The following is a 57,671-nucleotide window of genomic DNA, read 5'->3' as shown; positions in this document are numbered from 1 at the left end:
GACGGAGTGGAAAGACGATCATTACGTGATCTCGGTTAGCCAGCACAAGAGTGAGCGGCAGGCGGTTGAGCAGGGGGCTATTGATTTCTCCGTTTCGTCGATGTATTTCTACGAGCCAATCGGCCGGAATAAAGTGTACGGCGAGTATGTCGGTGATTATTTCACCCTGCGCAAAACGGCCGCTGGAGCCTATCGTGCCCGGCTCGCCGATCACGAAGATGAGTATATCTACGAGAAAGGGCGATTGGTGAAAGTAATTAAGTACAACAAAATGAAGAATTACGTTGTGCGGCTTCTCGATTAGCAGATTGGACGGATTAGTAACGAACGAAGTAATTGTCGCAGCCGTCGATGTAGCTATTGTTAAACTCCACCGTTTGGTCGCAAAACAGAATGCGACCGTGCAACTGACTCACCGCTGGCTGAACGGCCAACCCCCAGATGTTATCGGTTGGCACGACTTCCCAGCGGGCGGTTTGTTTAATTACGCCGTTCTCCCGGACCGTCAACGTTTTGTCTGGCTCAAAAACAACCGTTAATCCGGCGTTTTGAGTGGCACTCCTCAACAATTCGCAGCTTACGTATCGCCACTGCCAGCGGCCAACCAACTGAGCCGCTACCGCCTTGGCAGACCATGTGTTTCGGTGATGACAATCCCAGATCGACCGCTGATTATCGAATAGGGTTTCGGGCGATACCGACGGTTGGCACGATAAAGCCGCCAGTAAGCTGAGTTGAGCCAGGAGCTTGTTGATGAGTTTTGCCCGCATATTCCCACGACTCCCAAACGTAGAAAAAGGTTGGAATGGAAGGTGACTCGCTAAAGCCACCGGCGAACCTGTCCTTTATAACGCAGATACTCGTCGCCGAATTTTTGGGTCAGGTAGTGCTCTTCGCGCTCGATAATGCCCTTCTGAACCAGAATCAACAGCGGAACGAGCAGCAGTAATCCCCAATAGGCATTGACCATTATGCTCACGCCAATGTACAGCAACGTCAGGGCGAGGTACATGGGGTTGCGGGTGTACGCGTAAAGGCCATTGCTGACAATGGTTGTCGTTGTACCAGCGGGGTGAATGGTGGTTTTATTGCGGATCATCTGCCGAAATGCCAGCAGCAGAATGGGCAGACCAATCAGTACCACTGCCGCGCCGATCAGCAGGGCGGTTTGATTGGGTAAAAGTGGCGTTGGGAACAGAAACCGCAGCAGTACGCCCACGACTAACGTACCGCCAAAAAGCAAAGGCGGAAACGCAATTACGTTCGCCCGGTCGGGTGTCGGATTAATGGCCATAACGACTAATTTTTGGCCTAATTTAGTACAGGCTAACTAATTACGTGCGGTCCCTGACGGTTGATCTGCGATACATACGCGTCGCTGGTAATACCGACGGCCAGAAACGCCTGCCGCATGGCTTCGCCAATTTGTTCGGCCGATTGGCTGTTTCGGCTTAGGGCAAACATCGACGGCCCCGACCCCGATAGGCTACACCCCAGTGCGCCGTTAGCCAGCGCTGCCTGCTTCACTTCGTGGAACTCTGGAATCAGAATGGCCCGCACCGGCTCAATAATTACGTCGACGAGGGAGCGGCTGATGAGATCGTAGTCGGGCGTCATCAAACCCGCAATCAGACCCGCTACGTTGCCCATCTGGGTGATGGTGTTTTTGAGCGAGACTTCGTTTTTGAGAATAAACCGGGCGTCTTTAGTATTGACCTCAATGTCGGGGTGAACCAGGGTACAGAACAGCTCGGCGGGCGTCTCGATGCGAATAACGTCCAGCGGGTGATAACTGCGAATAACAACGAACCCACCCAGTAGCGCCGGAGCTACGTTGTCGGCATGGGCCGATCCGCAGGCCAGTCGCTCCCCTTCCATCGCAAAAGGCAACAACTTCAAAATGGGCAACGGGCGACCCAGCAGTTCGTTGATGGCATAAACACCCGCCACGGCACTGGCCGCGCTGGACCCTAAACCACTACCCAGCGGCATCTGCTTGTACAGCACCGCGTCAATACCTACGTCGGTCCGGTCAATGTGCTGTAGATAGGTCTGGATGGCAATACCGGCGGTGTTGCGGGCGGCTTCGCGGGGTAATCGCCCCCCGTCGCCAATGATGTCCGTGATTCGGACGCCCGGCTCGTCGCGCCGGGTCAGCGTAATCTGGTCGCCCGGATTATCAACGGCGAAGCCGAATATATCGAATCCGCAGGCCACGTTGGCGACGGTAGCGGGCGCAAAGACACTGATTGAGTTCACAATAAAAGAGGTGGGAAAGACCCGGCTGCAAGATTAGCGGTTTCGGGTCGAAAAATCAATTTGATGCGCTGTACAGAGCCTCCATTACGAGGACTTACCGGATCGCCAGCCCCAGTGCCAACCGCTCCACGCCAGCGGCCACCAACTGCTCCTGTTCGTGCTCCGTGGCCCCGTCGACCACAATTTTGACGCCGACCGATTGGGGCACGTCCCAGCGAAATTGCAGTGCAGCTTCCACCGAAAAACCGTTCTTGATTATCCCGGTTGCGTTTTTCAGAAAATCGCAGCCCGCGTCGGCCGCGATTTTAATTATCGTTAAGCGCTGTTCCTGATCGAGCAATGCCGATTCCAGCACGAGGGTCAGCAGTTTTTCCTGGGCATGAACCTGCGTCACTAATTTGGCAAACTCGATCTTGAGCCAGACCGATGACGGCGAAAACAGGGCCGAGGTATTCAGCACAACTTCTATTTCGGTAGCGCCGTCCTTTAGAGCCAGTTCGGCTTCGAGCTGCTTAACCTCGGTGCGCTGATAACCGTACGGATAGCCCACCACCGCCGACAGCACCGCCGGATGGTCGTCACCGAGTTCGCGCCTGATTTTCTTAACCCAGAAGGGCGCTACCGTCAGTCCCGCTAAACCGAGCTGGGTTACGTCGTCAAGGGCATTGTACTGTTCGCTGATCGTTACGCCGGGGTGCAGCAGCGTTCGTTCAATGTAAGGGAATAGGTGGTTCATGTGTAAGCAAAGAGTGAAAGGAGTAAAGAGTGAAAGAGCGGTGCATCATCAGGCACTCTTTCACTCTTTACTCCTTTCACTCTTTAATCAACTAAGGTATTTGAGTTTTACCACTTCTTTTGGGTCCAGAAAACGCCACTTACCGCGTGGCAGTTCTTTCTTGGTCAGTCCGGCGTAGGCAGTGCGGTCGAGCTTGGTAACCTCGTAGCCGAGACTCTCAAACATCCGGCGGACAATGCGGTTGCGGCCCGAGTGAATTTCGATACCCACCACATACGCGTCGGGTGTGACAATGCTCAAGGCATCGGGTTTGATGGGGCCGTCCTCCAGTTCGATTCCTTTTTTGAGCGTGTCGAAATGTTCTTCCGTAATGGGCTTGTCCAACTCAACCTGGTATATTTTGCGAGCCTCGTTGGAGGGGTGCGTCAGTTTATCGGCCAGCTCACCATCATTCGTCAGGAGCAGCAGTCCCGTGGTTTTACGGTCGAGCCGCCCCACCGGATACATGCGGAAGTTGCCCGCGTCGGCCACTAACTCCATCACGGTTTTGCGCTCTTCGGGGTCTTCGGTGGTCGTGATATAATCCTTTGGTTTGTTGAGTAGCACGTAAACGAACCGCTCTGGCGTAAGCGCCTTCGTGCCGTATTTTACCATGTCGCCTTCCTTCACGCGGAAGCCCATCTCGGTCACCACCTTGCCGTTAACGGTTATGTCGCCCCGTGCAATGAGTTCGTCGGCTTCCCGGCGCGAACACACGCCTGAGTTCGCGATGTACCGGTTCAGCCGCGTGGTGCCCGGCTCACCGGCAGGCGTTGGCTTCTCCTCCTGACCACCCCTATTGGACCGGCTTTTGGGAGGCATATTCTCGTATTTGTCGGTGCGTGGTCTGGGAGTCCGGGGCGCATCAATCTGCCCGGCCCGCCGTTGCTGCTCCAGTTCGTAGTTGGGCGCTTTCACAAAAAAGCCCGTGCGCCGGTCGCCGGAGTCTTTGCGTTGCTCCGGCGTGAAGCGGGTGTTGCGCGAATTGGATTCGCCACCCTGCGGTTCCCTGCCTCTACCCCGGTCAGAGCGGCCCTCCGAGCGGTCGTTGCGCGGGCGGGCATCCCGCGACCCAGCGTCCCGTGGTCGGTCTGCCGCATCACCAGCATCCCGGTTATCGCGCTTGTCCGGGCCGGAGGTGCGGCTTTCCGGGGTGCGGCCTTCCGACCAGTTTTCGCGGTTTCGCTCGTCGGCCTCCCGGCTGAAACCACCGACCCGTTTGAAGCGGTCCGGCGAACCGGCCGGTTTACCCGTCCGGCCCCGCCCGCTGCCACCCGGTCGGCTCCGGTCGTTGCTGTCCCGCGAAAACCGGGGACGCGCATCATCGCTCCGGCCGGTATCGCTCCGACGCACCGGGTCGCTTTTATCATCCCGGCGCTCGAAGCGCGGGCGGGGTGATTCTGAACCAGCGTTACGCGGACGTTCGTCGTTCCGCTCGAAACGGGGGCGGTCGGTGGGCCGGTCTGGTGTGCGGTCGGCGTTGAAACGGGACCGGTGCTGGTCTGAATCAGTCGAACGCGGCCGGTCCGTATCCCGGTTGACGCGTGGTTTGTCGTCCCGTGGACCTGCTCCGGTACGGCCCCCTTCATTTCGCGGAAAACGTGGTTTATCATCCCGGTCAAACCGGGGGCGTGAATCGTTGGTGCGGTTTCGGTCGGAGTCGGGGCGGTCCCGATTAAACGAGGGGCGGGGTGGGCCGCTGGGCCGCTCGGGGCGACTGCGGTCGGAATCCTGCCGATCACGCGAGGTAAACGGCGACTGGCCGGTTCGGGTCGGCCGTTCGTCGCGGCTCCGGGGACGGTCATTGGCACCCCGCTCACGGCGTGGTCCGGCACCAGTTGGGCGCTCGTCGCGGCCGAAGCGTGGGCGATCAGTGTCGCCGTTGCGGGGTTGGAACGTGGAGCCTCCGGCGGGCTTGCTGGGGCGGCCGTCATCCCGACGACCGAAGGAACGACTTTTGTCACCATCACGGCGATTCTCGTTCTTGTCTGAATCCTGATTCATGGAATAATACAGTAAATCGTACTGCTGTGTCTAAGTTGACGCGTTGATTGTCAGCGTAATTGCTGATCCGTAGGTTGAAAGGAATGCAAAGGTAGGCCTTTCGGCGTGAGTGGTGTCACCACCATCCTGACCAAAACGCATTTTCCGTAAAAAACAATCCATGATCGTTGTCTATCGTTACCAGATGGTAGTCAGTGGCCGACATGATGGGTAGTCGTGCGTCGGTCATTGACCACTATTGCTTCAACAATCGACAACCAGTTCTATGACCCGCCCGCTCTTAACCCCACTTTATACACCTTCCCGGTTCACCATCGACCAGTCGCTGATGAAACAGTACATGAACTGGCTGTTCGTTAAAAAAGGCTTGTATTTTCGGGATTATGACGACCTCTGGGAATGGTCGGTGACCGATTTGGAAGACTTTTGGGAGAGTATCTGGCAGTTTTTCGATGTGCAGAGCCACGCCCCCTATCATCAGGTCATTTTTAGGCCCAGCGAAGCTGATATGATCGGGACGGAGTGGTTTTCGGGCGCGAAGCTGAACTACGCCGAACATATTTTTCGTCACAAAAACCCGCAGCGCCCGGCCCTGTTGTTTGCTTCCGAGCGGGCTGACGACCGGTGGTCTGACGCCCGGCGGCACCCGCTAACGGCTGTGTCGTGGCAAGTGCTGGAGCAACAGGTGGCGGCAGTGGCCACCTGGCTGCGGGAGCAGGGCGTAACGGTGGGCGACCGGGTTGTGGCGGTGTTGCCAAACTGCCCCGAAGCGGTGGTGACCTTTCTGGCAACCAACGCTATTGGTGCTGTTTGGTCGGGCTGTTCGCCCGATCTTGGTACGGTCAGCGTAACGGATCGTTTTCGGCAAATTGAGCCAAAAGTGCTCATTGCGGCCGATGGCTACACCTACAACGGAAAACCAATCGACAAGACCGAAGCCATCCGCGAACTGCGTAGCAACCTGCCGACGCTTCAGCACCTGGTGTGGGTGCCTTACCTTCAGCCCGATAGCAAAGCCCCCGCCGAGCGTCGGCCCGACCGCACTACAGGCTGGCAGCATGTGCTGGACACGCCCGCGCCGGATGGCCTTGTGTTCGAGCCAGTGCCGTTTAGTCACCCCATCTGGGTGTTGTATTCATCAGGCACGACGGGCAAGCCCAAAGCCATTACCCATAGCGTGGGCGGGTGTTTGCTCGAACACCTCAAAGTGCTGGGCCTGCATCAGGACGTACGCGTGGGCGAACGGTATTTTTGGTATTCGACTACGGGCTGGATGATGTGGAACTTCGCCATTGGGTCCATGCTGGCCGGGGCAACGCTTGTGCTATACGAAGGGGCCGCCGGGTATCCTGACCTGAATGCGCTCTGGAACTTGGCCGACGATGCCCGAATCGCTCATTTCGGCGCTGGAGCCGCCTTTTACACCGCCTGTTTTCGCCAGGGGTTGAAGCCGATGGATACGGCCCGGCTACCCTATCTGCGAAGCATCGGCTCAACGGGATCGCCGTTGCCACCCGAATCATTTCGGTGGATCTACGACTGCGTGAAGGCGGATGCCTGGTTGATTTCGTTCAGCGGTGGCACCGACGTGTGCAGTGGTTTTGTGGGCGGCAACCCACTGCTGCCGGTTTATGAAGGCGAAATTCAGTGCCGACTGCTGGGCTGCAAGGTCGAAGCTTACGACGAAAATGCCCGGCCCGTGCGGGGCGATTTAGGCGAGATGGTTATCCTGGAGCCGATTCCTTCGATGCCTATCTACTTCTGGAATGACCGGGGTAACGAGACCTACCGTAAAACGTACTTTAGCGAATACCCCGGCGTCTGGCGGCATGGCGATTACATCCGCATTACGGAGCGCAACGGTATCATTATCCACGGCCGTTCGGACGCAACCCTGAACCGCGACGGCGTCCGGATTGGGACGAGCGAAATATACAGCGCCGTTGAGAGCCTGCCCGAAATTGCCGACAGTTTAATCGTTGGCCTGGAGCAGCCCGGCGGGCAGTACCACATGCCGCTGTTTGTGGTGCTGCGCGACGGATTTGTGCTTACCGACGACCTGACGACACGCATCAAACAGACGCTGCGGACTCAGTTCAGTCCCCGTCACGTGCCCGATGCGGTGTACCAAATCAATGAAGTGCCGTACACCATCAGCGGCAAGAAACTCGAAACGCCGATCAAAAAAATTCTGTCGGGTGTCGATCCATCCTTAGTGACCAGCCAGGACACGCTGCGCAATCCGGCCGCGCTGGATCAGTTCGCGGGCTTCGTGATTAAGCGGTAAGTAGCCTGACAATCACAGCGGGTGCCGGACAATTGCCCGGCACCCGCTGTGCTTATTAAGGACTATTGCTCATTACTACTGCTTCACTATCTTCAGGGTTTGTTTCTGTCCCGGAATAATCGCCTGCAGAAAGTACAGGCCCGGCTGTCGTCCCAGTTGCAGCGTAGCCCGCTGACCCGGAGTGGGTTTTTCGATGAGCGTTTCACTCATACGCCGACCACGGGTATCGAGCAGTTGCAGGCGTAGTGGCCCGCCAGCCGCACCGCGCACCTCCACGTCAATCGTTTCGCCCGCAACCGGATTGCCCAGCACCGTTACGTTCAGCCCGGCGGTTGGCTCCGCACCCAATCTGGCACCATTGCTGCTGCCACAGGACGCTATCCAATTGTAGGCGAAAATGCCTGATTCGGACGATCCGGTTTGCTGCGCCCGTAGGATAAGCGTCGGGTTGTCGACATAGACGCGCAGGGTGTAGGGGCCGGGGCTGGTAGTCGGTGACAGTTCATTAACTACCGAGAATGAGATGGGCTGTCCCGTTAAGCCTGTGTACTGGGGCATAAAGGTAAGTCTCCGCTCACCGCCCGATACAATCTCACAACTCACGGTTGTGGCACCCACAATGGCGAACGAACCGGGGGTTGGTGGCGGTGGTGGCGGTATATTGCTACAGAATGCTGCCCATGTGTACGGGAAACTGACCACTTCCGACGATCCAGTTTGCTGCGCCTGGAGTGTGATGATCGGGTTGTCGAGGTATACTCGCAGGGTGTACGGTCCGGGGCTGGTGGTCGGTGGCAGTTCATTGACTACCGAGAACGACACCGGCTGGCCGTTTAGTCCATCATATTGGGGCGTGAAGGTAAGTAGCCGTGAATTGGGCGACTCGGTGATACAACTCACCGTGGTTACGGACGTAATGGAAAAAGGACCGGATGGTGGCGGTGGTGGGGGCGGTAGTGTACCGATGGTGATCAGTAGGCTACCCGTTGCCGAGAGCAGGCTGGGATCAGTGGCGGTAATAACCACGGTATAAGCACCCACCATCGTGGGCACACCCGCAAACGTACCGCCACCAAAGGTTATACCCGGCGGCAACCCGCTAACCGAGTAGGACAGTGCGTCGTTATTAGGGTCGGTGAAAGCGTTGATGGGCAGGGCATAGCCGAAGGGAATACCCACCGTTCCCGTTTGGTCAGGCAGAGGACCATTGAAGATCGGCGGTGCATTACCTTCCGGTGGTGGGTTAACCACTACAGCAATGGTAAAACTTTGGGTAGCGGCTGGTGTACCATTGTCGGTAGCTAAAAACGTAATGATATTTCTGCCTGCATTGCAGTCAGCACCTACCACCACAACCGTGGCGTTGGGGTTTGGTGTATCATTGCTCGTAACAGTAGCCGTAGCATTACAAATTCCAGTTGTATTAGCGGTGACGTTGACGTTTTGGGTCGTTTCCGATGCTGAGAATTGTAGCGAAAAGGTGAAGGTATCGCCCCGGTTTAACGTAATGGTATTGTTGTTTGGTAAACCCGCCACTGACGGTGGTACGTTACCACTTCCACCACCTACCCGGTAACCTAAGCATAGCCCATCAAGGAAACTCACGCCCCCCGGGCTGCCTACGCTGGGAATGTTGGGAGCCTGGTTGCTGTTGATGTTAAACCGGCCCGTTTGAATGAAATCAACGTTATTACCCCGGTTAGCTCCTACCGTAGCGGCTGCTCCGCCAAAACCATTAACGCCACTCGACGCGCCACCGGTAGTCCATTGCATGTCCTCATAGGCGAAAATGACATCGTTGCCTGAGAAACCGGGAGCTGTATTCGCTTTAATAATTAGTTGAAACGTGTTTGTCAAGTCAACGCGGTTGGGAAAATACCCAACGTGGTCGTACGTCACCACTAACCGGTCGGGAAACACTTTATACCATACCCGACCACTGGTTTCGGGCCGTGTATCGACGTCGCCCCAGAAAGCAGCCACCATCGGCGTACTAATGGGAAACCCACCGGGTGTGAAAGCGCTCAGTGGACTGGCAAAGGTAAGGTTGCCGTTGTTGTTGATATAAACGCTGTTGTAGACGGTGCCAAACAGCGAAAAATTCCAGCCCAGCGCAATTGGGCCAATGGAACCGTCGTCATTACGCGGCAACGCTGTCCACCCATCGGCACCGGTATTGCTGAACGGCTCGAAACACGACGGCCGATCCACTCGGGTGCCAGTGGTGGGTCCTGCGTTGGTCTGAGCCGGTCCGGGCTGAACCTGAGCCAGTTTGCGACTGTTGTACTCGGGGTCATTGTCTGACGGGTTCCACACGCGCGGACCCTGCTGGCCAATAGCAGCAGTGAACGGTAAGCCTGCTCCTAACAAAAGGGCAAATAGCATGACCCACAGCCACTGGGATGAGCGCGTGGGCGGGTTTTTTGAAAATACAGGAAAGAACATAGGGGGTGATGGATAGAAATGAGAAAATACGCTGACAAACGTGCAAGACCGGGCGATTACGCTTACGGTCTACTCATAGCCCGCACCCGGCCCACAACAGGAGTTGTCTCCGGGGCAAAATAAACGGCTGAATACCAGCTGGCTGACGCTGAAATTCATAATCCCAAACGTAGTCTGTATTCGTATAAACTACTAAACAATGCGTTTATATATGATCTAATTATTAGGCATAATCTTAGAAATAATAGACATTTTTGTAGGCAAAATGCCTTGTAATGGTTATATTTTCGTTCTGAAATTAGAACTTATCCTTTATTCGCTACCGTTGAATAATGTGGCTCCGATTGACAGTTTCTGACTATATAAAGTGTGTTCGAAGAAGTCCCTGAAAGGCACGGAAACGTACATTGGTGAAGTAGTAAAAATAAATCAGGTGCTACGTCGACCGAATGATGAGATTTAGTCCATCCTGGCAAACATTTCGCTATCTTCCAAGCGTTATTGGCTATATACAGGACACGGTAGGGCAGGCAGACAACAGGATGGAGAAGGAACACGATTTCAAGGGTGATTCAGCCGGGCAAAAAAACACGTCGCCGGGCGTTTCGGAGGGTAAAATTCAGAATAGTAAAGCAATGGTTCGACTGCCTATGCTGCTGGGTATCACACTGGCGGGGGGGATGCTCATTGGGGCTACGTTCTTCGGCGGTGCCAAAAGCCTGAACAATATTGGGCGGGGCTACACCAAGTACCGCGAGATTCTGCAACTGATTGAAAACAACTATGTCGATACCGTAAATACGGACGATCTGGTCGATTTCTCCATCGAGAAAATGCTTCAGAAACTCGATCCGCACACGGCCTACATGAACCCCCAGGATGCCATTGCGGCCCGGTCGCAGCTCGACGGTGGTTTCGACGGCATTGGCGTGGAGTTCAATATTTACAAAGACACGGTTTATGTGGTGACGCCCATGTCGGGCGGACCATCAGAAACGGCTGGTATCCTGAGTGGCGACAAGATCATTAAGGTCGATGATACGCCCTTAGCCGGTGGTAAAATCGACAACAGCATGGTCTATAAGGCCCTGCGTGGCAAACGTGGTACGCCCGTGCGGATGACCATTCTGCGCAAAGGTGAAAAAGAGCCGAAGGTGTTTACCGTCACCCGCGACCGAATCGCGACGTACTCGGTCGATGCGGCTTACATGGTCGACGCGAAGACTGGCTTTATCAAAGTTAACCGTTTTTCGGAAACGACCTACGACGAGTTCAAAACGGCGCTGGCGTCGCTCAAAGCGCAGGGAATGACTCAGTTGATGGTGGACCTGCGCAACAACCCCGGCGGCTACATGGACCGGGCGACGAGCATTGCCGACGAGTTTATTTCGGGTAACAAGCTGCTGGTTTATACCGATGGGAAGGACAATCGCTATGACCGTCAAACCCACGCCCGCATTGCCGGACAGTTTGAGGAAGGGCCGCTGGTGTTGCTGGTTGATGAGGGCAGCGCGTCGGCGTCGGAGATTGTGGCCGGGGCCTTGCAGGACCACGACCGCGCCCTGATTGCCGGTCGGCGGTCGTTTGGCAAAGGATTAGTGCAGATGCCGGTGCAGCTCTCCGACGGTTCCGAACTGCGGCTGACCATCTCGCGCTATTATACGCCCAGTGGGCGTAGCATTCAGAAACCCTACGTGATGGGGCAGGAGGGGGACTACGAAAAAGACCTCGAAAAACGCTCGAAACGGGGTGAATACTACATTGCCGACTCGATAAAAAACGACCCTAAGCTGAAGTTCAAAACCGATGGGGGAAGGGTAGTTTACGGCGGGGGCGGCATTACCCCGGACTATTTCATTCCGCGCGACTCAACCTGGCAAACGCCGTACCTGATTCAGTTGTACGGCAAGAACATCATCCGCGAGTTTGCGATGGAATACGCCAACGACAACCGGGTGAAACTCGAAAAAATGCCGTTTGCCGACTTCAACCGGACCGTGACGATCAACGATGAACAGATGAGCCGGTTCGTGAAAAACGCTACGGATGAAGGCGTGAAGTTTAACGAGAAAGAATACAACCGCTCCAAGAACTACATCAGGACGCAGATAAAAGCGCTGGTAGCGCGGAACATTTATCAGAAAAAGAACAAGGCCGGTCAGAACAACGAGTTTTTTCGGGTCATCGGCGAATCGGATGATACTTACCAGAAAGCCCTTCAACTCTTCGACCGGGCAGGTAAACTCGAAAGCGGCACGTTTACGTATAACGCCCCGGAGCGGAAGTAGAAAGTAGCAAGTGTGTAAGTAGTGAGTGGCTGACGCGCGATTGTTGCATTCGCGCGTCAGCCACTCACTACTTACACACTTACTGACTTACGACTTTCTTTTTGAACTGATACACCAGCCCCAGGTACGACTGCATAATTCCAATTTTGAAGTCCTTGCGGGCATACGGCGCAAGCTCGAATGCTGCCCGCAGGTTAGGCACGAACGGGATCTTTACCCGAACGCCAACGTGCAGCGAGTAACCTTCCAGCACATCGCGGTCGTCTAAGCCGTTCAGCGCGTTGAACCGAATACCCAGACCTGTGTAATAGTTGACGTTCTCCCGCCGAACTACATTGATGAGGGGGCAAATTGTTGTGCTGAGCGATCCAAACACGGTATTGGTCTGAATGCGGGCATCGAGCCACAGGGCGCGGTCGGCGTTGGTGCTAACCGACACGACTGAGTTGAATGGGTAATAGGCAACGGATGCCTGACCAAAGACACTCGTGCCGATGCAAAGAAGCAGGGCGGTAAGACTATTTTTCATGGCCGCAAAACAACGAGTTTTTGGGCACAAACAAAGCCGGACGGTTCGTAAAACGACCGTCCGGCTTGATAATACAGCTTTAAACAAGCAGCACATTATGGCTCTTTTGTGGAACCTACTCTGATTTTTAACCATTTGGTTTTTTCCTCACCCACGGTTGTACTGTCTAAAATAGTAACGGGAGTCTTTTCGGCAATGACCCTCCCTTTGTCGCCCAAATCGAATGTAGGTGTTGAGTTTTCTTTAGCAAGTTTTACTGGCTTAGGAAAGTCAGCTCGCAGGTACACTCGTTTTTCAGTATTTACTCGTTTTGCCGTGTCCGCTACACTGAGTTGATTCCCAAAAGTAAGCGTTTTGTCAACCCAACCTTCTTTTCCTGAAATCGATGTGTCGGCGTTCGCCGGTTCTTGGGCAACCACATCGTGCGACGTCTGCTGCCACCCGTTCCGTTCTTTAATACGCTTGTGAATCTCAGCGAATGCATTAGGTAGCTCTAATTCTTTTTGGAGGTTAAGGTATGTGTAACTGTACTGATTCTGTTGAATCAAATCTTCACTTAGTTCATATTTGGTGTAGCGCAAACTTATACCAGCCAGTTCATTTGTACTCTCGGTAGACAGATCAACCTCAAAGTATTTGACAAACTTTCTGAAGTTGACCTGCTTCTCGCAGGAGTCTTTCTGGTTCTCGGTTTTCTGCCGTATAATATCCTGAAAGCTGGTATCATCAATCAAAGCCATTTTTTTTAACTTACCATAATGTTCTGTTAGGGTTTTACAGGACCCTGTGACGCCAAAGGCCGGATCACACAGCGGAAATTTATGCCCCCGGCATACGTTCACTACGTAATCGGGGTAAATATTAACCCGTACAGTTACGGTCGGTTTGCTCTCCTCCCGAACCTGATTGAGTTTCCGGCTATCCTTCAGATAGCCGTGGATTTTACACATGTAGTAAAAGCCGTTAGTGTCTTTTTTAAACGATTGAGCCGTCGGGTAGCGAGTAGCCATCGAATCGCCGAGATATCGATTGCTCATAAAAACACGACCGATCAGGGCAGTGTCTTTGTCAATTCTGATAGTGTCCAACTTCTCGAAGCGTAGAAAAACGTACGTTTCAACGAAGTTGGGTTCAATCGTTATTGTGTCTTTTACGGATGTCGATTTGACGTAACCCAACTCAGCCATTCGTAAAAATATACCATCTTCAAACTGAGTCTTTAATTTACTAAAATCAGGTTGTGCACACACGACAACCGACATCAACACGCACAGCAGCGGCAATAACAGGAATTTAATCATGGCGATTTGGGGCTGAACGTCAATTAGTTTACTCGAGCAGTGGTGCCAAGGCCAATGATAAGCCAGCTTTTATAATAATTAGGTTTGAACCGGTGGTAGCGGTCCAAATGCTTTTTTCCCCTATTATCAGCCACAATAAGCGTGTCAGTGGGGTAGCCATAAATGGCTTTGTCGATCGTAATGGTACTGTGAATGACATCCTGGAAAAACATAGGAAGACTACCCCCTTGTAATCCTGCATATACTTGGTGAGTTAGCGAGTTATTGGCAAATTCCACACAGCCTATAATCCGGCCTACGTTCAAAACTTTCTGACCGGGTTCCTGCGTGGCATATCGTTTGTTGCGCCGGAGTCGCGCATCCTTCGAAGGATACAGGTTAGTTGTATCTCCTGCCCCCTTACCGGCAAACTCAACCATATTGGGGTTGTCGAAGCGGTCCCGGTACGTAGTTCCTGTGTATGTTTCGGCAAACAGTTTCGCTCTCATAAATGGAGAAAAGCGAATCTGTAAGCTGCTACCACCGGTATAGTAGCGATCCCAGTTATCGGCAAGTGCCTGCCCAACTCCACTATCAGTAAACAGGAAATCTTCGTAAAGATTAATCGTTACGTTTCGGACCGAATCAATCCCAATCCGTAGTTCGGCAAATATCAGTTGTTGCGAACGGTTGCGCGAAGTAGCAATGTTCTGACTGATGCCCTTAGGCATGGCTACGAAGCTGGTGCCGACCGTAAGCGATGATTTATAGTTAGAGTATACTGCTCCGGAGTTCCCCAAGTAAAACGGGTTAATCTCTTCATAAAGCCCATTTCCTCGGTTGTACGGTGGTAATTGAAACGTCATCAGGGGTGAGAAAATCGTATTCACCTGACTCTTGCTCCTGAATCGGTTTCGGTTTCCTAAGTGTCGTCGGCCAACCAGCCAGTTTACCGAAACGTTCATGCCCGGCTGAAACCAGCCAATTCGTTTCCAGAAACCATACCCCGCGCTGAACGTACATCCTCCTCTGAGCAGAATATACCCGGAAACTTTGAGACTCTGCGACATTTCGGTCGGCAACTCACCAGTAGGTTGCGCTGGAGAACAGTGCCCCAAGAGACACAAGTTTAACATTATCAAAAGTCTCGGAGAAATAAGCAGTCGACACCCATATATGTAAATATGCATACTGATAAGTGGAATGTGAATTTTACTATCGGCGAAGTACGCTCCAATTTCAGTGGTTTAGCAATGGGAGATTTCCCGTTTTTTAATCTGAAATACCGTAAATCTCCCGTTGACTACTGGCTTGGTCTAATTGAATATTTGAGTTGAGAAATTAATATTGGCTAATTATGAAGTACTTAACATGTCTCTTTGCAATCCTTTGCCTGAGTGGCCGAGCGCAGAACACGCCAAAACCGAGCGAAGTTACGCTGCCTTACAACTTGACGAGTAGCCCGGCACAGACCTGGACCGTAGCAGTCGACCAACCGATCCGTTTACGGGTTGAAGGGCTTAGTGGAGCAACTTCACTTACGGTCAGCTACCAACTATTCTCCGTTGAATCGGACCAGCCAAGTGTTCGGCTCAGTGAAAGCTTTACGACAGTAACCGCTGATGGTTCCATCCTGCTATCGCCCATATTCAAACTCGATAAGGTGACCGATGCGTTACGCGTTGAAACAAAAATGACAGGGGGCGCTGCGAACTATGTGCTGACTATCTCACCCGAAAAGCCACAATCATTTACTGTGTCGGCTACCACAGGCGATACGTTGCCTACGTCGCTGCATTTCGATGTCAGAAATTACGTCCTCCGCGCGTATCAGAAGAAGAAGGCCAGCAAGCCATTAGCCTTCTTTTTAACCAAACCCGTCAGAACCAACAAACGATTGTTTGTTAATCCTAATACGCCAATCCATATCAAACTGGCTGCGTTACCTGCCAATTACGCATTATACATTGACGGCGTTTTGACCTCTTATGAGGAAGCGTCGAACCAGTTGGCTACCATAACGCTGGACCCTGGCGCGAATGTGATGCTGACAGTGGCCAGTCCAGCATTTTCAAGCACGGCAACCAGCCGACGAGCCGCTAATTTTCTAATTGGTGCCGTTGAGGAAAAGGGTTCTTTTCAAAATTCAACAACTATAGACTTCGTAGGTGATGCGCTACTGCAAAATTCCATCACAAACCCACTACGTTCCCAAACTTTACCGGCCTCATTCGGCTTGGGTGCGGTGATCAATCGCGTCAATGACCGTCTTTGGTTTAATAGGTTTCAGATTGATGGATACTTTAATTTTACCTCTACACTGGATACTGTTCAGGTTCCCAATGCAATAAGCCCTACAGGTTCCTATTCAGGTCAGATTCGAGAATTAGGGACCGCGTTGCTCCTGCCGAACACGGCTCGTCAAAGTTTTTTCGTCAACGCGCGGTTCCACTTACGTACTCAAACACCCCGTATGGGATTCTATGGATTTGAACGCTACTTGCAAAAAATAGCGCAAGTTGTGAGTGGTATTAATTTTAGGGTAATGGCTGCTAATCGAATAATAACAGATTACAAATCAGGAACAATAGTGACTGGTGCTACGTCAACACCAACTACTTCAACTACCGCCACCGAAACGCCGTTTAAGATTGGTGTCATTGGCATGAGAGGTGGATTGTTTCGTGAATTTTTAGAGCCGGAACTGGTTCGGCAAAAGTTTTCAGTGATTGCTGGTTTCGATTGGGATTTTCGGATTATTACCGGTGATTTACGTAATGCTAAATCTGACCAAGTTGTCAGAGATTTTCAAAAAAACGTGGTTCGGAACGAATACATTCGGTTCAGTGGGTTTAACGCTTACTTCCTGCTCAGGCTTAAAAATATCCGGGCTATCATCGAATACACTAATATAACGCCTTATGAGCGACGCATCTTAGGTTTTGTGCCTAATCGTAGAGCTGATGCGAAGTACTTTCAAGAACATGAACCAGACCGGGTGCCACTGATGAATCAGAAAATTTGGCCAGGCTTAACCAATGGACAGATAACGTTCACCATTGCGTTTACGGGTGGCTTCCCGGTCAAATTTGACTGAACTACGGTTTTAGCGCTTGTTCCCCTTGTTCTTTACGAGCAGCCTTAACACATGCACAATTAATACATCTTGGTAGCTCTCCGACCATAAAAAAAGCCGGACAGTTCGTAAAACGACTGTCCGGCTCAATAAGATTGGTGTTGTTCGTTATTCTGTACAGATCAACCGTTTGGTAAGCTGCCGTCCGTAACCGTAATCAACCGTTTGGGAAGTTGTTCCTCGAAGCCGGGTGTGCTGAGCCGAAACGTCCGCTCCTGCCGTTGGATGCCATCGGTGATGATGAACGTATATGTACCGTCGCCAATGGTGCTGAGGTCGAAACGCTGATGAAACTTCGCGTCTTTCTTAGATAGCCATTCCGAAAAGAGCACCTGCCCTTTTGCGTCGCACATATCGACCCGAATTTGCCCCAGCAATGTAGTCCGCTCAATGTTGAGCCAGATTTTCGACGGTTCGAGCGCCGGATACATCGCTGTCTCAAACCTGCTCGCTTCGTAATACGGCCCGCCCAATCCAGGGTGGCCCTGTCCCACCGCCAACGACGACGCTACCATGCCCAGCATCAGGGCTTTCGACAACCAACTCCCCACCTTTTTCATGACGCTTTTCTGTTTTAAACTATCCGAACCAATCGAATACACAGAAAAGATGTGGATGAGTCAGACCGCGTTGCGTCGATTTGATAAACGGGTGTTTTGCTGGATAGATGGATGCTTACCGCATCATCTTGTTCATTTTGCCCGATGCCTGCATGGTATTCATCTTCTTCATCATCTTACGCATCTCATCAAACTGCTTCAGCAAATTGTTCACCTGCGTAATGTCGGTGCCGCTGCCTGCCGCGATGCGTTTTTTGCGACTTCCGTCGATGATGTCGGGGCGACCGCGTTCTTTGGGTGTCATCGAACTGATGATGGCTTCGATGGGCTTGAACGAATCGTTGTCGATGTCTAAGTCCTTCACCATCTTACCCATGCCCGGAATCATGCCGAGCAGGTCCTTAACGTTGCCCATCTTTTTGATCTGCTGCAACTGACTCAGAAAATCGTCGAAGTCGAACTGATTCTTGCGCATCTTGGCGTTGATGCGCTTGGCTTCGTCTTCGTCAAAGGCCTGTTGTGCCCGCTCTACCAGCGAAATAACGTCGCCCATTCCCAAAATCCGGCTGGCCATCCGGTCGGGGTAGAACACGTCGAGGGCTTCCATTTTCTCGCCCGTGCTGATAAACTTGATGGGCTTGCTGACGATGGTTTTGATCGACAGTGCTGCCCCGCCCCGCGCGTCGCCGTCGAGTTTGGTCAGCACTACCCCGTCGAAGTTGAGCCGGTCGTTAAACGTCTTGGCCGTGTTGACCGCATCCTGACCGGTCATCGAATCGACCACGAATAGCGTTTCGGTGGGGGAGATGGCCCGTTTGACGGCCTCAATCTCCTGCATCATTGCTTCGTCCACGGCTAAACGTCCGGCCGTGTCGATGATGACGATTTTTTTACCGGTTTTGCGGGCGTGGCTCACGCCATTCTGTGCAATGCTGACGGCGTTTTTATTGTCCGGCTCGGCGTACACCTCCACCCCGACCTGTTCGCCGAGCACCTTAAGCTGATCAATGGCAGCCGGGCGGTAGATGTCATCGGCTACGAGCAACACACTACGGCCCTGTTTTTTGAGGTAAGCGGCCAACTTGCCCGAAAACGTCGTTTTTCCGGACCCCTGCAAACCCGCAATCAGGATCACGGCCGGGTCGCCTTTAATGTTGATGTCATGCGCTTCGCCCCCCATCAGTTCGGTCAGCTCTTCCTGCACGATCTTGACGAACAACTGTCCCGGCTCGACCGAAATCAGCACTTTCCGGTCGAGGGCTTTCTCGCGAATGCGGTCGGTGATGTCTTTGGCAACTTTGTAGTTTACGTCGGCATCGGTAAGCGCACGACGTACTTCTTTGATGGTTGCGGCAACGTTAATTTCAGTAATGCGGCCCTGCCCTTTGAGGGTTTTAATGGCCTTATTGAGTTTATCCTGGAGTGTGTCAAACATAGTCTATAGCAAACGATACCACAAAGATAACAGTTTCCAACGGCTGTGGATGAACCGCATCATAACACATTCCTACCAGGCAACCTGACAGAGTTGAAGCTAAGCCATCACATTTTATTTACTCAACAGTGGAACCTTTTTTCATCTTTTTATATGTACTGCTAAAATAATTGTATTAATCGACGTTATATTTGTCCTATTGGCTCTCTATAATCAGATCAGTAGCGACACACTGATTTCTATAAACTACCCTATGAAAATTGAGATAATGAAAAGCGCGTCGGAGTGGTTACTCACCGGTGCCTGCGTCGTATGCTGGGAGTCGACAATTGCAGCGCAGCCTGAGCAAAAAGTGCAGACTAATACGCCGAAAGAGACTACCGATTCCCGTTCGGCAACAAAACCAGTTGTTCTGGCAAAGAACACGAACCCAAAGACTGGATCAGTCGCGTCGACGCCACCGGCAAAACCGTTAACTGTTGAAGAGAAGAGGGCTGTAAGCCGATGCTGGAAACGGCTGATGAGCATGGTACGGGAAGTAAACCACGCGCACCGCGCTAAGAAATGATGCCCCAAACGACGCACTAATTGCCTTACACCCAAAGGCCCTGTCCGTCATTATACTCCTCACCAATGCGCCGTATTTCGTCCGCCGAATACGTCAGAAATCCGTTCCGGCGTAATTGGTTCAACCGCCTTTTTTCGAGCCACGACAAGTCCCCATCCACCAGTACGCCAAAAACGATGAGACGCTCCAAACTCCGGCGCACGTTAGTGGGTGCCTGTGTAACGCGTTCAGCAAAGTGACCCGTCAGCGTGGCGTCTGTCCGCAGGTCGAAGCGATCCACTAAGGTTTCGGTCAGTAGAAAGTGAGCGTAGTTATACTGGCGTTTCAAGATTGCTACGTATTGTAAAGCCTCCAGAATCAGCGGTCTAAAGTCATCACTTTTGCCCCATTCGTCGTGAAGTTCGTTCACAAACTCGCGGATGGTGGTTGGTGCCATAACCCGGACTTGTGCTTCGTGCAGCACTTGCCACGATGCCCAGGCGTTCCACAAGGCATAGATGGGCATACCGGCCAGATCGGTAAACTGGCGCAGGGCATACCGCCCCAAAAAACGCTTTATCAAAAGTGTGCTTACAACTGCCTTTGTTACGTTGAGCAGAAAAAAAACCGTCAGGCCCCAGCGAGGCATATTCAGGTATGGGTCAATACCGAAGCGCAGAATATCCCGGTTGGTTCGTTCGAGGGCTGCGTCGGCTAATGCCCGTAAATGCCTGTCGTATTGAGCGTCATGGGCACGGGGAAACTGACAGGCCCGCATGATTGACTTTACGCCCCGTAAATTAATGGCAATCAGCAGACTGATCTCTACATAAACCAGCAGAATGCCATAGAGCACCGTCACAAGCGGTAGTTGGTAGACCGTGCCAAATGCGCTGATCGGCGTGCTGACGAACAAATCAGGCCAGTAATATTGGGGGGTATAGAGCATAATGACGCCCAGCATACCCAGCAGGGCCGCCATTGTCAACGTCACGGCTTTCGTCCGGCGTATTTGTCGACATTCGTCCGCGTTCAGCACATACGGCTCATCGAGCGGGTGCGTCGTATCAAGAGCCTGGCGAAGGTAACGCATTGCCAGATGATCGAACGAACCAGTACTATTGTTCGGTGGCCGGGTTGACATAAGCGTGTCGTGACAGTGAATTCATACCTATAACTACGGAACGGGTAGGGTTGTTAGTTAAAATTCAGTATAGCGCCGTACCGAACGGGTCGTTTGTCCACGAAGCAGCCGGGGGCACGGTACTGGTTATAAACACAACGGGCCATCGGCACTTCAGTAAATCTATCCGAAAGGCTGCTTTCGCTAAGTGAAAATAAACGCACAATTCATTATGATACGTATCCTGTTTGGGTGGCTGCTCATTGGTCAGGTGATGGCTCAAAGCGTCGCCGTGCCCCGCCCGTCCAAGACTCCGTCCCGTCCGTCGTCTACCAACCAACGGGCTAAAAACGAAATGGACGAGACGGCTCAGGCATTTCTGGCGACGCTGTCTGCTGAGCAGCGGAAACAGGCCATCTACACGCTCGACGATCCTGAGCGGTATGTCTGGTATTACACGCCACACGAGCGAAAAGGCCTGCCCCTGAAGCAGATGAATCCTGAGCAGCAAAAAGCAGCGCTGGCACTGCTGAAAACTGGTCTGAGCACTCAGGGATACGAGAAAGCAACGGCGATCATGGATATGGAAAACGTATTGCGCGTGGTCGAAAATCGCCCGCCCAATGATACCTACCGCGACCCCGACAACTATTACATCACTATTTTTGGTAACCCTGAAGAGAAAGCGCCATGGGGCTGGCGGTTCAACGGGCATCACCTGCTACTCCAGTTCACCTCCCGGTCGGGACCCGAACGGGTAACGGCCCAAACGCCCACCTTCTTTGGGAGCAATCCGGATCTGCTACGCAATATTCCTGGCATGGCCGATACCCGGATGGCTGACCCCCGCCTGGTCAATCTGCCGCAATACGGGAAACGAATATTGAAGCAGGAAGAAGAACGGGCATTTGCCTTGCTAAAAACTATAACCCCGGAGCAACTCAAGCAGGTCGTCGTAGACCCGGTGGCGTATCCTGAAATCCTGAGTACCAACGTGCGCAGTGTGTCGATGGAAAAAATGGATGGGCTGCGATTGGCCGATATGACAGCGACTCAACGCACCTTATTTCTGGAACTCCTGCAAACCTACCTGACCAATTATCACGTAACCTTGGCCAACCAGCAACTTGACAAACTAAAGAAAAGCGGATTAGACAGTTTGCGGTTTGCCTGGGCGGGTGATTTAACCCCAGCGTTAGGTGAGGGGAAGGGCTGGTACTACCGCATTCACGGCCCAACGATTCTGATTGAATACGATAACACACAGAGCAATGCCAATCACGTGCATACCGTCGTGCGTGATCTGACCAGCGATTTTGGCGAAGATTTACTGCGCGAACATTACCGCACCAGCACGCACACAAAACCCTGATGGATTGGGGTGCTTACCATTTAACAAATTTTAAGGAAATTGTCCGGGCGTTTTTTCGTAATTTGTGAGGATAATTCGTTCTCAATTCATGAAAAAATTCCTGATTAGTGCGTCGGTTTGTCTGCTTCCCTTAGCAGCTTCGGCGCAGCAAACCCAATGGTTCCTGCGCGACAAGACCGATAGCACCGTCGGCATCAGCGTCGACCGGACCTACCGCGAGTTGCTGGCAAATCGCAAACCCACGCCCGTCATCGTCGCCGTCATCGACGGGGGCATCGACACCAACCACGAAGACCTGCGCCGGGTGCTCTGGACGAATGCCAAAGAAGTAGCTGGCAACGGCAAAGACGACGACAAGAATGGCTACGTGGACGATGTTCACGGCTGGAATTTCATTGGCGGCAAAGACGGTCGCAACGTCAGCTACGAAACCGTTGAGGTAACCCGAATTTACGCCCAGCTCAGGCAGAAATACGAAGGCAAAGACGGGGCCGCCGTAGACCGGACGTCGCTGAAGCCGGAGCAGCAGAAAGACTATGACCTGTACGTGAAGACGAAGGGCGAGGTCACGAAAAACCAGGCCCAGTACAAGGCGCAGTATCAGGGAATCAGCCAGTTTTATACGCAATACACCGCGGCCGTCAGCACGTTGAAAAAAGCGCTCAACGTAACCAAACTCGACACGAATACCCTGCGTCAGGTAGCCGACACGACCAAAGATGCGTCGCTGAAACGCCCCGCAACGGGCATTTTACGGTTGCTGCGTCAGCAGGGGGCTGCCGACACGGATGCGGTGATGAGCGAACTGGAGAAAGCCAACGAGCAACTCAAAGCCCGCGCCGAGTATAACTACAATCCTGACTTCAACAGCCGCGACATTGTAGGCGATGACCCTGCCAACCTCAAACAACGCGATTATGGCAACGCCGACATCGCCGGTCCCCGCGCCGATCACGGTACCCACGTAGCGGGCATCATTGGCGCCGACCGGACCAATAATTTCGGCGTGATGGGCGTTGCTGACGCCGTGCAGATCATGGGGGTGCGGGCGGTGCCGGACGGTGACGAGCGCGACAAGGACGTAGCCAACGCCATTCGGTACGCCGTTGACAACGGTGCGCAAATCATCAACATGAGTTTTGGAAAAGGGTACTCGCCCCAGCGCGAAGCCGTGGAAGAAGCCGAACGTTACGCCCTCGCTAAGGGTGTGCTGCTCGTTCAGGCGGCTGGCAACGACGGCAGCAACATCGACACGGCGGCCAACTACCCCGCTCCCCGCTTCATCGACGGTTCAGAAATTCCAAACGCGATCATTGTTGGGGCCAGCGCCGAACGGAACACCAGCGATCTTGTTGCCAGTTTTTCCAACTATGGCAAAGGAACCGTACACGTATTTGCGCCGGGTAAGGACATTTACTCGACCGTGCCGGGCGGCAAGTACGACAGTAACAGCGGCACCAGTATGGCTTCGCCCGTGGTGACGGGCGTAGCGGCCGTGTTGAAGTCTTACTTTCCTAAACTGACCTACGCCGATATTAAGCGAATTATTATGGAGTCGGCAACACCGTACCAGACGTCGGTACGTCGACCCGAATCGACCGATACGGTTGCCTTTGCGAGCCTGTCCAAAACGGGTGGTATCGTTAACCTCTACGACGCTGTGAAACTGGCCCTGGCGCGGGAGTCAGGCGTGGATGCGAAGGGGAAGTAAAAAGTTTTTGAGTGTATGGGTATTTACGTATTTCTGGTTGGCAAACACCTAAACACTCATACACTCAAAAACTGAAGAAATAAGAAGGGCTGACTCTCACTTGCAAGTGAGAGTCAGCCCTTCTTATTTCTTCACAAACCGCTTCGTTTGTAGTTGTGCGCCATCGCTCAGTTGCAGGAGGTAATGACCTGCGGGCAAGTCGGCGATGAATAAATTGGTCTCAAACCTGCCATTACCCGATCTCAGCCGGACGGGTCGTTGCTGCAAAATCCCCCGCAAGTCAAGTATGCTAACCTGCATCTGCTTTACCCTTGAGTTCGTGTACTGAACAGAGAGCAAACTTTCGGCCGGGTTGGGATACAGCGTCAGCGATGCGGCCGGGTCCGGGCTTGTTGCGGTCAGCACGACGGCCATCCGCACCGTCCGCTCCGACGACCACCCCACACAGTTTTGCTGCGTTGCCTGTACTTTATAAACGCCCGGCTGCGACACGGAGAACTGATGTTGCGTGGCGTTGCTGATGGTCAGATCATTGCGATACCATTGGTAACGGTAACCAGTAATGGCAGGGGCTTTCAGTGTAACCGTAGCGCCCTGAAGAAGGAGTAAATCTGTTTCTTCCGGCAGGACAGGCAGGACATCGACGGTGCTAAGCCGAACGCTTGTCTCGCGCGAAAGAGCCGAACATCTGGTTGATTCGGTCATCCGCAGGGTGTAGGAACCCACCTTGTCAACCGGGCACACCGACCCGCTGATGGCGGGCATCACGACACCATCACGCAGCCACTCATACTGGGTGCCCGGCCTGTTCTCGGCCTTTAGCTGCAGCGTTTCTCCGGCGCAGAGCAGCGCATCCCCCGCCGGTTCTATCGTCGCTGTGAGCTGACAGGCCGCCCGGCGCAGCCCACTTACAATGATCGAAAAGGGTTGCCCGGCGTACGTCAGCTTGCCTTTGTGCGTCACCGACAGTGTGTAAGCCTGGCCCGGAACGGGATTAGCAATGTAAATCTGTTCAACGTTGTCGCGGCTGTTGTCGCCCGGCGTGGCGGACTGACCGGGTCGATTCGGGTCCAGCACAAACGGCAACCGGGTGATCTGGCCATCGGCAAGGCGCAGGTCGAGGTCATTGACGAGTTTGGGCGTCCGGCTGTTTACCGAAGCGGCTGCAACGGGCGTGGCCGGGCCTTCGGGATCGGTCCAACAGAGGGTCGCAACGAGCGGCTCACTGCCCTGGGCCACAATGCGGTAAACGAACGGACCCGATGCCGTCAGCGTCTGCTCCCGGATCAGGTGGGCGAGGTCGGTGTTCAGCATGACGCGGGCCGCTGCTTCGGTATTCAGCAGGCCCCAACCCCGTTTGTAGTCGGGTCCGGCAGCGGGGTTGAGACGGTTGGCGGTGTGCAGCGCCAGCCCGCGCAGAGTAGCCGCCCGCATAAACTGACCCCCAGCCGATGGATCGCCGGTTTTAGCCCGTTGCTGGGCAAATAATTCCTGTAACAGAAAGAGTGAACCCGCCACGTTAGCCGACGCTGCCGACGTGCCGCTGTTGTTGCCGTAGCCCGCAATACTACCCGACACGGTAGAGAAAACGTTGGTGCCAATGCCCAGCAGATCGGGTTTAATGCGCCCATCGTCGGTTGGTCCCCAGCCGCTGTAAGCTGCCGTTTCTAAGGTAGTGAGTTGATTTTGGGTATTGAACGCAATTTCAGCCGCCCCAACGGTCAGCACGTTTTTGGCCGTCGCTTCGGCTGGAATAACGTCATACCCATCGTTACGACTGCGGACAACGGTGCTCTTCACGTTCGTATTCTTCAGAAAGTAGGGCGTTTGGGCGGGTGGGCCGGTTTCGCTACGCTTGTTATCCGCCGACCGGACCATCAACAGGAACGGATTGTTATAGGCGATCTGGTCGAGGTCGCGGGCGGTGGCGGTATAGAAGCCAAACTGGTAATCGTCGGTGGGGCTGATGGCTGTATTGCCCCACCATTCCCACTTCAGATTCCGGTCGGTGCCGGGGCGCGAGGGATTGTAAACCCAACCCACAACGGGACCATACGCGTGATTGGACACGAGCAACTTAGGGGCGGCAGCAGTCAGTTCGGCAATGTCGTTGGTGTAATCCCAAACCGACAGCGTAGCTCCGTACGCCATTCCTTTAGCCTCCGCCCGGATGCCCCCGGCAATGAGTGTACCGGCGAGGTGCGTGGCGTGGTCGCTGACAGTTGTCGGCTGGTCGGTGTGGGTCACCCGGCTTTTGCCCGTTGCGGGTCCGGCAAATTCCTGGTGCGTCGCCAGCACGCGTCCCCCGTCCCACATGGCCAGCCGTCCGCTCATACCGGGTGAGCCGCCCGTCAGGGCCACCGGTAGCGAACCGCCCCCGTAGAGCGACGTAGTGCGGGTGCTTTGCGCGGCTTCGCGGTTATGAAGCGTGTAATAAACGGGCTGGCCAAATGAGTCGACCCGCTGAAGTTGAAAAACCGGCCGATTGGCGTAGTTTTTGCGGAGCGGCCAGCCGTGCTGCCGGGCTAATTTGAGGGTCTCCCGGTACTGATTTGTGTGACGGTCGATCAGTTCGGTCTCCCACGCGGACAGGCCTGTTCGCTGGATAGGTTGCGCACTTACTGAGCTGTCGATACCATTGAAAAGACATGCGATAACGCACAACATAGTTCGGGAAAACGCCAAACTACTGCCGTATGCTTTGTTTTGGTTGATTTTGCTGGTCTGGTAAAGAGTTGTCAGAATGGGTACGTGGTTACTGCCTGCGAATTCGCTTTGTTCGAACGCGCTGCGTCCGCTCGTCGGTTATAACCACAAAAAACGGACCAGCCGGAAGGTCCCCCACATCCAGCACGGCCGACCTGTTCAATCCATCGCGCTGAAGAACGGCCCTGCGCACTGTCACCCCCCGCACGTCCGTCAGCCGAAGGGTGGGGGCATACGGACCCGGCCACACCATCGACACCGTTAGTTGCCGCGTGGCGGGATTCGGGTACACCATGATTTCCTCATCGAGTGGGTCCGGTTCGGCGGCCAGAATTGTCAGCAGTACATCGCTGGAAATGGCTTCCCCACACCCATTAACGCTGCCTCTGACGGCGTATCGCCCCGATTTAACAGCCGTGAAAATTGGCGTCGTAGCGCCCGGAATGGGCACGCCATCGAGCAGCCACTGAATAGTGCCGGTGGCATTGGAGGTGAGCGTGAAGCCGGTCGCGGTGATGACCGGCACCTCCGCCGTGCGAACCGCTACCGCCACAGCCGCCGACCGGACGGGTAGACAGCCGTTCGTTACCTGAACGGCATAGTTGCCCGTTGCAGTAGCCCGAAGTGTACTGTTGACCGCCCCGGAAATGGCCTGCTCATTCCGATACCACTGGTAGCCTAACTCCGTTCCTGTATTGGCCTGAAGGCTTACCGCTCCCCCCTGGCAGATGCTCGTGGACCCGTTGGTCGTGATGGTTGCCGTAGCCGCCGTGCCGGGTGTCGTCGGCACGGGTGTTCGTTGCAGCGCCGGGCAGTCGAGCGACCGGACGGCCAGGTCATAGAAATAATACCAGGCCGTTTTCAGCGTATCCGACGTGTTGAACAAGGCACCTTTGATGCTCATGATGGGCGCTCCCAATGCTGTTTTAATTTCGTATGGCAGGCCCGTCACCGCGGAATTGCTGCGGAAAATAGACGCCCCTTCGGCGTAGTCGATGGTGATTTTGTAGTCGCCCGGATTGGGGATACGCAGGTTCAGCGCATAAACGGTTCCCTGATCGTCGGGATCGTCGGCGAGTTGACCGCTACCGTTGACCGCCGTGATGCTCTGGTTGCGCGTGGGGAGTACGTCGAGCGTGACGCTCGAAATGGCCGTGTTATCAAACTTGCGAACCGTGAACGTCAGCTTCCCCGCCGAAGCGATGTAGAGCCGCGCCCGCTCGATGAGCAGCGGCACCCGCGTCGACACGAGGGGTGCCGGACCGAAGTTACCCGCGTAGGAACCGCCCCCAAACGCCCGCTTGTCGGCTGGACCGATGGTGCCCGCGAAATCATTCAGCACGGTATAGAATTGCCCGGTTGTGGGCAGCGACTTAATGGCAATTTGGTTACCGGCCGCGAGCAGGTTACCCCCCGTTGGCGCGTCGTACCAATAGGCCGTGCCCCCCCCCGTATTACGTAGCGAAATAGCCGTGTCACTGCCGCAGCGGGTAGCCGAAAACAGGCCGTTGGTGGGCGCTGGTGCGGTCGTGCGGGTTTCGATGAGGGTATTGTTGGCTAAGTTCAGGTCGTTATCGAGGGCCGTCGTGATGGCGAATCGGTAGATTTGGCCGGGGACCAGCGTTACGCTGGCTGGCGTTTTCAGCGTTAGCAGACTCTCGCGAAAAGCAGCCACAATAGGTACCGTGCCCGACACGGTTGCCACGGGGCTACCACTGGCATCGGTAATGGTAACACTGACCGGTACGTTGCGCTGCTCGGCGGAGCCAAAATTACGGACCCGCACGGCTATCGTCAGATCGGTGTTGGTTTGCCCGCATAAATTCGCTTCGGGCGAAACGAGCGAAGCTGCGCCAATGTCATTAACCGTCTGCACCACGTTCAGGACGTAATCCTGCGTTTCGCCGTTGCCGTAGTTTCCGCAAGCCGTCACCGTGGCCGCGTTGTTTGTTTCATTGGCCACAATACGCAATCGCAGGATCTGCCCGCTCGGAATCGTTGCCGGAACCGTTACCGTCGTTGAGAACTGCCCCGTGTTGCTGAGCACTCCTGACGTTGCCACCGTTTCGCCCGCATCGTCAAAACTGCCGTTCTGATTCCAGTCGACAAACGCTTTTACCACGGTGTTTTTAGTTGCTCCACAGGTGCCGAGCGACACCGTCAGCAGGAGTTGCTGCGTGGCCTGAACGGCGGTGCTGACCGACAGAAAATCGGAGTACGTCGTGCAGCCGTCGGCACCGGGTTGGTTGATGCTGCCGAACTGAACCTGGCTGATCTTGGTGTCGGCGGTGGCCGTGGCTTTTGACTCACAGTACGTTTTACCGCCGATGCCGCTGACGAGCAATGCATAATCCTGTTTGATGCCGCTCAGGGTGCCTTTGTGCGTGATGGTAAGCGTGTAGCTCCTGCCTGGAATGGGATTCGCTATTAGCACCTGCTCCACATTGTCGCGGCTGTTATCACCCCGCGTGGCAGGATTGGTCGGGTTTGCCGGGTCAAGAATCCACGGTTGCAGGGTGCCGCTGCCGTCGCTGATGCGGACGTCGAGGTCGTTGACAAGCCGAGATGACCGGTCGTTAAGAGCCGCCGTGGCCGTTCCGGCGGGGTCGGTCCAGCAAATGGTGACGACCAGCGGCCCTCGGCCCGAGGCTACTACCGGGAGCGAATACGTTTCGCCCTGGTTCATTGTCCGCTCGTCGATCAGGTAATTCTGGTCGGTGTTCAGAATGGCGCGTCCGGCACGTTCGGCGTTGAGCAGACCCCAGCCGTTGCGGTAGTCGGGGCCGGGCGCATTCCCGGCTTCGTCGGCCGTATGCAACACTAAGCCTTTAAGCGTTGAGGCCTGCAGAAACCGGCCGTTGTTGCGCTGCGCAAATAATTCCTGCAACAGCAACACCGACCCTGCTACATTAGGAGAGGACATAGAGGTACCATTGTAGGACACGTAGGCACTGTCGGTTCCCGAACTCGCTGAGAGTACACTGACGCCCACGCCAACAATGTCGGGTTTGATGCGCCCATCGTCGGTAGGTCCCCAACTGCTGAAATCGCCCAAGCTGACGTCAGCCGCCTGATTGTAGCCGAAGCTGAGTGTGCTGATAGCGCCTACGGCGAGGATGTTTTTGGCCGTTCCATACGTGCTTATCTGGTCGTAGCCGTCCTGTTTATTACGTGGGGCCGTGCTGGTATTATTGCTGGTACCGAGATAATAGGGCTGTCCATCACCCGGTCCGTTTAAGCCGTGATTGTTACCCGCCGATTTAACGATCAGGTAATAGGGGGCATTCTGGGCAATCTGATCCCAGGAACGGGCGCTTTCGTTGTAAACACCAAACTTGTAATCCTCTGTTTTGCTAACGGTCGTGTCGCCCCACCATTCCCACTTGGTGGCCGTGGTTCGCTCATCATTGAAGATCCAGCCCGCCTGTGACCCGTAGGAATGGTTAGAGACGAGTAGATTGGTCGCAGCTGCGCTCATTTCTGAAACGTCGCTTTGGAAATCGTAAGCCCGCAGGTTAGTGCCGAACGCCATGCCTCTCACTTGTGGGTTGACTCCGCCCGCCACCAAAATGCCCGACACATGCGATGCGTGCGAGTCGAACGTGCTGGCATTGTCCACCTGCGTAACGCGGCTACCCGACGTTCCATTTCGAAACTCAACGTGCGTGTCGCGCACTTTGCCCCCGTCCCAGATGCCAAGTTTATCAGTAAGTGTACTGCCCGACAGCGACACGCCCAGACTACCGCCCGCGTAGAGCGACGTGGTGCGGGTACTTTGGGCGGCCCGCGTTGCACTGTACGTGGCATCGTAGAGCAGTTCGCCCCGTTCGCTGATGCCGCGCAGGACCAGGACCGTACCGTCGGCCCGACGCTGTTCTATGGGCCGGTTTAGTCGGCGGGCTTCCGTTAAGGCACGCTGGTAATTCTGAGCTTCGAGCGTGGTTAATTTCTTCTGTAAATCAAGTTGTTGTACCCGTTGCGGAGCGTTGTACTGAGGTAGCGACTGGGCCGTCAGCGCTGTGACGGTGGTTCCTGTAAGTAGGCAGGTTAGAAAGCACTTGATTGTGAACCGGAAGCGTTTTTGCATAACGATGAAGCCGGTCTGAACGAAGCCGGTAACGAATATATACATTCGGTACGAAAAAATGATTGACACCGTTGCGTCGTCGGCTGGCTTTGGGTCTGCTCGACGCCAATACGCGCACGGGAAGCGTCCTGATTAATAAAAATTTAGCCGTCTGGTAGCCTAACTGTGCCCCAATCTGCGTTATTTCGCAGACAGTCAATATGTAATCGGCCGCATGGTAGGTATTATTATGGGTAGCCTTTCTGACCGCAACGTCATGCAGGAGGCCGCCGACGTTCTGACCGCCCTGGGGGTGTCGTGGGAAATGGATGTTGTTTCGGCCCATCGAACCCCTGAAAAGATGGTTGAATACGCCAAAACGGCCCGCAGCCGGGGCCTCCGGGTGATTGTCGCCGGAGCGGGCGGGGCGGCTCACCTGCCCGGTATGGTGGCGTCGCTGACCACGCTGCCCGTAATCGGGATTCCCATCAAATCGGGCAACTCCATCGACGGCTGGGATTCGGTTCTGTCGATTCTGCAAATGCCCGCTGGGGTTCCGGTGGCAACAATGGCTCTCAACGGTGCCCGTAATGGCGGTATTCTGGCCGCTCAGATTGTGGGTACCTTCGATGAAACGGTTGCCCGGCAGCTAAGCCTGTTCAAAGAGGAACTAAAAGAGAAAGTGGCCGATATGAGCCGCTCATTAATGGATAATGAAAAATTGTAGAATGAACCGTTTTTACGTCACTTACTGCCTCAATGGAAACCGATAACGAAACCACGCCTACGAATCCCCGCCCAACCGGAAGTTCGAGTTTGCCCGCGCTGACGCTCGTTGTGCTGGTGGGCCTCATTGCGGCTCTGCTCTACGTTGGTTACGACTACATTACCGACGACACTAACGGCTCCGACGAACTAACCAGTATGCCGCTCGACACGGCTTCGCAGCAACCGCTCGCCCAAAACGATCCCGAAATGCTGATGTCGCCCGAAGAGGTAGACACGTCGTCGCAGCCCGCGCCGGTCGATCTTTCTCAAGCTGCTCCCCCCGCCGATGCGCCCGTGGCCGACGCCAGCGCCGAGGACGTAGCCGAAGACAACCGCGAAACCACCGCTGGTAAACCCAGCCCGGCCGAGAATGGAAAAGCAACGGCTGAAAAGGTTGTCGCCGAGAAGCCCACGCCGAAACCGGTGGCCGAAAAACCTGCCGAAAAGCCCAAAGTCGACAAACCGAAAGCGGAAACACCTAAACCTGAAAAACCGAAGGAAGAAGTCGCCGTTATGAAACCTAAGGTAAAAGCCGGGGGCGTGTCGAGTTCGTACACCGTGGGGGCGGGAGAGACGTTCTACGGCGTGGCTAATCGCTACAACATGAAGCTCAGCACCCTGAAAGAACTCAATCCCGGCGTGTCGGAGAGTGACGTAAAGGCTGGCATTACCAAACTGAACGTGAAGGCGATGGCCGTTCATACCGTTGGACCAGGCGACGTGCTGCGCGTCGTAGCGCAGAAGTATGGCGTCAGCAAAGAAGCCATCATGCGGGCTAACAAAAAAAGTAAGGACATTGCCACGCGGGGCGAAAGACTCGTTATTCCCTTCCCGGAGAAGCAGTAGGAAGGGAGTTGGTCAGTTGGTGAGTCAGTTAGTCAGTCAGTCAGTGGTTGACGCCAGAGTAGCGGACGCCGGCGCGGTCAGCCAATAATGACTCACTGATTAACTCATTGACTGACCGACTCACTGACTACTTCCTTTCATAGACCAACCCCGCCGTGAAGCGCAGGTCGTTGTTTTGGCGGCCGGGTGCCACCACGCTCTCATAGGCATTAGCCAGCGTGGTCCGCAGACTAATCACCGCCGTCAGTTTGATTTGGGCGCTCAGACTGGCATTCCAGCGGACGTTCGGTACGCCCAGCGCCGGTTGATAGAAGGCTGTGTGCGTAATGGTCCAGCGGTCCTTGTCGAACGTGTATTCCCCGAACAGGCGCGTCGAATTGCGGAAAATGTTGATGTCATTCCGTTCAGCGAAGTCCGTGTTTTCGTGCAGCAGTACGTTCGTTAGCGAAATATAAGCCCGCTTTCGGTTCAGCAGTTTGTAGCCCGCCCCGCCCGCCAGGGTCCAGCGCCGGTCGATTTTGCGCAGATTACTTCGCTCAAAGGAGCCAAACGCTAAGTAATACAGTCGCTTCTCGTGCCGATACGTAGTCCTGAAATCACCAAACCACTCCCGTTCGGCCAGAATACCACTTTGCCGACCGTAGACAAACGACGGATTGCTCGATAGTTTGAACCGGTTGCTCAGTTCATAATCGACCGCCCCGGCAAATTGAAGCAGAGTTCGGTTGACGTTCCCGGCTGTAACGGTGCCGTCGGCCGCAAATCGGTAACGGTACGTTGGCGTTCGGGGAGCGGTTATCCCGACTTTGTTGTTGCTCGTATTGGCGGTACTCAAGTTGGCGGGGGAGCCTCCAGCCGGGGCCCGTCCAGCCTGCGTACTGTCGCGGGTGGTTGGTGTCGGCCTGGACGACGTTGAACTGGATGGCCGCAGCGGGTCAGGCTGCTCGACAGTCTGGGCTGATGCGGACAAAAGAAGCGCAGAAAGGCTAATCAGGAGGAGTGATAGCCGGATTTTATTCACAGATACGGCACGATGATGATGGACTGCAATTTACATTGCCACTATTTATGATGTATACTGTACCAATGCCCCTCACAGTCCGTGCCGGATGGCGAACTGAATCAGGTCAGTAACTTTGCTGATGCCCAGCTTGAAGTGAATGTTTTTGCGATGGGTCTTCACCGTCTCCACGCTCAGGTGAATGCGTCCGGCAATCTGGTCGTTGTTCAGTCCTTCTTTGATGAGCCGGATCACTTCCACCTCCCGAAACGTGAGGTTTAGCCGACGGGCAAAGTCGTCGCCGAAGGGATCGTCGGTTGATGGTACGGGATCGGTCGGGCTGGTGTCGAAGTGGGTGTCACCACCCAGCACATCCCGGATGCTCCGCAGCAAATCGGTGGTGGTGGCATCTTTGAGCAGGTAGCCGTGCAGGCCCGCCCGCCGGGTTTCGTCCAGGAGTTTGGGCTGGTTGTACATCGTCAGCATCAGCACCCTGACAGCCGGGTAACTGCTGATGATGGATTTGCCGAGGTCGATTCCATTGCTGCCCTGCAGGTTGACATCCAGCAAAATCAGGTGCGGGCTGGTGCGCTGAATGGCGGGCAGGGCCTCGCTGGCCTGAAACACCTGCCCACAGACGGTTAGGTCGGGTTGTTCGTTGAGCAGAATTTTGAGCGCATCATTGAACAACCGGTGGTCGTCAATCAGGAGGATTCGGCTGGGTAGAGGGGGCTGCATACACCGGGGCTGGATACGGAATAGTCAGAACGACCAGCGTACCGCCTTCACTGACGTCCCGCCACAGGGTTGCTCCGATGTATTCAGCCCGTAAATTACTGTTTTTCAAACCAATTCCCATCGGTTCATGCATCAATGCAACGGCCCGGCTGCCCAGGCCATCGTCTTCCACGGTAATGGTCAGGTGGTCGGTGTGGTAGAGCAGTTGGAGGGCAGCCCGGTTGGCCTGGGCGTGTTTGCCGATGTTCTGAACCAGTTCCGAGACGATGCGGTAGGCGTTGAGTTCGGTATCTATGGGTAGCTTCTGCTCGTTGCCCGAGGTGATGAAGCTGAAGCGGGTGGGCTGGCTGGGCTGGGTATGCACGAGTTGTTGGAGGGCTGAGCGCAGGCCGATGCGGGCGAACTCAGGGGGCATCAGGTTATGCGCTATACGCCGGAGGTCGGCACTGCTTTTCTGAATGAGCGGCTGGAGCGCATCGAACGCCCCAAGGCCTTCTGGTTCGTGGAGGTACTGGCGGAGGTCGGTCAGGCGACGGCGGAGGGTGGCCAGTGTGCCGCCGAGGTCGTCGTGCAGGTCGGCGGCAATGCGCTGGCGTTCGGACTCTTGGGTTTGGATAACGTCGGTTTGTAGGGAGCGGTTTTGAATTTCGAGTTGCTGGCGGGCGTTTTGCAGAAGTTTCCGACGATATAGCCACCCAATCGAGAGAATGGCGAGTTCGATCAACAGGGCCAGTCGGAAAGCCATCATGTCGGGTAACACGCTGTCGATCAGGTTGAAGTTTATCAGAAAGGCGTTAATAAATAGAAAAACCAACAGTGTCGATACGGCCAGTAGCAGCAACCAAACCAATTCATACCTGCGCCGGAACGCATCAACAACGTAGGTTAGCCAGATAAGGAGATAGCCCCAGCAACCAACGTATCCAGTGAAATACATTGCCCGTATCACTTCGTCATAATTCCGTTGCTGCGCCCATTCCGCCACCAGCAATGACCCGGCCAAAATTCCTATTGGAACAACTTCGGGCCATTTAATCAGGAGCCGCCCTGGTTTTGGTGATACCGCCAGAAAGCGTCGGCTAAACATGACAAACGCGCCGAAGCCGACGTTGATCCAGTGAACAACAGTGATCAGATTATCGAACCAGACCAATGAATCGGGCAAGAATGCGCCCCAGCCATCGTTGAGCAGGGCATAGACCGACAGGCAAAGCACGTAGCAGGCGTAGAGCAGGTAAATGGTACGCTGGTAAAACAAAAACGAAATCAGTACCCCACCCAGAATTGCCAGTATAATGCCCGCAAACGTAGCCCAGCCCCACAATTCCCGTTGCTGCACGACCAGAAAGCGCCTGGGGTCCCAAAGCCGAACGTGGAACTTCAGGGCGTCGCCCGTTACCACGCGGCTTTGAATCCAGACGGTCACGGTTTGACGGGCGGGCAGGTTCAGCGCGTACAGAAAATAGTTGTGGTTGACCGGTGCCGCCGACGTGGCCTGCTCCCGGTAAGATGACGGTCCCCGAATGCGCTGGGGTGGTCCGTTGGGCAGGGCTATCCAGACCCCAACCGAATCCATAAAATGCGACGTTAATTCGAGCCAAACGGGCCGGGACTGCTCACTGCGAACCGAAAACCGCGCCCAGCCCACAAACGACCGACGCCCGTAATTAATGCTTTTTACCGACTGCCACTGCTCTGAGAAAGCGGATAAAGCCTTCGGGAATTTTAACCCGGCGGGCGGTTGCCGAAGCTGGTACAAAAATGGCTTTTCAACCACAACACCGCCAAAAGAAGTATCAAGTGGCAGCACCGACTGAGCGTAGTTGGCACCAGAAAGAAGCAACAGCCAAACAATTTGCCAGCCTGATCTCATGGTAGAGGCACTTTTTGTACGAGTGAGCGTCGACAAAGGAAACAGGTTTGGCGAGTTTTAAAAATACCCCCTTCGGGGTATGGTACGACGAGCGCAAACGGGTCACCTTTGTCGGGTTAGATCACTATCCACACCATTTTATTTTTTGTCATGATGCAGGGAAGCCCTCCCCGGAGGCTCTATGCTGCCGTCTCCGTCACGGTCCCTTATTCCCACGCACCGCCGAAACATCAGCGGCTGCGTTGCCAGCCGCCTACTTAACTATCCACCTACCCACCATGAACCGTATTCTACTGAGCACGTGTCTGTTGCTTTTGGTCGTATTGAGCTGCAAGAAAGAAGTCGATCCTAAGTCAGCTCAGAAAGACTTATTGACGTTTTCGTTTCAGCCCACCGCTAACCTGGCCCTCCCCATGGCGGTCGATGCGATGGTAGCCAATAATCAGGTTACGCTCACGTTGCCGCCCCGCACGGCCGTTAACGCGCTGAAAGCAACGTTCACGATCTCGTCTTTGGCGACAGTAACGGTCAACGGCGTGACGCAGGAAAGTGGCGTTACGGTCAACGATTTCACCAACCCACTGACCTACCGGATTGTGGCCGAAGACGGCAGCAGCACCGACTACAAAGTCAGCGTCAGCGCAACGAAATCCGGCGATGCACAACTGGTCTCGTTCGTGTTTACCAAGGCGGCTAATCCTGGCCTGACCAACGATGTGACAGTGCCGATCAATGCCGCGCAATCTAGTCAGTATTATCTCGTTACGCTGCCGACCGGCACCAACGTTGCGGGTTTGAAACCGACGTTTACCCTCTCGCCGGGTGCTACCGTAGCGGTTAATGGCGCTGCTCAGACAGCCGGCGTTAGTACGAATAACTTCACCAAACCCATCGTGTACCGAATTACGGCCGAAGACGGAAGCGCGAAAGAGTACACGATTGAAGGCAGCGCTCAGGTGGACATTGCCACGGTGGAGAATGCCGTGAAAGCCTTCATGGCCAAATACAACGTGCCGGGTATGTCGGTGGCCATCACCAAAGATGAACGTCTGGTCTACGCTAAAGGCTACGGTCTGGCCGACAAAGACCAGAATGTGCCCGTTACCAACAACAGTTTATTCCGGATTGCCAGTGTATCGAAGCCCATCACATCCATTGCAGCTATGAAATTGGTGGATGAAGGCAAACTTAATCTCGACCAGAAGGTATTCGGAGCGGGCAGTATTTTGGGTACCACCTACGGTAAACAATCATACACACCCCAGTTGGAGCAGATTACGGTGCGTCAGGTATTGAACCATACGGCGGGTGGCGACGCCTGGAATCACCAGTGGGACCCCGCTAATAACCGGATCGATCCCTTTTACCAGAAAGAATGGCTTAGTTACTCCCAGGCGCAGGTTATTTCGGCGGTGCTCGACACACGGCCCGTTACCCAGACGCCTGGCACCAAAACGGTTTACTCAAACATTAGCACTAACATCGCGGGCCGGATCATTGAGAAAGTGGCGGGCGTTAGCTACGAAAAATATGTGCAGGACAACCTACTGAAACCCATCGGCATCGCCCCCGCCACCATGCGCATTGGCGGCAGCACGGTAGCTGAGCGAATGCCCAATGAAGTTGTGTATTACAATCCCTATCCCGGTTACGATCAGCCGTACGATTTTCCCATTCCGCGCCTTGACGCGCACGGCGGGTGGATCACGACCTCGGTCAATCTGGCCCGTTTACTGACGCACGTAGATGGTTTCTCGGCTAAGAAAGACATTCTTTCCAACAAAGCGCGGGTAGACATGATCACGCCCACGGCGGTGAGCGTACCGGCCGGTGGCTACGGAGGCTACGGGTTAGGCTGGTCGGCTTCAACGAATGGGCTGGCTTATTATCATTCGGGGGGTATGGCGGGCACGGCATCGTACTGGATGCGCATTTATGGTTATACATTTGCAATTCTGATCAATACCCGTTCGCAGGCTACTGATTATTATACCGCCATTGACCGGCTTTGCTACGATATGACGGCCAATCTGAACATGACCGGGGCCATGAAAGGCGATCAGTTCGACGTACTTTTTTAAGGTGAACCTGCTATGAAACCCTCTATCGCTGCCTTCCTCATTGGTCTGCTCTCTCTTACGGCGGGGGTCGTTTTTTCCTGTAAAAAAGAAGCTGACCCCATTGTCAAAAGCAGCGCGAAAGACCTGTCGGATTTCCGGTTTGCTGATGTGCCTAATGCAACTCCCACTTTTGATCCGGCTACAAACACATATTCTGTTACGGTAGCGGCCGGTACGAATGTGAAAGCACTCAAGGCAACATTTGTGCTGCCCACCGGGGCTACGGCAAGACCTGAACCCGGCTCTGTTCAGGACTTTACCAATCCGGTGACGTACGTCGTTACCGCCGAAGACGGCAGCACCCGAACCTATACGGTGAACGTGCTTGTTCAGGCTCCGCCCAAATTATCGGAAAAGCAGCTTGTCAGTTTTGTGTTTTCTACCCTCAGCCCGGTGGTTCGGGCCACAATTGACCAGACGACAAAAAAGATCACGGCGACGCTACCCGCCGATGCCCGTTTGACAGCCTTGGTGCCCACCGTTACCGTGTCGGCCAAAGCGACCGTTGCGCCCGCGTCGGGGTCCGTTCAAAACTTTACTACGCCCATTAGCTACACCGTAACCGCCGAAGATGGCAGTTCGCAAGTATATGAGGTGACGGTCGGAAAAGGCGCTGTTACGGCCGTGCCGACCGAGTTGGGGTTGAGTCCGTTCTACAAAAAATACGTGGATGCGGGTGGCATACCTGTGGTCAGCTCGGCTAAAGTGCCGGATGCCGCCCTGATTCAGGCGGGGAACACCATCCGGCAGATGCTCGACAAACGACCGGACGTGGTGGCTAAAATGGTACAAAATAAGCTCCGGGTGGCGGTTATGGCGGAGTCGGAACTGACCGTCGACATTCCCGAGCACAGTGATCTGTACACCGCTTTTCCGGGCACGGACTGGAACACACGGGCACGCGGATTGGGGGCCACCCTACAGCGCCCGGCCTGTAGCTGCGCCGAAGAAAACCTGTTGTGCTACCCGACTGATCGCTACCTGGGCGAAGATATTTTAGTGCATGAGTTTGCGCACGGTATTCATCAACTGGGTATCAGCTACGTTGACACTGGCTTCGATAAGGAATTGGAGAGCATTTATAAAGAAGCCCTTGCCAATGGGTTATGGGCTAACACGTATGCCGCAACGAATTATGCAGAATATTGGGCAGAAGGCGTTCAGGACTGGTTTGATCTGAACAAAGAAGCAATTCCGACCAACACCGTTCATAACCAGATCAATACGAGGGAAGAACTTCGGGTGTATGATCCCAAACTGTATGAGTTGATAAGCCGGTATTTCAATGTGCCGACCAGCAAGGTAAGTTGCCAGGCGGGGAAGTGAGAACGTGGACGGGCCAATGGTTCAGCCAGTACCGTTGTCGATTGACCGGCCAAGGGTGGATAAACAATTCGTATCTTGGAGCAAAAAACAAACAACACCTATGGAAACGCCAACCAAACCATTGCGCGGCATGGACATCATCCGCCGACTCGTTGAAGTCAAAAAGCAGGCTCAGCTCGACGCCGTAGAAAACTACCAGAACAATCCCGAAATTCGGGCTATTTATGAGCGGTTAAAGGAGAAAAATAAACAGAAACGTGTCACAACCAAGTAGTAGCCGCTATGAATACGAATTTGATGGGGCGAACATAACTCGTATCGTTTTCCAACAGTAGATGATGTAGGATACGAGGTAAAATTTGTTCCTTCCGCTGACATCTTCAACGCTTACTCCGATTTGGGTGTTGAGGTATTCGAAATGACCATTTCGGTGGCTCATAACCCAACCGGTGGGCGACTGCCCGCTGATTCATTGTCGGCTTCCACAATTTTTGCCATTTTTGAAGATTTCTTTTTGCCAAAACGACACGCAATCGTGTTTATCTGCGATTCGTCGGACGGTCGCCAGCGGGCACGGCATCGTAAGTTTGGCGTTTGGTTTTACAACAATTATAACAAAACCTACAAATAGCCAAGATTGACCGAACAATCACCGATGGCAGTCAATACATCCTTCTATCGCTGATTATGAGTCGCCGAAATCCGCAGTTGAGCCGCATCGTGGATATATTCATGCAGTTGGGCGAAGAAGAAAAATAGGCCTGCATCGCGCTTCAGTCTATTTGCCCATTCGTCCAAAATCACATAGCTTTGACCGCATCGTAAGCCAGTCCACCGTGACTGGCTTACTTGTTTTCTTTCACCCAATCTACGCATCAATTATGACTCGCTGGGGAATTCTGGGGCCGGGCCGCATCGCCCACAAATTTGCGCAGGACCTGCTTGCCGTGCCCGACGCCCAACTTTACGCCGTGGCCTCCACCGATCAGCAACGGGCCGACGAGTTTGCCCAACAATACGGTGCGCCCCACGCGTTTGGGTCGTATGAAGGACTGCTGACGCTGCCCGACCTCGATGTAGTCTACGTGGCGACGCCCCACGTCAAACACCACCAGAATGTACTGATGCTGCTCAACGGTGGCATTCCGGTGCTGGGTGAAAAACCGTTTGCTATGAACAGTGGGCAAGTGCGCGAAATGGTCGAGCTGGCCCGTAGCAAACAGGTTTTTCTAATGGAAGCGCTCTGGAGCCGGTTTATGCCTGTAATCCAGCGGGCCAAACAACTCGCTGATGATGGCGCCATTGGAACCGTTACGGGCGTTCGGGCTGACTTTGGCTTTGCCGCCCCGTTTGTGCCCGACGGTCGGTTGTTCAACAAAGCGCTGGGGGGCGGTTCGCTTTTGGACATTGGCATTTATCCCCTGTTCTGGTCGTATTTGTTCCTCGGTATGCCGCAAACGATCAAAGCAACGGCAATTTTTGGGCAAACGGGCGTAGATGAGCAGTGTGGTATAGTGCTGACTTACCCAAACGGCGAACTGGCGGTGCTGGACAGTACGCTTCGCGCCCGAACGCCCTGCGAAGCGTTTGTTTATGGCACCGAAGGGCTGATTCGGGTGCAGTCGCGCTGGCACGAAACGCAAAGCCTGACGCTCGAACGCGATGGACAAGAGCCCGAAGTAATCACCGTGCCCCGTGCAACCCACGGCTATGATTATGAAGCCGGGCACGTGATGCAGTGTCTTGCCGAAGGTCGTACCGAAAGTCCACTCTGGTCGCTCGATGATAGCCTGAATTTGGTGACGTTGTTGGACACGGTCCGGACCGAAACCGGAATTGTGTACGAGTGAGTGCATGGTATTGACACGTATTCCAACGCTACGAGTTTATAGTGGGTCTTTCTCAAAAAGACAACATAATGAGTAGGTTTACAAGCCGAATCTGGATTCATACTGGCTTACTGACTATTGTATTATTGGCAGACGGCTGTTTTGGTTTAATCGACGGGAGTAATCATAATCGGGGCCTGATCGTATCGGAATATCCTGTTGAAAATTCACCCAGAACTCAGGTTTGTTACGAACCTGGAGTATTGTCACTGGATAGCGTTGCCCGAAACAACATCGTTATTGATAGCGATAGCAGTCTGAACGCTTACTTTGACAATCGGCGCTACACTGACCCGAACCGATATAGTCCGGGCTTTCCGTGCACTAATTTTCAACCCGAGCCCGTTGACTTTTCTAAATACACGCTGCTGGGTAATTATGCACAGGGTGGTTGCGATGTTGCCTTCACGCGTAATGTCATCCGTGATGATACCCGTAAAAAATATGTCTACACAGTTACCGTTCGGGAGGCCGGGGCTTGTAAAAAGCTCGGGTTTAGTATGAACTGGGTGCTGGTTTCTAAACTACCCGTAGGCTATTCGGTTGATTTTAAAGTCAGGTAAACGTAGAAGTCTTCACTTACCAAACGAATTATTATATAGATGAAATCTGTCTTTCTCACGGTCGTTACATTTACGCTTTCGACGGCTACGTTGCTGGCTCAGCAGTGGGAACCGTACACTGAACTCGGTGATTTATACCCCGCTTACGCCATTGCCGTATCGAATATAGTACCTGACGAGGACGACCAGAAAGACGAAACTCTGCTCGGCGACCCAAACGGCGTCCTGGGCATCCTGTTTACGCCAACTCGTGCCAACACGAATATTAAGCTTGAAATTCGTTGCAACGATGATCTGAGACTATTTGGGCCAGCCGTGATTGACGTTGTTGCCCCGAGAGCGGGGCAGGAGTACCTGATCAGACCCGTCGTGCCCTTCAATCACACCACACTCGCGTCGCTGGGGCAGTCGTCTACTATTTACGTGACTTATACGTTGACCATCGACGGTCAGCAGCAAGCTCCGCGTACCGAGCGGCTCCGGGTTCGGTCGATCAACGACTGTCCGTTTGCCGTCGTTGAGGAAGAGAAAGAAACGCCCATTGACTTTGTTTTTGCTGCTTACGTCAACGAGGACCACCCGTGGATTGAGGAGATTTTGCAGGAGGCCCTGCGCAAAAACTACGTGGATTCGTTCGTAGGCTCTCAGGGTGGCGAAACCGTCGTTTATGAACAGGTGCTGGCTATTTGGCGGGTGCTACAGGAGCGGGGCATTCGGTACAGCAGCATCGCGCCCACAGCCGCCACGTCGCTGGGCGTCGCGTCGCAGCACGTTCGGTTGCTGGACGAGAGCATTCGCTACACGCAGGCTAACTGCGTCGATGGTGCGGTACTGCTGGCGTCTATTCTTCGTAAAATTGACATCAACCCAATTCTGGTCGTACTACCGGGGCATATGTTCGTCGGTTTCGACCTGGACGCTGAGGGCGATCAACAGGCCTATCTGGAAACGACCCGGATGGGCGTAGACGCCCGCGAGACTGAGCCTGTCAACAATCGTTTGTCTAAAACGCTGCTCGGTGCCGATACCGACCTGAAGGCGCAGGTAGCTGTGAAATCGTTCGTGTCGGCTCTTGAATCGGGTAAGTCAACCTTCGCTGGAAGCCGGGTCAAAATCCTGCGGGAGAAAGCCGGGTATGCCCTCGTCGATATTTCGGCCGCCCGCAACGCCGGTGTCACCCCCATCATGTACGTCAGCAAATGAGAAATGGACCGCGCGGGCGGCCCCGAATGACTAATGCACAATGAATAATGTCAGAACCATTCGGTTACACCATTATTCATTGTGCATTAGTCATTCGGGGCCGCCCGCGCGGTCCATTATTTATTCCCTACTTACCTTTGCGGCATGACCGACCGCTACGCCCAGCGCGGAGTTTCCGCCAGTAAAGAAGACGTTCACAACGCCATTGCTCAACTCGACAAGGGTCTCTTTCCGAAAGCATTCTGCAAAATTGTGCCCGATACACTGGCTGGCGACCCCGACTTCTGCACGATTATGCACGCCGATGGAGCTGGGACTAAATCAGCATTAGCGTACCTCTACTGGCGCGAAACGGGCGATTTGAGCGTTTGGCGGGGTATTGCGCAGGACGCCATCGTCATGAACACCGACGACCTGATCTGCGTGGGAGCCACCGGGCCGATGTTGCTGTCGTCCACCATTGGGCGAAACAAGAACCTGATTCCGGGCGAGGTCATTGCCGAACTCATCAACGGCACGGAAGACGTGTTACAGATGCTACGCGACCACGGCATCGCGATTTACAGCACCGGGGGCGAAACCGCCGACGTTGGCGATCTGGTCAGAACGGTGATTGTCGACAGCACGGTCATTGCCCGGATGCGACGCGACGCGGTCATCAGCAACGACCGGATCCGGGCGGGTGACGTGATTGTAGGACTGGCTTCATTCGGGCAGGCAACTTATGAGACGCAGTACAATGGCGGCATGGGCAGCAACGGCCTGACCTCGGCCCGCCACGACGTGCTGGCTCATTACCTCGCCGATATCTACCCCGAAAGTTTCGACCCGGCCATCAACAAATCACTCATCTACAGTGGCTCGAAGCGGCTGACGGACCCCGTCGATGGTACGGGGCTAACGGTTGGTCAACTGATTTTATCGCCGACCCGGACTTACGCGCCCGTTGCCAAAATTCTGTTGGACGAACTCAGGCCGCATATTCACGGTATGGTGCATTGTTCAGGCGGGGCGCAGACGAAAGTGCTGCATTTCGTGGAGAACGTGCACATCATTAAAGACAACCTATTTCCAATTCCGCCCCTGTTCCGGCTCATTCAGGCTGAGAGCAGCACCAGTTGGTCCGAAATGTACAAGGTCTTCAACATGGGGCACCGGCTGGAGATTTATCTGTCGGAGGAACACGCGCACCGAGTAATCGAGATAGCACAGTCGTTTGAGATCGACGCTCAGGTGATTGGCCGGGTTGAAGCGTTTGCGGGTAAGCGGGTAACGATTGAGAGTGAGACTGGTACGTTCGTGTATTGACGTAAACTTTGCCAAAGTTTCTTCAACTTTGGCAAAGTTTACCAATTCGCTACAATGCGTTACATCGCCCTTCTCATTTATCTGCTAATCAACGCGCCCGTCCACGCCCAAACACCCTTCAGCGCAACGTGGCCTTTCGACGGTAGTCCGGGCGGCAGTCCCAGTCAGCCAAACGTGGGTACGGGCGGGGCCGATTTTACGGGCGTAAGACCAAGCAATCTCCCTGGTGCGGATTATGTAACCGGGCAAAACGGTCAGGCGGTCAATGTGATCAACTGGTCGCAGTCGCCAAGTTGTAACTTTTCGGAGTATGTACAGGTGAGCGTTAATGCACAAAATGGACAGAGAATCACGCTTACCCAGTTTTCCGTATTTGTTAGTAGATCATCTCCCGGTCCCCAAGAACTACGGGTGCGGTCAAGCGTGGATAATTACGGCTCGGACCTAACCGTTACGTCGGTCAGTACGAGTTTTCAGTCAGTTAGTTTTGGCTTATCAGGCGCAGGTTTCACCGATCAGACTGGTACGATCATTTTCCGTTTATACGGCTGCAACGGTACTGGCGGATCCCTTCGTCTCGACGACCTAATTATCAACGGTACCGTCACGACCGTTCCGCTCCCCGTCACCCTTCTCTCGTTCACCGCAAAACCCGAAGGCGACCGCGTTCAGTTGGCCTGGGCCACTACGTCCGAGCGCGACGCTGACCGGTTTGTGGTTGAGCGCAGCGCAGATTTGCGGGAGTATGTGTCGGTTGGTGAAGTAACCGCCAAAGGCACAACCGACACCCGGCAGTATTACGGCCTGACCGATACAAATCCGCTGCCCGGTGCCAACTATTATCGGTTGCGGCAAATCGACCGCGACGGCACCGCCCACAGTTTCAAACCCGTTTCGGCGGTAATCGAAATAGATGGTGTGGTTGCGGTGGTGTATCCAAATCCGGCCGATCCGGCGCGGATCTATCTGCGGCTCTGGAACGCCGATGATGCCACCGTGCGATTGTTAAGCCTGGTCGGGCAGGTAATCTCGGGCAAGCTGGAACGTGAGTCAGGCAAGGCTGAGTGGATACCTACGAACGCGTTGCCGACGGGTATGTATTTACTGGAAGTACAGACTAATGGGCAGAAATTGGTGAGTAAAGTGCTGGTAAGATAAAAAGATCACCTCACGGCAACGGCCGACCGTTGCCGGGGGTAAAACACTACACCAGTTCTCCTTCTTCCGCCGGAATCGTTTTCAACTCTATCTTCGGCGGCAGCAGTTTATAGACAACTGGGGTCACGATCCGGGAGAGTAACGTGCTCGAAATCAGCCCACCAATGAGTACCCAGGCCAGCGGGGAATAAAGTGGATTGTTTTCCAGCGCCAGCGGCATCAGTCCCCCAATGGCCGTCAGTGACGTCAAGACGATGGGTACGAACCGAACTTCGCCCGCTTCCTTAATGGCTTCGACCAAGGGCATACCCTGTTCACGCAATTGGTTCGTGAAGTCGACCAGCAGAATCGAGTTCTTGACCTCAATGCCGATCAGCGCAATTAGCCCAATGATGGCCACAAATGAGAACGGATTGCCCGTGAGTAACAGGGCGGCAATGGCGCCAATGATGCCCAGCGGAATCACCGACAACACAATCAGTGTGCTCTTGATGGTGCCAAACTCCAGAATCAGCACGGCCATGAACCCGAAAACAGTGATCAGAATAATCGTGCCCAACCCACCAAACGACTGTTCGCGGCTTTCCAGTTCGCCGGCCGCCTGAAAGCGAAACCCGGCTGGAAACTGCATCACGTCCAATTTTTTCAGCACGTCCTGGTAAATATTGTCGACCAAATAACCCGTTTTAACAAAGCCCGTCACGCTCACGTACCGGTCCTTGTCGTAGTGGCGGATGAGGCTGGTGCCCGTCTCGAACTGCACGTCAGCCACTTGCCGCAGGGGAACGGCACTACCGGTTACTGTATTGACATACAGGTTGTTCAGTACCGTCTGATCGGTGATTCTGCCCTTGGGCATGGTAACGTTGATCGTGTAGTCCTCCTCATCGTTGGGTGCTTTGAACGTACCAACGTTCAGGCCCGCCACTGCGAGCCGGATGGTGCGGTTGATGTCGGCGATGGATAGGCCCAGCAATCCGGCTTTCTCTTTGTTGACCTTGATGCGCAGGTCAGTTTTTCGGGTGGCCAGCGGGTTGTTGACGTAGATCAGACCGGGTGTTTGTTTCAGGATTTTTTCTACCCGACTGGCCACGGTCCGCAGCGTATCTAAGTTCTCGCCGAATACCCGAATGGCTACGGGTGCCTCCTGCGCCGGACCCTGCTCAAAGTCTTTCACCTCAATGCGGGCGTTGGGGTACAGGGCGAACCGGTCGCGGTATTTGTCGATCAGGGCGCGTTTCTCAGCGGGTTCAACGTCGGTTAGCTGAACAAAAAACTGTGAGAAATTCGCCGATTCATTGCGTTGCAGAATGTTGTAGTAGATGCGCGGGTTTCCCTTGCCGACGTTCGTGGTGAAGTGCCGGATGGCCGGGTCGCGCTTGAGTTGACTCTCCACGTAGCGGGCCACACGGTTGGTTTCGCTGAGGCTGCTCCCGTCGGGCGTTTCAATGTTGATCAGAAACTGGGGCTTCTCCGACGCCGGAAACAGGCCGAAGCCCACCCGCCCCGCCAGCGACAGCGCCCCTCCGAAGATCGCCAGCGCTACCAGCAGTGTGATAACCGGGCGTTGCAGGGCCACGTTGAGCAACCGGCTGTATGACCCGCTGATGAGCCGTTTCAGTGCCCGCAGGAAAATGTTGCCTTCCGGGTTGTGCGGGGTTTTGAGGATGCGGCTCGACAGAAACGGCACGATTGTGAGCGACACCAGCAGCGACGCCAGCACGGTGGTAACGACCGCCATTGGCAGCGACCGGATGAAGTCGCCGGAGCCTTCGGGCAGGAACAGCAGCGGCAAAAACGCCAGAATCAACGTGACCGTGCAGCCAATAACGGCCAGCGTAATCTGGCTCGTGGCTTTGATGGCCGCATCTTTCCGGGAGTAGCCTTCGCGCAGGTATCGCTCAATGTTTTCGACTACTACAATGCTGTCGTCCACCAGAATGCCGAGGGCCACAATCAGACCCACAATGCTCAATTGGTTGATGCTGAAACCAAACGCGTTGAGCAAAGACAGCCCAATGGCCAGCGACAGCGGAATAGAAATCATGACGACAACAGCCGCCCGAAAACCAAGCGGAAGCAGCGTGAGCGAAACCAGCAGGATGGCAATAGCGAAGTCTTTGGCGAAGCGGTCTAACCGTTTGCCCACGCTGGCGGCCTGGTCGAAATTTTTGACTAATTTGATGTGGGACGGCAGGGTTTTACCAAATGATTCAATGATCGGGTTGATTTGCTTACCAACCTTATCGATGTTCTCACCTAATTTCTGACTGGCCGTCACGAGCACTGCCCGGTGGCCATCTAAGCGGGTAATGTGCGTTTCGTCTTCGAGATTAAAGCCAACGTCGGCAATGTCGCGCAGGTAAATAATTTTTTGCCCGTTCGTGGCGACAATCGTGTTCCTAATCTCGTCCAGCGACTGGTAATCACCAGCGGTTTTGACGTTGAACTTACGCGTGCCCACTTGAATGCTGCCTCCCGGAATAGTGGCGTTTTCGGCCTGCAACGCCCCCACAACCCGGTTGGTAGGAATGCCTTCCTGCGCCATTTTCTCGATGTTAAGCGATACCCGAACAATACCCGCCGGGTAGCCCCAATCTTCCACGTTTTTGAGGCTCGTAACCTTCTCCAGCCGTTTGGTCAGTTCGTCGGCGTAGTCGCCGAGTTCCTTGTCCGACGCCACCTCCGACTGCAGCGCCACCTGCACGATGTTGACGTCGGAGGGTGAGAACTTGCGAATTTCGACGCTGAATACGTCGGCAGGAAGTTCGCTTCGCAGGGCATTGACTTCCCGCACCATCTCCTGGTACTTCTTGTCGGGGTCCTGGCTGTATTCGTACTCGACCCGGAACACGGCCAGTCCATCGTCGACGCTCGTGATTACGTGCTTGATATTGTCGAGTTCGTTGAAGCGTTTCTCGGCCGGGTCAACAACCAACTCTTCCATGTCGAGGGCGTCGGTGCCGGGATACACAATCACCACGGCAAACTGCGGAGCCGTGAATTCGGGGTCTTCGCCCCTGGGCATGTTCAGCAGGGAATTGATGCCGAGCGCGGCCACGCCGAGGAACAGCACCAGCATAAACTGCCAGTTTTTGACGGAGAATTGGGCGAGATTCATACTTGTGAGGACAATTTTGTGTTACAGAACAAAGGCATATATTTCAGACACTTATTGACACATGGAAACACTCATAGTTACGATTCGTGATGAAGAAAAGCTGAGCCAAATTGAGCAGGTTCTGCGCGATATGGAAGGAGTTGAAGCGGTGAAGCGCCTTCGCAGGCCTGATGAGGTAAGCCTGATGGCCCAGCCTGCACTAGTCGAAGAATGGGACAGTACGGAGGATCAACGGTGGGATTCGTTGCTATGACGGAGCTTAGTCCGGTATAGATCTGTCTAACACACTACGTTTATTTAACCACCACCACTGATTCTTCCGTCAGAAACGCTGATCCGGCCGTGACGACCTGCTTCACGCCCGACAAGCCGTTGGTCAGTAGCACTTTGTCGCCGTCTAAATAGCCAATTTGAACGGGTATTTTTCGGACCTTCTTTCCATCATCGGCCACGACGTACACGAACCCGTCTTTACCGTTGCCCTCCACAATGGCTTCCACCGGAACGACTGCGTATGAGCGGCTCCGGGCCGGTATGAGCGTCACGTTGGCAAACAGGCCGGGCGCAAACTTGGCCGTACCCGGATTAATTTTTACTTCCACTTCATACAGTTTATTAGTCGGATCGGCAGCCTGGGCCAGTTCGCTGATCGTACCGCTAAACATTTGGTCGGGATAAGCGTCGAGCCGGATGCTGGCGCGGTTGCCGGGTTGAAGCCGTGCCCAGTCTTTATCCGACACGCCTACCCGCACGACCCAGTCGGTCCGGTGGTTGCCCGAAATCAAATAGACCGACGCCCCGGCCGCTACATACTCGCCTGCGTTGGTGGCTTTGCGCGTAACCGTACCATCGACCGACGCCCGGATCTGGGCGTAATTGCGGTTGAACTGCGCGATGGTCAGCGCCTGCTTCGATACGCTCTGCCCGGTGGTGGCGTTCTGAAGTTGTTCGAGCGTGGCGGCCGTGTCGGCATACAGGCTTTTGATCCGGCCGAGGTCGCGCTCCGCCTTTTCGTTGGCTAATTGCGCCTGGCTGACCTGGGCATCGATCTCGGTCAGGTCGAGGGTGGCCAGTAGTTGACCTTTACGAACGGGCTGGCCTTCGTCCACCAGCATTTTGTTAATCATGCCGCCGACTTTGAACGAGAGCCGGGCCTCTTCTGCCGACGACACTACGCCCGATACCACTACTGGTTCGGCCCGCACAACCGATGTGACAGGAGTAAGTTTAACGGGAATGGATGCCGCTGTGGATTCGGCTTCTTCGGCGTTGACGGCTTCAGTCGCTGCCGGTTTTTCGGCTTTGCTGCCGCACGACCAGAGTGCGATGGATAACAGAAAAGAGAGCAGAACAGGTAATGGTTTCATGGCGTTTATTAGTAAAGAAGAGTAGAGAGAAGAATGGAGTTTGCGCTCAGCAGGAGGCATAAGGGCGAATAAAATTTGGTGTCTAAATCTGCAAAGTGACTGTTGCGTTTCCGTTTGAAAAAGCCAACGTAGCGAAAATCACCGATGGCACGCAGTAGAAAAATTCCGGCCAGAACCCACAGTCCGTACTGGCTTAGCCAATTGGGTATGATCGCATTCAACGGAGTCAGCCACCCGATTTTATACAGGTAGAAGAACGCCATGCCGCCAAAAATTAGGGCTACGAAAAGCGTAAGGAAACGACCAGGTTGAAACGCTTTTGACCCATTTCGCTCCGGGAGAGACTCTTTTAATCCCCAGCGACCACCAGCCGCCCAGTAGACATGGATCAGGCTGATTATTAGCAGTACTACGAAATTTATCAGGGCGGGTATCATGACTACTTGTTGGGTTACTTCACGGCCACGGCCCGGTCCAATGCGGCCCGCTTCACGAGCACGTCCGTGCGGGCGAGGGAGTGCTGAAGTTGAGCCGTCAGGCGGTCGTTCTGGTAGCGCAGAAATTCGATGAGCAGCGCCTGTCCGTTGCGGTATTTGCTGTCGATAATCCGAAACGTAGCATCGGCGTTGACAATACCATTTTGGGTAGCCGCCAAGCTCTCGTTGGCCGCGTCGAGGTCATACCAAGCCTGCAACACCTGCAACTGAATCTGCCGCTGCACATCCTGAAGGCGCGTTTGGAGGGCGTCGGTCTGAATTTTCGCCTGCTGAATTTTCGATCGTTTCTCGTAACCCCGAAACAAATCCCACTGTAAACCTACCTGCGCTAATGCATACGCCTGATTTTTGAATGTGTAGCCAAACCCCTGAAACCCCGCGTTACCACCGATGTATAAATTTGGAATTGTCGCGTTAGCCTCGTTCAGCCGGACGCCCACTTGGGCCGCCCGCAGCGAACCGCCCAGTTGGGCCAGCTCCTGCCGTTCCCGCAGGGCAGTTTGCTGCAAATCGGGTAAACTTTCCGGGGCTTCGGGTAGGATTTTTGTCAGTAATGAGTCGACTGCGACGGGGGCCGTCAGGTCGCGGTTAATGAGGAAATTCAGGTAAGCGCGGGCCGTTTCGCGGTTTTTTCCGGCAGTGGCCAATTGCTGATCGACTTTGCTGATTTCATAGCGGGCCGAGGTCAGGACTTCTTTCGTAGCTACGTTGTTGCTCACTAACTTCTCGTTCAGCCGGGCCAGTTCGCTCAGTACTAAGCGGGCATTCTCAATAATGCGGATCGCGTCGAGCGATTGCAGATACTGGAAGTAAGCCGTGGCAATGGAATAACGCAGTTCGTTTTCAACAATGCGTTTGCGGGCTTCCTGCGCTGAAACCAGCTCTTTCTGGATGAGGTAGTTGTATTGAATATCGGTGTTGTAAAGCGCGTACTGAAACGTGATTTTAGTATCGTGGAAATTGTTGGGCGTCAGTTGCTCATTTACGTTTGGAATGTTGGTCGGAAAATTATCGGAGCCGGTCAGTTGGTTGAGTGTACGGTAGGCCGGGTTGAGCAGATCACCCACCGGAAATTCTAATCGTCGGCCACCGGCTGCTACCGAGTACGTCGGGTTAAAGGCTAAGCGCGGGTAGAACAGCGACCGCGCCTGGTTGAGCAACTCTGTCACGCGACGAATGTCGAGTGATTCCTGCCGGAGTCCGAGGTTATTAGCCAGCCCCTCCCGAGTGTACTCCTCCAGAATCGCTGACTGAGGAGCTATTGGAGCAAGGGCCGCCGTGGGTGGTGGTTGGGCCGCTAACAACGCTGGTAAAAACGTTAATAGATAGCCGATACGCTTGATTATGAATTTCATGATCGTATGTAATTTACTGAACACTGTTTAGTCAGAGGGCAAAAATTAGAGTGCTTTGCGAATCAGGTCAACAAACAAATTATAAGCTTCATCCAATAGTGCTTTTTTACGCTCTTCGCCGAAGATCATCATCCGTTTGCGTAAGAGCAGCGCCGACAGGCCATGAACCATGCTCCAGATCATCAGTCCGGCCCGTTCGGCGTCGGGGTGTTTGATGTCACCCGCATCAATACATTCCTGTACGACATTCTGCAATACGTAAAAAGCACGATGACCATCTTCCCACACATCTTCGCGACACGCGAGCGTTTCCATGGGTGCAGTCATGATGAACATCAGATCAAATAACTCCGGGTTCTCAAACGCAAACCGGATGTAGAGTTGCCCCATCTCTTCCAGCTTATCCATTGGCTTGTCGATAAGCGCAATGGGTGCGAACTCGTTAATGAGCTTACTGAAGGCCATCTGATGCAGGGCAAAGAACAACTCATTTTTGTCCTTAAAATAGAGGTAAATTGTCGCGGGGCTGTACTCAATTTCGTCGGCAATGTTTCGGATGCTGACTTTCTCGTAGCCATTAGCTAAAAATAGCTTTTGGGCGGCATCTAAAATCAGCTTCCGCATTTCCTCCCGCTCCCGTTCCTTTCGCTCGACAATTCCCATAATTCCATATTAACAAGACAAACTTACTGAACACTGTTCAGTAAAAAAACAATAATTATTATTTTTCGCATTAAATTGATTTATCGGTAGGAATACCTTACTAAATTAACCTTTTCATGTCATTCATCATCTAAGAATAAACGCTTACGAATCAATGAAACTATTAAGAACGGATTGGCTGCTGGCGGCTTTATTGTCTACGGGGTTGCTCTCGGTCGCTACCGCTCAAACACCGAAGGGATACACGATTGGCGACGCTGTGGCTGACTTCCGGATTAAAAATGTAGATGGGCGTACGGTCGCACTAACCGACTATCGCGCTCAGAAGGGCCTAATTGTCGTGTTTACCAGCAACCACTGCCCGTTTTCAAAAGCTTATGAAGACCGGCTTATCGCCCTCGACCGTATTTTTGCCCCGCAGGGCTATCCGGTGCTGGCCATCATGCCGAACAACCCCGCTACCTACGAAGACAATTCGTTCGAGAACATGAAAATCCGCGCCCGCGACAAAGGCTATTCATACGTGTATGGTCTGGACGAAACGCAGGTTGCTAAAGCGTTTGGAGCCACGCGGACTCCGCAGGTATACGTCCTGAAGCAAACGAATGGACAGTTTATTCTTGAATACGTGGGTACCCTTGATGATAGCCCGCAGGACAGTGCGAGCGTAAAGCGTCGGTACGTAGAAGAAGCTGTCAACAATTTGCTGGCCGGTCGGCCGGTACAATCGCCCATTACCAAGCCCATCGGCTGCGCTATCAATTAATGGATAATGAGTAATGGTTAATGAACAATGGCAAGGCGGGTCAGTCCTTGTTCACTAACCATTACTCATCATCCATTAGTTATGGCACAGCATTTGCAAAGTGGACTGTGTAAATCAAACTACACAGGACTGGTATGAAAAAGACCCAATTAATTTTGACTCAACTGAAAAACATTGCTGGCACGATGATGCTGGTCGCTTCCCTGGCGCTGTTGCAGGCCTGTGGTTCGGACAACAAAAACGAGTCGCGTACCGAAGATGCCGCTGAACGCACCGGCGACGCCATTGAAGCGGATGCTAAAGATGCTACTGCCGAAGCCCGCGCCGATATGGATGAAGCGGGTGATAAAATTGACGCCAAAGCCGACGAAGTAGGCAACGATTTCGAGCGTGAGCGTAGGGAAGCAATGGCTGATATGAATGTCCAGAAGGATAAATTAGACGCCAGAATTGATAAAATACGGGCTGATATCAAGCGTGAAGGCCGCGAAGCCAAAGCTGAAAGCAAGGAAGAGTTAGCCGAACTTGAAGCGGATCGTAAGGAACTGGGCAACGATATCGACAAGGCACAAAATGCCACGGCCGCTGCCTGGAAAGACATCAAATCAGGATTCAAGAAGGCTGGTAAAAATATTGGTAATGCCTTTGATAAGGCGGAAGATAAAGTTGATCCCGACGGTAAAGACGACAATTAATTGCTGTTGTTCTAACAATACAGACGCCAGTTTGCACCTGCAGGCTGGCGTTTGTGCATTTGTAAAGTGGGGTGCGTTTTCCCCAATTCTGTTGATTATGCTGACAAGTGGCCTGCATGTGTTGGCAGGGGAGGGCAGAAACAACCAGGTTTCACACCGGCTTTATAAAGTATGTCCATTGTCACCATTACCATTCTACAGTACGAGCCTCTTGCCCGGTTTCGGGCTTTTGCAAACATGGGTCGAGTGTTCAGTCACCCGTTCCGGGCGGAGGGATTACAGTTTAGTAAATTAATGGGCAGCGGCATCAATTTTGGCCTGATTCCTAACCTGTCGACCTACGTGTTTCTCGGCGTTTGGAACGATGATCGTGCTGCCCGGACCTTTCCCCGAACGGACATCTACCACCAGCTAAGTCAGGGCACTCAGCAAACAAGTACGCTTTATTTACAGCCTCAACGCTCCCACGGCCTGTGGGATGGCCAAAATCCGTTTACTGAGTCGGTCAGTCAGTCAGTGAATCAGCCTACAGAATCAGAGTCTAACGCGCTCATTGCCGTGCTCACCCGCGCCACGATTCGCCCCCGCGCCCTGCTCGATTTTTGGCGACACGTACCGCAGGCCCGCCAACGCCTGACCGCCCACGCCGACGACCTGCTGTTTGGTATTGGTGTTGGCGAAGTGCCCCTTGTGCAGCAATGCACCATCAGCGTCTGGCGCGATGCAGCCGCCATTAATCGGTACGCTTATCGGCAAAGTGGTCATAAGGAAGTGGTGCGGCTCACCCGCGAACGGAAATGGTATAATGAAGAACTGTTTGCCCGGTTTAGTGTGCTACGGGCCGAGGGAGATCTTTTTGAACCGGTTAACCGCCTGCTATCCTGAATCTGGCGTCAGTTTTGCTTGTATTCCAACGAGGAAAATTGTTATTTTGCGGGCTAAAATATACGTATAAAGCGAGATGTCTGTCATTAATAAGATCAGAGAACGTTCAGGACTGGCCGTCGGGATTATTGCCGTCAGCTTGATTCTGTTCATCGTGGGAGGGGATTTGCTCGGCGGTCAAAGCATGCTGTTTGGCGGAAACCAACAGAAGATTGGTGAGATTGCCGGTCGATCCATTGATTATCAGGAATTCAATGCTAAAGTAGATGAGCTTCGGGCGCAGTTTGAGCAGCAATCGGGCCGGGCACCCGCCGAGCAGGACATGGCTCAACTCCGCGAACAAGCCTGGAACCAGATGTTGTTCGAAATTGCCTATCAAAAAGAATTCGATAAACTTGGTCTGAAGGTTTCTCCCGAAGAACTTGTTGACATGGTGCAGGGCAACAACATCAGCCCCGCCGTACGGCAGGCATTCACGAACCCGCAAACGGGTGTGTTTGACAAAAGTGGTATCATCAGCTACCTCAAAGGGCTGAAAAACCTACCTCCTCAGCAACAACAGGCCTGGGCAAATTTTGAGAAAAACTTAGCTTCCGACCGCCTGCGCGAGAAGTACGAAGGGCTGATGCGCCTGTCGGTGTTTACGACCACGGCCGAAGCACAGCGGGAGTATCAGGCGCAGAATACGAAGGCCGACGTAAAATTCTTATTTGTGCCTTATTATGCCATCAACGATACGACCGTGAAGGTGACGGACGCGCAGTTGCAGGATTACTTAGATAAGCACAAGGACGACTACCCCGGCACCGACAGCCGCTCAATTCAGTACGTAACGTTTTCGGTGGCGCCCTCTAAAGACGATAGTGCAACGCTGTACAACGAAATCAAAACGCTGGCCCGTGGTCTTGGCGCAACTAAAAACGATTCGACGTTTGCCCAACAGAACAGCGACGTTCGGGTGCCGCTCTACCTGACGGCCGGTGAGATGCCGGAGCAACTCCGGGCGTCTATCCCAACGTTCTCACCGGGGGGTATTTACGGCCCTTTCCGCGAGGGCAACACGTATTTTATCTACAAGTACGGCGGCACGAAACAAGATACCAGCTTCACGGCCCGCGCCAGCCACATCCTGATTCAACCCACGGCTAAGACCGATTCGGCCAAAGCCGAGGCCCGTCGCCGGGCCGACGCCATTCTGAAGCAGATTCAGGGCGGGGCAAGCTTTGAGGCTTTGGCCCAGTCTAACAGCGCCGATGGATCAGCTCAGAACGGGGGTGATTTGGGTTATTTCAAAAACAACGGTCAGATGGTGAAGCCGTTTGAGTCGGCCGTATTCGGTGCATCAGCCACTGGCCTGATTCCCCGCCTGATTGAAACGGACTTTGGATTTCACATCATTAAAGTAACCCAGCCGAAAACCAACACACTGTACCGGGTGGCGGCCATTGCCAAAACCATTGCCCCGAGCCAGATCACCCGCGACGAAGCCCTGCGCAAAGCAGACCAGTTTGCTGCGGATGTGCGCACGAAAGAAGCATTTGAAGCCAAAGTGAAGGAGGATAAATCGTTGGTTGTTGCCACGGCCGACCGCATTCCTGAAAACGGCAACCAGATCAATGCACTGACCGATGCCCGTACGGTCGTTCGTTGGGCGTTCGACGATAAAACCGATGTAAACGCTGTATCGGAGCCGTTTGAAATTGGCGATCAGTACGTAATTGCCGTGCTGACTAATAAAACCAGTAAGGACAATGTTAATGTGGCGGATTACCGCAATGAGCTGACTGCCAAAGTACGCAACCAGCTAAAGGCAGAGCAGATCATCAGCAAACTGGGTAACGTCAGCGGGTCGCTCGAAGCGGTAGCTCAAAAGTACGGGGCTGGTCCGCTGGTTGAGACGGTTCCGGACGTAAATCTGGCAACTGGCTTCCTCCGCAGCGCGGGTATCGATCCAGTAGCATTGGGGACGGCATTTGGTCTGAAGCCCGGCAAACGTTCAAAACCCATCGTGGGAGAAGCGGGTGTTCTGGTGCTGGAAACAATCAGAGTTACGCCTGCCCCGCCGGTTGCCGACTATGCACTCTACAAAACGCAGCTTCAGCAAAACGCCACGTCGCGAATCGGTTTCTACATAAACGAAGCTATCAAAGAAGCTGCTAAAGTAGAAGACAACCGGGCGAAGTTTTATTGATGAATTTGACCAGATACAAGAAATCCCGCTTTCATAATCCGAAAGCGGGATTTCTTGTATTTGAACAGGTATCACGGGTCTTCAGCCTACGGCTATACGGGCTGAAGACCCGTGATACCAGGCTACTCTACCACTTGCTCTTTCAAATATGCCACCATTTTCGTTAGTGCCCTTGACCGGTGGCTGATGCCGTTTTTCTCCGCCGAATTCATTTCCGCAAACGTTCGGTCGTGGCCATCGGGCACAAAAAGCGGGTCGTACCCAAATCCTCCGGTGCCGCGTGGTTCTGTCAGTATCTGTCCTTCTATAATTCCCTCGAACTGGTGCTCCAGTCCATGTAATAGGAGCGTGAACACCGTTACGAACTGCGCCCGACGGTTCGTGTGCCCGATCAGATTAGTCAGCAATTTCTGAATGTTTTGCTGGGCATCGCGACTGCCCGAATAGTATGCCGAGTCGACACCGGGTTCGCCGTTGAGGACGTCAACTTCTAAGCCTGAATCATCGGCGAAACAGGAAACGCCGAAGTGGGTCCAGACGTACTCGGCTTTCTGGCGCGAGTTGCCGGGGATGGTGCCGGATGTTTCGGGCAGTTCATCCGTGCAGCCGATGTCGCGGAGCGTTTTAAGCGTGAACGCATCGCCAAGTATGGCTGACACTTCCTCTAATTTGTGGGCGTTGTTGGTAGCAAAGCAGAGTTCCATAGGTACAAAAAAAGCCGTTTGCAGGTAGATCTGCAAACGGCTTTCGATTGGTGCGCACTTATCACTGCACTTTCGTAATCTCTATCTCGAACAGTAGAGGACTATAAGGTAG

46 protein-coding genes (2 of these 46 only partly in view) are annotated in these 57,671 nt (G+C 53.9%); 22 read left to right on the top strand and 24 right to left on the bottom strand.

Annotated elements, in window-relative coordinates:
* Window positions 1-304, top strand: the 3' portion of a protein-coding gene (locus tag ACYVHB_RS18205; RefSeq protein WP_461053198.1) for a DUF6134 family protein. The gene continues 296 nt to the left of window position 1, outside the view; 304 of the gene's 600 nt are visible here — the last part of the coding sequence; the start codon falls outside the window, past its left edge; the stop codon is at window positions 302-304.
* Between the two features lie 13 nt (window positions 305-317).
* Here ACYVHB_RS18205 and ACYVHB_RS18200 read toward each other — a convergent pair whose 3' ends face one another.
* The 5 genes from ACYVHB_RS18200 to ACYVHB_RS18180 all read right to left on the bottom strand — a co-directional run bounded on the left by ACYVHB_RS18200 (window position 318) and on the right by ACYVHB_RS18180 (window position 5,038).
* A complete protein-coding gene (locus ACYVHB_RS18200; RefSeq protein ID WP_461053197.1) occupies window positions 318-770 on the bottom strand; it encodes a hypothetical protein in 453 nt (150 codons plus the stop codon).
* Window positions 771-820: 50 nt separating this feature from the next.
* Window positions 821-1,294, bottom strand: coding sequence for a methyltransferase family protein (locus ACYVHB_RS18195; protein ID WP_461053196.1), 474 nt, complete (start codon window positions 1,292-1,294; stop codon window positions 821-823).
* Window positions 1,295-1,326: 32 nt separating this feature from the next.
* Window positions 1,327-2,259 carry a homoserine kinase gene (locus ACYVHB_RS18190; RefSeq protein ID WP_461053195.1) on the bottom strand — a complete coding sequence of 311 codons (933 nt, stop codon included), beginning with the start codon at window positions 2,257-2,259 and terminating at the stop codon, window positions 1,327-1,329.
* A gap of 94 nt (window positions 2,260-2,353) precedes the next feature.
* Window positions 2,354-2,995: a deoxyribose-phosphate aldolase gene (locus ACYVHB_RS18185; RefSeq protein ID WP_461053194.1), complete on the bottom strand. Its 642-nt coding sequence runs from the start codon at window positions 2,993-2,995 to the stop codon at window positions 2,354-2,356.
* An 87-nt stretch (window positions 2,996-3,082) separates the two neighbouring features.
* Window positions 3,083-5,038 carry a pseudouridine synthase gene (locus tag ACYVHB_RS18180; protein WP_461053193.1) on the bottom strand — a complete coding sequence of 652 codons (1,956 nt, stop codon included), beginning with the start codon at window positions 5,036-5,038 and terminating at the stop codon, window positions 3,083-3,085.
* A gap of 265 nt (window positions 5,039-5,303) precedes the next feature.
* On the opposite strand from ACYVHB_RS18180, the gene ACYVHB_RS18175 reads away from it, so the two are divergent.
* A complete protein-coding gene (locus tag ACYVHB_RS18175; RefSeq protein WP_461053192.1) occupies window positions 5,304-7,325 on the top strand; it encodes an acetoacetate--CoA ligase in 2,022 nt (673 codons plus the stop codon).
* A 75-nt stretch (window positions 7,326-7,400) separates the two neighbouring features.
* On the opposite strand, the gene ACYVHB_RS18170 is transcribed toward ACYVHB_RS18175, so the two are convergent.
* Complete coding sequence (locus ACYVHB_RS18170; RefSeq protein WP_461053191.1) at window positions 7,401-9,770, bottom strand: nidogen-like domain-containing protein; 2,370 nt, start codon at window positions 9,768-9,770, stop codon at window positions 7,401-7,403.
* A 542-nt stretch (window positions 9,771-10,312) separates the two neighbouring features.
* On the opposite strand from ACYVHB_RS18170, the gene ACYVHB_RS18165 reads away from it, so the two are divergent.
* Complete coding sequence (locus ACYVHB_RS18165; RefSeq protein ID WP_461053190.1) at window positions 10,313-12,058, top strand: S41 family peptidase; 1,746 nt, start codon at window positions 10,313-10,315, stop codon at window positions 12,056-12,058.
* A 79-nt stretch (window positions 12,059-12,137) separates the two neighbouring features.
* Here the strand turns inward: ACYVHB_RS18165 and ACYVHB_RS18160 are convergent, their stop codons facing one another.
* The 3 genes from ACYVHB_RS18160 to ACYVHB_RS18150 all read right to left on the bottom strand — a co-directional run bounded on the left by ACYVHB_RS18160 (window position 12,138) and on the right by ACYVHB_RS18150 (window position 14,937).
* Window positions 12,138-12,587, bottom strand: coding sequence for a hypothetical protein (locus ACYVHB_RS18160; RefSeq protein WP_461053189.1), 450 nt, complete (start codon window positions 12,585-12,587; stop codon window positions 12,138-12,140).
* 95 nt (window positions 12,588-12,682) lie between these two features.
* On the bottom strand, window positions 12,683-13,870 hold the full coding sequence (locus ACYVHB_RS18155) for a hypothetical protein (protein WP_461053188.1): 1,188 nt from the start codon (window positions 13,868-13,870) through the stop codon (window positions 12,683-12,685).
* A gap of 41 nt (window positions 13,871-13,911) precedes the next feature.
* Entirely contained in the window at window positions 13,912-14,937 is a 1,026-nt protein-coding gene (locus ACYVHB_RS18150; RefSeq protein WP_461053187.1) for a hypothetical protein, read from the bottom strand.
* A 287-nt stretch (window positions 14,938-15,224) separates the two neighbouring features.
* On the opposite strand from ACYVHB_RS18150, the gene ACYVHB_RS18145 reads away from it, so the two are divergent.
* Window positions 15,225-16,964, top strand: a complete 1,740-nt coding sequence (locus tag ACYVHB_RS18145; RefSeq protein WP_461053186.1) for a hypothetical protein — start codon at window positions 15,225-15,227, stop codon at window positions 16,962-16,964.
* Between the two features lie 161 nt (window positions 16,965-17,125).
* On the opposite strand, the gene ACYVHB_RS18140 is transcribed toward ACYVHB_RS18145, so the two are convergent.
* Both ACYVHB_RS18140 and ffh read right to left on the bottom strand, forming a co-directional pair.
* Entirely contained in the window at window positions 17,126-17,563 is a 438-nt protein-coding gene (locus ACYVHB_RS18140) for a lipocalin/fatty acid-binding family protein (protein ID WP_461053185.1), read from the bottom strand.
* A gap of 115 nt (window positions 17,564-17,678) precedes the next feature.
* Window positions 17,679-18,998, bottom strand: coding sequence for a signal recognition particle protein (gene ffh, locus ACYVHB_RS18135; protein ID WP_461053184.1), 1,320 nt, complete (start codon window positions 18,996-18,998; stop codon window positions 17,679-17,681).
* A gap of 253 nt (window positions 18,999-19,251) precedes the next feature.
* On the opposite strand from ffh, the gene ACYVHB_RS18130 reads away from it, so the two are divergent.
* Entirely contained in the window at window positions 19,252-19,566 is a 315-nt protein-coding gene (locus ACYVHB_RS18130; protein ID WP_461053183.1) for a hypothetical protein, read from the top strand.
* Between the two features lie 25 nt (window positions 19,567-19,591).
* Here the strand turns inward: ACYVHB_RS18130 and ACYVHB_RS18125 are convergent, their stop codons facing one another.
* Window positions 19,592-20,638 (bottom strand): LBF_2804 family protein, encoded by a 1,047-nt coding sequence (locus tag ACYVHB_RS18125; protein ID WP_461053182.1) that lies wholly within the window; start codon window positions 20,636-20,638, stop codon window positions 19,592-19,594.
* 262 nt (window positions 20,639-20,900) lie between these two features.
* Here ACYVHB_RS18125 and ACYVHB_RS18120 point away from each other — a divergent pair, with 262 nt between their 5' ends.
* Together ACYVHB_RS18120 and ACYVHB_RS18115 are read left to right on the top strand one after the other, a co-directional pair.
* A complete protein-coding gene (locus ACYVHB_RS18120; protein ID WP_461053181.1) occupies window positions 20,901-22,040 on the top strand; it encodes a DUF3500 domain-containing protein in 1,140 nt (379 codons plus the stop codon).
* Window positions 22,041-22,128: 88 nt separating this feature from the next.
* On the top strand, window positions 22,129-23,751 hold the full coding sequence (locus tag ACYVHB_RS18115) for a S8 family peptidase (protein WP_461053180.1): 1,623 nt from the start codon (window positions 22,129-22,131) through the stop codon (window positions 23,749-23,751).
* Between the two features lie 123 nt (window positions 23,752-23,874).
* On the opposite strand, the gene ACYVHB_RS18110 is transcribed toward ACYVHB_RS18115, so the two are convergent.
* Window positions 23,875-26,418 carry a S8/S53 family peptidase gene (locus ACYVHB_RS18110; RefSeq protein ID WP_461053179.1) on the bottom strand — a complete coding sequence of 848 codons (2,544 nt, stop codon included), beginning with the start codon at window positions 26,416-26,418 and terminating at the stop codon, window positions 23,875-23,877.
* An 88-nt stretch (window positions 26,419-26,506) separates the two neighbouring features.
* Window positions 26,507-30,589, bottom strand: coding sequence for a S8 family serine peptidase (locus ACYVHB_RS18105; protein ID WP_461053178.1), 4,083 nt, complete (start codon window positions 30,587-30,589; stop codon window positions 26,507-26,509).
* A 169-nt stretch (window positions 30,590-30,758) separates the two neighbouring features.
* On the opposite strand from ACYVHB_RS18105, the gene purE reads away from it, so the two are divergent.
* Both purE and ACYVHB_RS18095 read left to right on the top strand, forming a co-directional pair.
* Window positions 30,759-31,250, top strand: a complete 492-nt coding sequence (gene purE, locus ACYVHB_RS18100) for a 5-(carboxyamino)imidazole ribonucleotide mutase (protein ID WP_461053177.1) — start codon at window positions 30,759-30,761, stop codon at window positions 31,248-31,250.
* Window positions 31,251-31,282: 32 nt separating this feature from the next.
* Window positions 31,283-32,137, top strand: a complete 855-nt coding sequence (locus ACYVHB_RS18095) for a LysM peptidoglycan-binding domain-containing protein (protein WP_461053176.1) — start codon at window positions 31,283-31,285, stop codon at window positions 32,135-32,137.
* A gap of 127 nt (window positions 32,138-32,264) precedes the next feature.
* On the opposite strand, the gene ACYVHB_RS18090 is transcribed toward ACYVHB_RS18095, so the two are convergent.
* The 3 genes from ACYVHB_RS18090 to ACYVHB_RS18080 all read right to left on the bottom strand — a co-directional run bounded on the left by ACYVHB_RS18090 (window position 32,265) and on the right by ACYVHB_RS18080 (window position 35,748).
* The gene (locus ACYVHB_RS18090; protein WP_461053252.1) at window positions 32,265-33,149 is read right to left on the bottom strand and encodes a DUF481 domain-containing protein; all 885 of its coding nucleotides are present in this window, start codon (window positions 33,147-33,149) and stop codon (window positions 32,265-32,267) included.
* A gap of 81 nt (window positions 33,150-33,230) precedes the next feature.
* Entirely contained in the window at window positions 33,231-33,875 is a 645-nt protein-coding gene (locus ACYVHB_RS18085) for a response regulator (RefSeq protein WP_461053175.1), read from the bottom strand.
* Complete coding sequence (locus tag ACYVHB_RS18080; RefSeq protein WP_461053174.1) at window positions 33,838-35,748, bottom strand: sensor histidine kinase; 1,911 nt, start codon at window positions 35,746-35,748, stop codon at window positions 33,838-33,840. The genes ACYVHB_RS18085 and ACYVHB_RS18080 overlap by 38 nt, the downstream gene beginning before the upstream one ends.
* Window positions 35,749-36,026: 278 nt before the next feature.
* On the opposite strand from ACYVHB_RS18080, the gene ACYVHB_RS18075 reads away from it, so the two are divergent.
* From ACYVHB_RS18075 to ACYVHB_RS18040, 8 genes are all read left to right on the top strand, one after another.
* Window positions 36,027-37,829, top strand: coding sequence for a serine hydrolase domain-containing protein (locus ACYVHB_RS18075; protein ID WP_461053173.1), 1,803 nt, complete (start codon window positions 36,027-36,029; stop codon window positions 37,827-37,829).
* Between the two features lie 12 nt (window positions 37,830-37,841).
* Window positions 37,842-39,194: a DUF5018 domain-containing protein gene (locus tag ACYVHB_RS18070; protein ID WP_461053172.1), complete on the top strand. Its 1,353-nt coding sequence runs from the start codon at window positions 37,842-37,844 to the stop codon at window positions 39,192-39,194.
* 100 nt (window positions 39,195-39,294) lie between these two features.
* Window positions 39,295-39,468, top strand: a complete 174-nt coding sequence (locus ACYVHB_RS18065) for a hypothetical protein (protein WP_461053171.1) — start codon at window positions 39,295-39,297, stop codon at window positions 39,466-39,468.
* A gap of 144 nt (window positions 39,469-39,612) precedes the next feature.
* Window positions 39,613-39,825, top strand: a complete 213-nt coding sequence (locus ACYVHB_RS18060) for a DUF6169 family protein (RefSeq protein ID WP_461053170.1) — start codon at window positions 39,613-39,615, stop codon at window positions 39,823-39,825.
* A 250-nt stretch (window positions 39,826-40,075) separates the two neighbouring features.
* Window positions 40,076-41,044, top strand: a complete 969-nt coding sequence (locus tag ACYVHB_RS18055) for a Gfo/Idh/MocA family protein (RefSeq protein WP_461053169.1) — start codon at window positions 40,076-40,078, stop codon at window positions 41,042-41,044.
* 641 nt (window positions 41,045-41,685) lie between these two features.
* Window positions 41,686-42,849, top strand: a complete 1,164-nt coding sequence (locus tag ACYVHB_RS18050; RefSeq protein WP_461053168.1) for a hypothetical protein — start codon at window positions 41,686-41,688, stop codon at window positions 42,847-42,849.
* Window positions 42,850-42,993: 144 nt separating this feature from the next.
* Window positions 42,994-44,157, top strand: coding sequence for an AIR synthase related protein (locus ACYVHB_RS18045; RefSeq protein WP_461053167.1), 1,164 nt, complete (start codon window positions 42,994-42,996; stop codon window positions 44,155-44,157).
* A gap of 54 nt (window positions 44,158-44,211) precedes the next feature.
* Complete coding sequence (locus ACYVHB_RS18040; RefSeq protein WP_461053166.1) at window positions 44,212-45,315, top strand: T9SS type A sorting domain-containing protein; 1,104 nt, start codon at window positions 44,212-44,214, stop codon at window positions 45,313-45,315.
* Between the two features lie 46 nt (window positions 45,316-45,361).
* Here the strand turns inward: ACYVHB_RS18040 and ACYVHB_RS18035 are convergent, their stop codons facing one another.
* Entirely contained in the window at window positions 45,362-48,436 is a 3,075-nt protein-coding gene (locus tag ACYVHB_RS18035; protein ID WP_461053165.1) for an efflux RND transporter permease subunit, read from the bottom strand.
* 61 nt (window positions 48,437-48,497) lie between these two features.
* Between ACYVHB_RS18035 and ACYVHB_RS18030 the strand changes: the two genes are divergently transcribed.
* The gene (locus ACYVHB_RS18030; RefSeq protein WP_461053164.1) at window positions 48,498-48,689 is read left to right on the top strand and encodes a hypothetical protein; all 192 of its coding nucleotides are present in this window, start codon (window positions 48,498-48,500) and stop codon (window positions 48,687-48,689) included.
* A gap of 40 nt (window positions 48,690-48,729) precedes the next feature.
* Here the strand turns inward: ACYVHB_RS18030 and ACYVHB_RS18025 are convergent, their stop codons facing one another.
* From ACYVHB_RS18025 to ACYVHB_RS18010, 4 genes are read right to left on the bottom strand one after another with little or no spacing between them, the layout of a single operon-like run.
* Window positions 48,730-49,803 (bottom strand): efflux RND transporter periplasmic adaptor subunit, encoded by a 1,074-nt coding sequence (locus ACYVHB_RS18025; RefSeq protein ID WP_461053163.1) that lies wholly within the window; start codon window positions 49,801-49,803, stop codon window positions 48,730-48,732.
* An 8-nt stretch (window positions 49,804-49,811) separates the two neighbouring features.
* Window positions 49,812-50,240, bottom strand: coding sequence for a DUF3995 domain-containing protein (locus tag ACYVHB_RS18020; protein ID WP_461053162.1), 429 nt, complete (start codon window positions 50,238-50,240; stop codon window positions 49,812-49,814).
* Window positions 50,241-50,254: 14 nt separating this feature from the next.
* The gene (locus ACYVHB_RS18015; RefSeq protein WP_461053161.1) at window positions 50,255-51,655 is read right to left on the bottom strand and encodes a TolC family protein; all 1,401 of its coding nucleotides are present in this window, start codon (window positions 51,653-51,655) and stop codon (window positions 50,255-50,257) included.
* 45 nt (window positions 51,656-51,700) lie between these two features.
* Entirely contained in the window at window positions 51,701-52,318 is a 618-nt protein-coding gene (locus ACYVHB_RS18010; protein ID WP_461053160.1) for a TetR/AcrR family transcriptional regulator, read from the bottom strand.
* A 154-nt stretch (window positions 52,319-52,472) separates the two neighbouring features.
* Here ACYVHB_RS18010 and ACYVHB_RS18005 point away from each other — a divergent pair, with 154 nt between their 5' ends.
* The 4 genes from ACYVHB_RS18005 to ACYVHB_RS17990 all read left to right on the top strand — a co-directional run bounded on the left by ACYVHB_RS18005 (window position 52,473) and on the right by ACYVHB_RS17990 (window position 56,855).
* Entirely contained in the window at window positions 52,473-53,084 is a 612-nt protein-coding gene (locus ACYVHB_RS18005; protein ID WP_461053159.1) for a thioredoxin family protein, read from the top strand.
* A gap of 134 nt (window positions 53,085-53,218) precedes the next feature.
* Window positions 53,219-53,779: a sll1863 family stress response protein gene (locus ACYVHB_RS18000; RefSeq protein WP_461053158.1), complete on the top strand. Its 561-nt coding sequence runs from the start codon at window positions 53,219-53,221 to the stop codon at window positions 53,777-53,779.
* Window positions 53,780-53,950: 171 nt separating this feature from the next.
* Window positions 53,951-54,664, top strand: a complete 714-nt coding sequence (locus ACYVHB_RS17995) for a DUF3291 domain-containing protein (protein WP_461053157.1) — start codon at window positions 53,951-53,953, stop codon at window positions 54,662-54,664.
* Between the two features lie 76 nt (window positions 54,665-54,740).
* Window positions 54,741-56,855 (top strand): peptidylprolyl isomerase, encoded by a 2,115-nt coding sequence (locus ACYVHB_RS17990; protein WP_461053156.1) that lies wholly within the window; start codon window positions 54,741-54,743, stop codon window positions 56,853-56,855.
* Between the two features lie 122 nt (window positions 56,856-56,977).
* On the opposite strand, the gene rdgB is transcribed toward ACYVHB_RS17990, so the two are convergent.
* A complete protein-coding gene (gene rdgB, locus ACYVHB_RS17985; protein WP_461053155.1) occupies window positions 56,978-57,559 on the bottom strand; it encodes an RdgB/HAM1 family non-canonical purine NTP pyrophosphatase in 582 nt (193 codons plus the stop codon).
* 61 nt (window positions 57,560-57,620) lie between these two features.
* Window positions 57,621-57,671, bottom strand: the final stretch of a protein-coding gene (locus ACYVHB_RS17980) for an FKBP-type peptidyl-prolyl cis-trans isomerase (RefSeq protein ID WP_461053154.1). Its footprint extends 858 nt past the window's final position; the window shows 51 of its 909 coding nt (coding positions 859-909); its start codon lies off the right edge, out of view; the stop codon is at window positions 57,621-57,623.

It is taken from the genome of Spirosoma arcticum, assembly GCF_054779955.1.
Note: the sequence above shows the minus strand (reverse complement) of the source record. Positions and strands in the feature narration are given on the sequence as shown.

What these genes read in the sequence shown, in the direction of transcription:
- ACYVHB_RS18095 (WP_461053176.1), top strand. Translation starts at nt 31,283, where the DNA reads ATGGAAACCGATAACGAAACCACGCCTACGAATCCCCGCCCAACCGGA.
- ACYVHB_RS18175 (WP_461053192.1), top strand. Translation starts at nt 5,304, where the DNA reads ATGACCCGCCCGCTCTTAACCCCACTTTATACACCTTCCCGGTTCACC.
- ACYVHB_RS18065 (WP_461053171.1), top strand. Translation starts at nt 39,295, where the DNA reads ATGGAAACGCCAACCAAACCATTGCGCGGCATGGACATCATCCGCCGA.
- ACYVHB_RS18105 (WP_461053178.1), bottom strand. Translation starts at nt 30,589, where the DNA reads ATGTATATATTCGTTACCGGCTTCGTTCAGACCGGCTTCATCGTTATG.
- ACYVHB_RS18025 (WP_461053163.1), bottom strand. Translation starts at nt 49,803, where the DNA reads ATGAAACCATTACCTGTTCTGCTCTCTTTTCTGTTATCCATCGCACTC.
- ACYVHB_RS18020 (WP_461053162.1), bottom strand. Translation starts at nt 50,240, where the DNA reads ATGATACCCGCCCTGATAAATTTCGTAGTACTGCTAATAATCAGCCTG.
- ACYVHB_RS18140 (WP_461053185.1), bottom strand. Translation starts at nt 17,563, where the DNA reads ATGAAAAAGGTGGGGAGTTGGTTGTCGAAAGCCCTGATGCTGGGCATG.
- ACYVHB_RS18050 (WP_461053168.1), top strand. Translation starts at nt 41,686, where the DNA reads ATGAAATCTGTCTTTCTCACGGTCGTTACATTTACGCTTTCGACGGCT.
- ACYVHB_RS18185 (WP_461053194.1), bottom strand. Translation starts at nt 2,995, where the DNA reads ATGAACCACCTATTCCCTTACATTGAACGAACGCTGCTGCACCCCGGC.
- purE (WP_461053177.1), top strand. Translation starts at nt 30,759, where the DNA reads ATGGTAGGTATTATTATGGGTAGCCTTTCTGACCGCAACGTCATGCAG.
- ACYVHB_RS18010 (WP_461053160.1), bottom strand. Translation starts at nt 52,318, where the DNA reads ATGGGAATTGTCGAGCGAAAGGAACGGGAGCGGGAGGAAATGCGGAAG.
- ACYVHB_RS18170 (WP_461053191.1), bottom strand. Translation starts at nt 9,770, where the DNA reads ATGTTCTTTCCTGTATTTTCAAAAAACCCGCCCACGCGCTCATCCCAG.
- ACYVHB_RS18120 (WP_461053181.1), top strand. Translation starts at nt 20,901, where the DNA reads ATGATACGTATCCTGTTTGGGTGGCTGCTCATTGGTCAGGTGATGGCT.
- ACYVHB_RS17990 (WP_461053156.1), top strand. Translation starts at nt 54,741, where the DNA reads ATGTCTGTCATTAATAAGATCAGAGAACGTTCAGGACTGGCCGTCGGG.
- ACYVHB_RS18070 (WP_461053172.1), top strand. Translation starts at nt 37,842, where the DNA reads ATGAAACCCTCTATCGCTGCCTTCCTCATTGGTCTGCTCTCTCTTACG.
- ffh (WP_461053184.1), bottom strand. Translation starts at nt 18,998, where the DNA reads ATGTTTGACACACTCCAGGATAAACTCAATAAGGCCATTAAAACCCTC.
- ACYVHB_RS18085 (WP_461053175.1), bottom strand. Translation starts at nt 33,875, where the DNA reads ATGCAGCCCCCTCTACCCAGCCGAATCCTCCTGATTGACGACCACCGG.
- ACYVHB_RS18110 (WP_461053179.1), bottom strand. Translation starts at nt 26,418, where the DNA reads ATGTTGTGCGTTATCGCATGTCTTTTCAATGGTATCGACAGCTCAGTA.
- ACYVHB_RS18005 (WP_461053159.1), top strand. Translation starts at nt 52,473, where the DNA reads ATGAAACTATTAAGAACGGATTGGCTGCTGGCGGCTTTATTGTCTACG.
- ACYVHB_RS18195 (WP_461053196.1), bottom strand. Translation starts at nt 1,294, where the DNA reads ATGGCCATTAATCCGACACCCGACCGGGCGAACGTAATTGCGTTTCCG.
- ACYVHB_RS18055 (WP_461053169.1), top strand. Translation starts at nt 40,076, where the DNA reads ATGACTCGCTGGGGAATTCTGGGGCCGGGCCGCATCGCCCACAAATTT.
- ACYVHB_RS18015 (WP_461053161.1), bottom strand. Translation starts at nt 51,655, where the DNA reads ATGAAATTCATAATCAAGCGTATCGGCTATCTATTAACGTTTTTACCA.
- ACYVHB_RS18130 (WP_461053183.1), top strand. Translation starts at nt 19,252, where the DNA reads ATGAAAATTGAGATAATGAAAAGCGCGTCGGAGTGGTTACTCACCGGT.
- ACYVHB_RS18080 (WP_461053174.1), bottom strand. Translation starts at nt 35,748, where the DNA reads ATGAGATCAGGCTGGCAAATTGTTTGGCTGTTGCTTCTTTCTGGTGCC.
- ACYVHB_RS18160 (WP_461053189.1), bottom strand. Translation starts at nt 12,587, where the DNA reads ATGAAAAATAGTCTTACCGCCCTGCTTCTTTGCATCGGCACGAGTGTC.
- ACYVHB_RS18115 (WP_461053180.1), top strand. Translation starts at nt 22,129, where the DNA reads ATGAAAAAATTCCTGATTAGTGCGTCGGTTTGTCTGCTTCCCTTAGCA.
- ACYVHB_RS18200 (WP_461053197.1), bottom strand. Translation starts at nt 770, where the DNA reads ATGCGGGCAAAACTCATCAACAAGCTCCTGGCTCAACTCAGCTTACTG.
- ACYVHB_RS18145 (WP_461053186.1), top strand. Translation starts at nt 15,225, where the DNA reads ATGAAGTACTTAACATGTCTCTTTGCAATCCTTTGCCTGAGTGGCCGA.
- ACYVHB_RS18040 (WP_461053166.1), top strand. Translation starts at nt 44,212, where the DNA reads ATGCGTTACATCGCCCTTCTCATTTATCTGCTAATCAACGCGCCCGTC.
- ACYVHB_RS18150 (WP_461053187.1), bottom strand. Translation starts at nt 14,937, where the DNA reads ATGTCGCAGAGTCTCAAAGTTTCCGGGTATATTCTGCTCAGAGGAGGA.
- ACYVHB_RS18180 (WP_461053193.1), bottom strand. Translation starts at nt 5,038, where the DNA reads ATGAATCAGGATTCAGACAAGAACGAGAATCGCCGTGATGGTGACAAA.
- ACYVHB_RS17995 (WP_461053157.1), top strand. Translation starts at nt 53,951, where the DNA reads ATGTCCATTGTCACCATTACCATTCTACAGTACGAGCCTCTTGCCCGG.
- ACYVHB_RS18075 (WP_461053173.1), top strand. Translation starts at nt 36,027, where the DNA reads ATGAACCGTATTCTACTGAGCACGTGTCTGTTGCTTTTGGTCGTATTG.
- ACYVHB_RS18165 (WP_461053190.1), top strand. Translation starts at nt 10,313, where the DNA reads ATGGAGAAGGAACACGATTTCAAGGGTGATTCAGCCGGGCAAAAAAAC.
- ACYVHB_RS18125 (WP_461053182.1), bottom strand. Translation starts at nt 20,638, where the DNA reads ATGCGTTACCTTCGCCAGGCTCTTGATACGACGCACCCGCTCGATGAG.
- ACYVHB_RS18060 (WP_461053170.1), top strand. Translation starts at nt 39,613, where the DNA reads ATGACCATTTCGGTGGCTCATAACCCAACCGGTGGGCGACTGCCCGCT.
- ACYVHB_RS18045 (WP_461053167.1), top strand. Translation starts at nt 42,994, where the DNA reads ATGACCGACCGCTACGCCCAGCGCGGAGTTTCCGCCAGTAAAGAAGAC.
- ACYVHB_RS18035 (WP_461053165.1), bottom strand. Translation starts at nt 48,436, where the DNA reads ATGAATCTCGCCCAATTCTCCGTCAAAAACTGGCAGTTTATGCTGGTG.
- rdgB (WP_461053155.1), bottom strand. Translation starts at nt 57,559, where the DNA reads ATGGAACTCTGCTTTGCTACCAACAACGCCCACAAATTAGAGGAAGTG.
- ACYVHB_RS18030 (WP_461053164.1), top strand. Translation starts at nt 48,498, where the DNA reads ATGGAAACACTCATAGTTACGATTCGTGATGAAGAAAAGCTGAGCCAA.
- ACYVHB_RS18000 (WP_461053158.1), top strand. Translation starts at nt 53,219, where the DNA reads ATGAAAAAGACCCAATTAATTTTGACTCAACTGAAAAACATTGCTGGC.